The 57671-nt window shown below is 41.1% G+C and carries 52 protein-coding genes, 1 tRNA gene, 1 pseudogene and 1 riboswitch (2 of these 55 running past the window's edge); of the genes and pseudogenes, 28 read left to right on the top strand and 26 right to left on the bottom strand.

Annotation, left to right across the window (positions count from 1 at the left end; translation table 11 throughout):
• Positions 1-611: the 3' portion of a glycosyltransferase family 4 protein gene (locus tag JRG66_RS00995; RefSeq protein ID WP_265163875.1), read on the top strand. Its footprint begins 526 nt before the window's first position; 611 of the gene's 1137 nt are visible here — the last part of the coding sequence; its start codon lies beyond the left edge, outside the window; its stop codon occupies positions 609-611.
• A gap of 152 nt (positions 612-763) precedes the next feature.
• A complete protein-coding gene (locus JRG66_RS00990; protein ID WP_265163874.1) occupies positions 764-1942 on the top strand; it encodes a glycosyltransferase family 4 protein in 1179 nt (392 codons plus the stop codon).
• A 95-nt stretch (positions 1943-2037) separates the two neighbouring features.
• Here the strand turns inward: JRG66_RS00990 and JRG66_RS00985 are convergent, their stop codons facing one another.
• Together JRG66_RS00985 and JRG66_RS00980 are read right to left on the bottom strand one after the other, a co-directional pair.
• Positions 2038-2997 (bottom strand): glycosyltransferase family 2 protein, encoded by a 960-nt coding sequence (locus tag JRG66_RS00985; protein WP_265163873.1) that lies wholly within the window; start codon positions 2995-2997, stop codon positions 2038-2040.
• Entirely contained in the window at positions 2997-3662 is a 666-nt protein-coding gene (locus tag JRG66_RS00980) for an acetyltransferase (RefSeq protein WP_265163872.1), read from the bottom strand. Before JRG66_RS00980 ends, JRG66_RS00985 begins: the two co-directional genes overlap by 1 nt.
• 202 nt (positions 3663-3864) lie before the next feature.
• On the opposite strand from JRG66_RS00980, the gene JRG66_RS00975 reads away from it, so the two are divergent.
• The 8 genes from JRG66_RS00975 to JRG66_RS00940 all read left to right on the top strand — a co-directional run bounded on the left by JRG66_RS00975 (position 3865) and on the right by JRG66_RS00940 (position 12612).
• On the top strand, positions 3865-4164 hold the full coding sequence (locus JRG66_RS00975) for a transposase (RefSeq protein WP_265163870.1): 300 nt from the start codon (positions 3865-3867) through the stop codon (positions 4162-4164).
• A gap of 107 nt (positions 4165-4271) precedes the next feature.
• On the top strand, positions 4272-5006 hold the full coding sequence (locus JRG66_RS00970; protein ID WP_265163869.1) for a DDE-type integrase/transposase/recombinase: 735 nt from the start codon (positions 4272-4274) through the stop codon (positions 5004-5006).
• Between the two features lie 62 nt (positions 5007-5068).
• On the top strand, positions 5069-5674 hold the full coding sequence (locus JRG66_RS00965; protein ID WP_265163868.1) for a sugar transferase: 606 nt from the start codon (positions 5069-5071) through the stop codon (positions 5672-5674).
• Position 5675: 1 nt separating this feature from the next.
• Positions 5676-6287: an acetyltransferase gene (locus JRG66_RS00960; protein WP_265163867.1), complete on the top strand. Its 612-nt coding sequence runs from the start codon at positions 5676-5678 to the stop codon at positions 6285-6287.
• Positions 6280-7419, top strand: a complete 1140-nt coding sequence (locus tag JRG66_RS00955; protein ID WP_265163866.1) for a DegT/DnrJ/EryC1/StrS family aminotransferase — start codon at positions 6280-6282, stop codon at positions 7417-7419. The genes JRG66_RS00960 and JRG66_RS00955 overlap by 8 nt, the downstream gene beginning before the upstream one ends.
• A gap of 19 nt (positions 7420-7438) precedes the next feature.
• The gene (locus JRG66_RS00950; RefSeq protein ID WP_265163865.1) at positions 7439-9421 is read left to right on the top strand and encodes a polysaccharide biosynthesis protein; all 1983 of its coding nucleotides are present in this window, start codon (positions 7439-7441) and stop codon (positions 9419-9421) included.
• Between the two features lie 3 nt (positions 9422-9424).
• Entirely contained in the window at positions 9425-10222 is a 798-nt protein-coding gene (locus JRG66_RS00945; protein WP_265163864.1) for a polysaccharide biosynthesis/export family protein, read from the top strand.
• Entirely contained in the window at positions 10222-12612 is a 2391-nt protein-coding gene (locus JRG66_RS00940) for a GumC family protein (protein WP_265163862.1), read from the top strand. Before JRG66_RS00945 ends, JRG66_RS00940 begins: the two co-directional genes overlap by 1 nt.
• On the opposite strand, the gene JRG66_RS00935 is transcribed toward JRG66_RS00940, so the two are convergent.
• Entirely contained in the window at positions 12609-13355 is a 747-nt protein-coding gene (locus JRG66_RS00935; RefSeq protein ID WP_265163861.1) for a tyrosine-protein phosphatase, read from the bottom strand. The genes JRG66_RS00940 and JRG66_RS00935 overlap by 4 nt on opposite strands.
• A gap of 93 nt (positions 13356-13448) precedes the next feature.
• Between JRG66_RS00935 and JRG66_RS00930 the strand changes: the two genes are divergently transcribed.
• From JRG66_RS00930 to JRG66_RS00915, 4 genes are all read left to right on the top strand, one after another.
• Complete coding sequence (locus tag JRG66_RS00930) at positions 13449-14795, top strand: capsule assembly Wzi family protein (protein ID WP_265163860.1); 1347 nt, start codon at positions 13449-13451, stop codon at positions 14793-14795.
• A gap of 451 nt (positions 14796-15246) precedes the next feature.
• On the top strand, positions 15247-15981 hold the full coding sequence (locus tag JRG66_RS00925; RefSeq protein WP_265163859.1) for a helix-turn-helix transcriptional regulator: 735 nt from the start codon (positions 15247-15249) through the stop codon (positions 15979-15981).
• Between the two features lie 72 nt (positions 15982-16053).
• Entirely contained in the window at positions 16054-16587 is a 534-nt protein-coding gene (locus JRG66_RS00920; RefSeq protein ID WP_265163858.1) for a dihydrofolate reductase family protein, read from the top strand.
• Between the two features lie 248 nt (positions 16588-16835).
• Positions 16836-17981 (top strand): sensor histidine kinase, encoded by a 1146-nt coding sequence (locus JRG66_RS00915; protein ID WP_265163857.1) that lies wholly within the window; start codon positions 16836-16838, stop codon positions 17979-17981.
• 229 nt (positions 17982-18210) lie between these two features.
• Here the strand turns inward: JRG66_RS00915 and mnmE are convergent, their stop codons facing one another.
• Complete coding sequence (gene mnmE, locus JRG66_RS00910; protein WP_265163855.1) at positions 18211-19614, bottom strand: tRNA uridine-5-carboxymethylaminomethyl(34) synthesis GTPase MnmE; 1404 nt, start codon at positions 19612-19614, stop codon at positions 18211-18213.
• Between the two features lie 275 nt (positions 19615-19889).
• On the opposite strand from mnmE, the gene JRG66_RS00905 reads away from it, so the two are divergent.
• A complete protein-coding gene (locus JRG66_RS00905; protein ID WP_265163854.1) occupies positions 19890-20228 on the top strand; it encodes a DUF4870 domain-containing protein in 339 nt (112 codons plus the stop codon).
• A gap of 147 nt (positions 20229-20375) precedes the next feature.
• Here the strand turns inward: JRG66_RS00905 and dnaN are convergent, their stop codons facing one another.
• From dnaN to JRG66_RS00880, 5 genes are all read right to left on the bottom strand, one after another.
• Positions 20376-21494, bottom strand: coding sequence for a DNA polymerase III subunit beta (gene dnaN / locus JRG66_RS00900; RefSeq protein WP_265163853.1), 1119 nt, complete (start codon positions 21492-21494; stop codon positions 20376-20378).
• 185 nt (positions 21495-21679) lie between these two features.
• Positions 21680-23353, bottom strand: coding sequence for a gliding motility-associated ABC transporter substrate-binding protein GldG (gldG, locus tag JRG66_RS00895; RefSeq protein WP_265163852.1), 1674 nt, complete (start codon positions 23351-23353; stop codon positions 21680-21682).
• 2 nt (positions 23354-23355) lie between these two features.
• On the bottom strand, positions 23356-24090 hold the full coding sequence (gldF, locus tag JRG66_RS00890; protein ID WP_265163851.1) for a gliding motility-associated ABC transporter permease subunit GldF: 735 nt from the start codon (positions 24088-24090) through the stop codon (positions 23356-23358).
• Positions 24091-24344: 254 nt separating this feature from the next.
• Positions 24345-24659 (bottom strand): putative quinol monooxygenase, encoded by a 315-nt coding sequence (locus tag JRG66_RS00885; RefSeq protein ID WP_265163850.1) that lies wholly within the window; start codon positions 24657-24659, stop codon positions 24345-24347.
• 133 nt (positions 24660-24792) lie between these two features.
• Complete coding sequence (locus JRG66_RS00880) at positions 24793-25620, bottom strand: SAM hydrolase/SAM-dependent halogenase family protein (protein ID WP_265163849.1); 828 nt, start codon at positions 25618-25620, stop codon at positions 24793-24795.
• Between the two features lie 107 nt (positions 25621-25727).
• Here JRG66_RS00880 and JRG66_RS00875 point away from each other — a divergent pair, with 107 nt between their 5' ends.
• The 3 genes and pseudogenes from JRG66_RS00875 (at position 25728) to JRG66_RS00865 (ending at position 29209) form a co-directional block, all read left to right on the top strand.
• Positions 25728-26681 carry a PhoH family protein gene (locus JRG66_RS00875; protein WP_265163848.1) on the top strand — a complete coding sequence of 318 codons (954 nt, stop codon included), beginning with the start codon at positions 25728-25730 and terminating at the stop codon, positions 26679-26681.
• A 58-nt stretch (positions 26682-26739) separates the two neighbouring features.
• On the top strand, positions 26740-27687 hold the full coding sequence (locus tag JRG66_RS00870; RefSeq protein WP_265163847.1) for a phosphoribosylaminoimidazolesuccinocarboxamide synthase: 948 nt from the start codon (positions 26740-26742) through the stop codon (positions 27685-27687).
• A 325-nt stretch (positions 27688-28012) separates the two neighbouring features.
• A pseudogene (locus JRG66_RS00865) lies at positions 28013-29209 on the top strand (IS256 family transposase).
• Positions 29210-29231: 22 nt separating this feature from the next.
• On the opposite strand, the gene JRG66_RS00860 reads toward JRG66_RS00865, so the two are convergent.
• Entirely contained in the window at positions 29232-29597 is a 366-nt protein-coding gene (locus JRG66_RS00860) for a hypothetical protein (RefSeq protein WP_265163846.1), read from the bottom strand.
• A gap of 257 nt (positions 29598-29854) precedes the next feature.
• Between JRG66_RS00860 and JRG66_RS00855 the strand changes: the two genes are divergently transcribed.
• The 3 genes from JRG66_RS00855 to JRG66_RS00845 all read left to right on the top strand — a co-directional run bounded on the left by JRG66_RS00855 (position 29855) and on the right by JRG66_RS00845 (position 31973).
• Positions 29855-30700, top strand: coding sequence for an MBL fold metallo-hydrolase (locus JRG66_RS00855; RefSeq protein ID WP_265163845.1), 846 nt, complete (start codon positions 29855-29857; stop codon positions 30698-30700).
• A 77-nt stretch (positions 30701-30777) separates the two neighbouring features.
• Positions 30778-31785 (top strand): S66 peptidase family protein, encoded by a 1008-nt coding sequence (locus JRG66_RS00850; protein WP_265163844.1) that lies wholly within the window; start codon positions 30778-30780, stop codon positions 31783-31785.
• A gap of 11 nt (positions 31786-31796) precedes the next feature.
• Positions 31797-31973, top strand: a complete 177-nt coding sequence (locus tag JRG66_RS00845) for a hypothetical protein (protein WP_265163843.1) — start codon at positions 31797-31799, stop codon at positions 31971-31973.
• 470 nt (positions 31974-32443) lie between these two features.
• Here the strand turns inward: JRG66_RS00845 and JRG66_RS00840 are convergent, their stop codons facing one another.
• The 3 genes from JRG66_RS00840 to JRG66_RS00830 form a co-directional block, all read right to left on the bottom strand.
• Positions 32444-32575, bottom strand: coding sequence for a hypothetical protein (locus JRG66_RS00840; RefSeq protein ID WP_265163842.1), 132 nt, complete (start codon positions 32573-32575; stop codon positions 32444-32446).
• Between the two features lie 327 nt (positions 32576-32902).
• A complete protein-coding gene (locus JRG66_RS00835; protein WP_265163841.1) occupies positions 32903-34135 on the bottom strand; it encodes a site-specific integrase in 1233 nt (410 codons plus the stop codon).
• A 257-nt stretch (positions 34136-34392) separates the two neighbouring features.
• Positions 34393-34477 (bottom strand) — tRNA-Ser (locus JRG66_RS00830).
• A 238-nt stretch (positions 34478-34715) separates the two neighbouring features.
• Positions 34716-34817, top strand: a riboswitch (SAM riboswitch).
• Between the two features lie 49 nt (positions 34818-34866).
• On the opposite strand from JRG66_RS00830, the gene JRG66_RS00825 reads away from it, so the two are divergent.
• From JRG66_RS00825 to metF, 3 genes are read left to right on the top strand one after another with little or no spacing between them, the layout of a single operon-like run.
• Positions 34867-35886 (top strand): homocysteine S-methyltransferase family protein, encoded by a 1020-nt coding sequence (locus JRG66_RS00825; RefSeq protein ID WP_265163840.1) that lies wholly within the window; start codon positions 34867-34869, stop codon positions 35884-35886.
• 3 nt (positions 35887-35889) lie between these two features.
• Positions 35890-38655 (top strand): methionine synthase, encoded by a 2766-nt coding sequence (gene metH, locus JRG66_RS00820; RefSeq protein ID WP_265163839.1) that lies wholly within the window; start codon positions 35890-35892, stop codon positions 38653-38655.
• 42 nt (positions 38656-38697) lie between these two features.
• Complete coding sequence (gene metF / locus JRG66_RS00815) at positions 38698-39654, top strand: methylenetetrahydrofolate reductase [NAD(P)H] (RefSeq protein ID WP_265163838.1); 957 nt, start codon at positions 38698-38700, stop codon at positions 39652-39654.
• Between the two features lie 113 nt (positions 39655-39767).
• On the opposite strand, the gene xth is transcribed toward metF, so the two are convergent.
• The 5 genes from xth to xseA form a co-directional block, all read right to left on the bottom strand.
• Positions 39768-40544 (bottom strand): exodeoxyribonuclease III, encoded by a 777-nt coding sequence (xth, locus tag JRG66_RS00810; RefSeq protein ID WP_265163837.1) that lies wholly within the window; start codon positions 40542-40544, stop codon positions 39768-39770.
• Positions 40541-41701 carry a PQQ-dependent sugar dehydrogenase gene (locus JRG66_RS00805; protein WP_265163836.1) on the bottom strand — a complete coding sequence of 387 codons (1161 nt, stop codon included), beginning with the start codon at positions 41699-41701 and terminating at the stop codon, positions 40541-40543. The genes xth and JRG66_RS00805 overlap by 4 nt, the downstream gene beginning before the upstream one ends.
• 228 nt (positions 41702-41929) lie before the next feature.
• Positions 41930-43057, bottom strand: a complete 1128-nt coding sequence (locus JRG66_RS00800; RefSeq protein WP_265163835.1) for a GAF domain-containing sensor histidine kinase — start codon at positions 43055-43057, stop codon at positions 41930-41932.
• Between the two features lie 208 nt (positions 43058-43265).
• The gene (gene xseB / locus JRG66_RS00795; RefSeq protein ID WP_265163834.1) at positions 43266-43466 is read right to left on the bottom strand and encodes an exodeoxyribonuclease VII small subunit; all 201 of its coding nucleotides are present in this window, start codon (positions 43464-43466) and stop codon (positions 43266-43268) included.
• Positions 43466-44716, bottom strand: a complete 1251-nt coding sequence (gene xseA / locus JRG66_RS00790) for an exodeoxyribonuclease VII large subunit (RefSeq protein WP_265163833.1) — start codon at positions 44714-44716, stop codon at positions 43466-43468. Before xseA ends, xseB begins: the two co-directional genes overlap by 1 nt.
• 187 nt (positions 44717-44903) lie before the next feature.
• On the opposite strand from xseA, the gene JRG66_RS00785 reads away from it, so the two are divergent.
• Complete coding sequence (locus JRG66_RS00785; RefSeq protein ID WP_265163832.1) at positions 44904-45989, top strand: NADH:flavin oxidoreductase/NADH oxidase; 1086 nt, start codon at positions 44904-44906, stop codon at positions 45987-45989.
• A 133-nt stretch (positions 45990-46122) separates the two neighbouring features.
• Here JRG66_RS00785 and JRG66_RS00780 read toward each other — a convergent pair whose 3' ends face one another.
• Genes JRG66_RS00780 through JRG66_RS00770 form a run of 3 tightly spaced genes read right to left on the bottom strand, consistent with a single transcriptional unit; the run spans position 46123 to position 48034 of the window.
• Positions 46123-46479 (bottom strand): phage holin family protein, encoded by a 357-nt coding sequence (locus tag JRG66_RS00780; protein ID WP_265163831.1) that lies wholly within the window; start codon positions 46477-46479, stop codon positions 46123-46125.
• A gap of 34 nt (positions 46480-46513) precedes the next feature.
• Positions 46514-47173, bottom strand: coding sequence for a flavodoxin family protein (locus JRG66_RS00775; protein ID WP_265163829.1), 660 nt, complete (start codon positions 47171-47173; stop codon positions 46514-46516).
• Positions 47174-47176: 3 nt separating this feature from the next.
• Positions 47177-48034, bottom strand: coding sequence for an SDR family NAD(P)-dependent oxidoreductase (locus JRG66_RS00770; protein ID WP_265163828.1), 858 nt, complete (start codon positions 48032-48034; stop codon positions 47177-47179).
• Positions 48035-48267: 233 nt separating this feature from the next.
• Here JRG66_RS00770 and ku point away from each other — a divergent pair, with 233 nt between their 5' ends.
• Together ku and ligD are read left to right on the top strand one after the other, a co-directional pair.
• Positions 48268-49047, top strand: coding sequence for a non-homologous end joining protein Ku (gene ku, locus JRG66_RS00765; RefSeq protein WP_265163827.1), 780 nt, complete (start codon positions 48268-48270; stop codon positions 49045-49047).
• Positions 49048-51471: a DNA ligase D gene (gene ligD, locus JRG66_RS00760; RefSeq protein ID WP_265163826.1), complete on the top strand. Its 2424-nt coding sequence runs from the start codon at positions 49048-49050 to the stop codon at positions 51469-51471.
• On the opposite strand, the gene JRG66_RS00755 is transcribed toward ligD, so the two are convergent.
• On the bottom strand, positions 51468-52535 hold the full coding sequence (locus tag JRG66_RS00755) for a helix-turn-helix domain-containing protein (protein ID WP_265163825.1): 1068 nt from the start codon (positions 52533-52535) through the stop codon (positions 51468-51470). The genes ligD and JRG66_RS00755 overlap by 4 nt on opposite strands.
• Before the next feature lie 433 nt (positions 52536-52968).
• Between JRG66_RS00755 and JRG66_RS00750 the strand changes: the two genes are divergently transcribed.
• On the top strand, positions 52969-53598 hold the full coding sequence (locus JRG66_RS00750) for an NAD(P)H-dependent oxidoreductase (RefSeq protein ID WP_265163824.1): 630 nt from the start codon (positions 52969-52971) through the stop codon (positions 53596-53598).
• On the opposite strand, the gene ribB is transcribed toward JRG66_RS00750, so the two are convergent.
• The 4 genes in view from ribB to JRG66_RS00730 are tightly spaced (at most 30 nt apart) and all read right to left on the bottom strand, a layout consistent with a single transcriptional unit that may run on beyond the window.
• A complete protein-coding gene (gene ribB, locus JRG66_RS00745; protein WP_265163823.1) occupies positions 53595-54731 on the bottom strand; it encodes a 3,4-dihydroxy-2-butanone-4-phosphate synthase in 1137 nt (378 codons plus the stop codon). The two genes, JRG66_RS00750 and ribB, sit on opposite strands and share 4 nt — an antisense overlap.
• A gap of 30 nt (positions 54732-54761) precedes the next feature.
• Positions 54762-56213: an LptF/LptG family permease gene (locus JRG66_RS00740; RefSeq protein WP_265163822.1), complete on the bottom strand. Its 1452-nt coding sequence runs from the start codon at positions 56211-56213 to the stop codon at positions 54762-54764.
• 4 nt (positions 56214-56217) lie between these two features.
• The gene (gene lolA1 / locus JRG66_RS00735; protein ID WP_265163821.1) at positions 56218-56862 is read right to left on the bottom strand and encodes an outer membrane lipoprotein periplasmic chaperone LolA1; all 645 of its coding nucleotides are present in this window, start codon (positions 56860-56862) and stop codon (positions 56218-56220) included.
• 17 nt (positions 56863-56879) lie between these two features.
• A protein-coding gene (locus JRG66_RS00730) for an FtsK/SpoIIIE family DNA translocase (protein WP_265163820.1) crosses the window boundary here: on the bottom strand, positions 56880-57671 show its 3' end. 1590 nt of this gene lie beyond the right edge of the window; 792 of the gene's 2382 nt are visible here — the last part of the coding sequence; its start codon lies beyond the right edge, outside the window; it ends in the stop codon at positions 56880-56882.

Here is a 57671-nt window from a genome sequence, read left to right as displayed (position 1 = left end):
GATCTGAAAAAAAGAAAAAGGGGAATTTAGAGAGTTTAAAAGTTCAACTGAATTTAATAAATAAGAAAGTTTTTTTAAATGTAGGAAGATTACAAAAAGGTAAAGGACAGGCTGATTTATTGAGAAGTTTTAAAAAGGTAAGTGATAAACATGATGATGCAAGACTAATTATTGCCGGGGAGGGACCTTTTCGTGAAGAACTTGAGAATTTAATTGGTGAACTGAACCTTGGCCTAAAAGTACAGTTGTTGGGATATCGGGAAGATATAGCTGAGCTTTTGGCTATTTCCAATTATTTTGTTTTTCCTTCCTATTATGAGGGGCTTCCAGGAGCCCTGATAGAGGCAATTATTGCAAAAAAACCTCTAATTCTTTCAGATATTGGAGAAAATAGAGAATGTGTGCCGGGGGAAAACGCCCTGTTTTTCAAACCTGGAAACATTGAAGGGTTAACTGAAAAAATTAATGAAGCTATACAAACATCTACCTGGGAGGAAAAAACAGAATATTCCCTACAGTACGCGCACAAAAATTTTAATATTACAGAAATAAGTAAACATTATGAATCCTTTTATCGGAAAATAGTGGGAACTGCTAATGCACACCATTAATGTAAAATTTGCTCATAAATTAACGGAGATTAAGTAATAACCAAATTTAATTTTTTGGTACTACTGAAACGTTAGATTAAATTAATAATTCATACATTATTCCAACAATCGGCTTTCAGTTATTAGGTATTTCCCTTTTTCACCTATTTTCTATGTTTAAAATAATCCGTGTTAGCACTATACCGTTATCCTTAAATGTTTTACTGAAAGGACAGCTCTCTTATCTTAGTAACAATTATAGAATAATCGCCATTTCCGGGAAGGGTAAAGACCTCGATGAGGTGGCTCAGAGAGAGCAGGTGCCTACAGTTGCTATTGAAATGCAGCGTAATATTAATATTGTAAAAGATTTAAAATCATTGTGGCAGCTCTACAGATATTTTAAAAAGGAAAACCCGCACATAGTACATTCAATCACACCAAAAGCCGGTTTATTAAGTATGGCTGCCGGATATTTTGCCGGGGTACCGGTTCGAATTCACACCTTTACCGGGCTGGTGTTCCCTTCCAAAAAGGGTGCCTTTAAAAAGCTGTTGATCTTTATGGATAGAAGTTTATGTGCTTTTGCAACTCACGTCTATCCTGAAGGGGAAGGAGTAAAACAGGATCTAATCCGCTATAAAATAACATTTAAACCTTTAAAGGTTTTGGCTAATGGTAATGTAAATGGTATAAATACTTCCCATTTTAATCCTGATGCAATAACCCCACGGGAAAAAGAGCTTTTAAGCGAGAAACTTGGTATTACCTCAAAAGATTTCGTTTTTGTTTTTGTTGGCCGTCTTGTGGGGGATAAAGGAATAAATGAGCTGGTTACTGCCTTCAAAAATTTATTAAATTCTAATCTCCAGAAGCTAGGGGAGGAACAATTTACCCCAAAATTGCTTTTAGTGGGACCATTCGAATCTGAATTTGATCCCTTAGAACCAAAAACGTTACAAGAAATCCAAGATAATCCTAATATCTTAAGTGTGGGCTTCCAGGCAGATGTACGTCCTTATTTTGCAATAAGTAATGTCCTGGTCTTCCCTAGTTACCGGGAAGGTTTTCCAAATGTTGTGATGCAAGCAGGTGCGATGGGTCTTCCAGCTATTGTTACCAATATCAATGGTTGTAATGAGATAATTATAAACGAAATCAACGGACTAATTATTCCCCCTAAAAATATAGCTAAACTAGAGGAAGCAATGCGCCGGGTTTTATTTGACGAAGATCTCCGGAATGAGTTAAGATCAGAAGCAAGACTAAAAATTATTAATAGGTATAAACAGGAAATGGTTTGGGAGGCAATTCGACAGGAATATCAGAAATTAATAAAGACAATCGAATAAAAATGTTATAGGCCCCTCATAAAATAGGTAATTGGGAACCTGTTTAGATTCATAATCTTTGGTGTTCGCAATCTTTCCATTACTGGCTAGGGTTATTAGTAATTTTTAAGGAGCATCTTCATATAGGCCCGAATTGCAACATAAAAACTACCACTTTTTAATGCCCCTGCAATATGCATTTTTTGAACCCATTTAATCTTCTGTTCAAAATATTGCGATACCATTTTATCACCCCTATTTGAATAAAATTTTTTTAATTTAGAATAGGTAAGAATTTTTGATTTATACTTAGAGAACTTTGATTTCTTGCTCCAAATTCCTCCTTCATGTCTCCTGTACAAAGAGCTGTTTATTTCGCTCTGAAAATATCCACATCCGTAATTCCCTAAAATACTAATTATGCAACTATCCACATTCAAAACTTCTATTATTTCTTCAGGTATTTGTTCCTTAAAAAAGTTTTTAAAGCAAACGGTTGATAACAGAGGGTGATAAATCAGTTTTTTTAGCTCTATACTCTTTATATTCTTTCTGGGTTGCTCCACAAAATTTTCCTGAGGAATAAGTTGAAGGTCCTCCCTGACCTCCAGAAAACTGTGATATGTGAAGGCAAAATCCTCCCCGGTTTTCAGTAAATCTACCTGTTTTTGAATTTTATAAGGATCCATCCAAACATCATCGCCCTCACAAAATGCAATATATTTTCCTCTTGCATTTAGAAGATTATAGAATGCATTGAAATTACCCGTAGTTCTCCCAAGAATTTTTATTTTATTAGAGGGATGATGAAGAAACAACCTAATTTTTTCAGGAAATTTCTTTGCATAATCTCTACAGATTTCTATAGTATTATCTGTGGAGTTGTCTTCTCCCAATATAATTTCTATTAGGAAATCTGTTTTTTGTTCCAAGATTCCTTTTAGGCAATCTTCCAGGTAGGAACCATGATTAAATGTTTGAACCAGGACAGATACTTCAGGAGTATCCGTGGAGCTATGCTGAAAATGTTCTACCTGTACTTTCTGATACTTATCCTTAAATTCTTTCAAATTCATTACGTCAGGAATCGGGAGGATATCTGTATAGAAGAGATTTTACGTTTTAAGGTTCCTTTATGCGTATATACTTCATTTTTATTGGTATCCTTTTCCATAATGCATCCCATCCCTATTATCGTATTATCGGCAATAGTCAGGTTTTGTTTTATTGATGCATTCAAACCAATGTAACAATTCTCACCAATTCTTACATTTCCCCCTGTTTTTGCACCACTCATCAAGCTGTTTTTGCCAATATGGCTGTGATGGCCAATTTGGGAAGTGAAGAGGATTATGTTGTCCTCAAGTTTGATGAACGGCTGTAATACACAACCTTCGTCTACAAAAATGTTTTCTCCCAGTTCAAGATTAGGCCAGAATCTACTTTTGCTTGAAATATAATTAGCCAGAGAATAACCGTATTCTTTAAAAATCGAAAAAATTCGAGTTCGAACTTCATTATTTCCGACAGCTACAAATACTGTGTACTGGCTGGGAGTATATTTCTCCAGAAATTCGTCTAGCGAAATGAGAGGTAAAGGGAGTTGATTATTTTCGGCATCATATAGTGAGTTCTCTATACAAAATGCCTTAACAGTATAGGAGCTATCTTGATCAAAAACATATTGAACATACTCCGCAAACCGACCAATTCCATAAATAATTAGTTCTTTTTTATCCATTACATCCTTTTAAATTTCAAATCTACCAAATGTACAAAGATCATCAACAGGTAATTTACTGCAAAATAGCAGAAGCTGGAGATTGGAAATTTATATTTAAGTATTTTTTGTAAAGTTTTATCATAATAATCTGAAATTTAGATCAACTTTTCCTCTAAAGGATATATGGATTTAAAAAGATATTGCCACTAAATCAACTTATATGAAGTCAATCATTCGTTTACTAAAGAAGTACAGACGTTATTCTGTTGAATTCAAGATACAGATTGTAGCAGAGTTTGAAAGTGGAGACTTTAGCGTTCCTCAACTAGAGAAGCTTCATGGGGTCAGTAATAAGTCAATTTACGACTGGATTTATAAATATTCTACCTTTAACGAGAAAAGATTTAGAGTCGTAGAAATGAAAGACAGTAGCAGTAAAAAAATGCAAGAGCTGGAGGCCAGGAACAAAGAACTTGAAGCAGCTTTAGGATGTAAACAGATACAGCTAGATCATCTTTAAAAGATGATTGAGCTTGCCAAGACAGAGCTCGAAATTGACATTAAAAAAAACTACAGCACTCCACAATCAGCTGGTTCAGGGAAAACAGAGCAAAAGTGAGTTACTCCATGGACCAACTCTATGAATGCATTGGAATCAGTAAACAAGCTGTACATCAATATGCACGGAGGCAAGTGCTGTTCGATCGTCAATTAATGGAGTTCATGTCTGATGCCGTTGATATTCGTAGAGACCATTCTGTTTGTGGGGTGGAGAAAATGTATTATACCCAAAAGCCTGATTTTATTGGAAGAGGGCGAACCACTGTTGCAGGAAAGATTTACTATCCAAATAAGATTAAAGGCATAGAAATCAATGCTCCTTCGGTGGTATGGCAAAGCGAAATCATTTATTATCGGGTAAAAGTTAAATTTTATTTTGCAGTCTTTATTATAGAGGTTTACACTAAGAAAATAGTGGGATATAGAGTCATTGATCAAATGAGAGGAACAGCAAACCTAAAGGCTCTGAAGATGGCTTTAAAAGACCATAAAGCTCCTAAGATCCACCACTCAGATCGAGGCAGTCAATACACTTATAAGTCTTCTACTGATCTTTTAGAATTTAATTCCACCACAATAAGTATGGTTTTAAGTGCACAGGACAATACATACGCCGAAAGACTCAACAGGACCATTAAAGAGGAATATATAGTCCGCTGTAAGCCTCAAACTTTTAATCAACTAAAGAGCCAGGTAAAAAAGGGCGTAAATAATTATAACACCAACACCTTATTAACCAATCAACGTATTCACGAGTTAACAACAATTACGTTTTTCCGTAATTCCATCCCCTCAATTTAACATATCTTTGCGACGGATTAAAAGTATAATTCCTTTAGTTTGCTCCTGAAAAAATCAGCTTTGTGTACAGAAGATATTTTAAACCTCTTATTGATTTTTTAGTAGCTTTCCTGGCTTGTTTTTTTCTTCTCCCGTTATTTTTGCTAATAGCTTTTTTACTATTAATGGCGAATAGGGATAACCCTTTTTTTGTCCAGCAGCGGCCGGGTAAGGACGGGAAAATCTTTAAGATTATTAAGTTTAAAACTATGAATGACAGGAGGGACAATAGTGGGAAGTTACTCGCCGATGCTGAGCGCCTCACTTCAATAGGAAAGATTGTGAGAAAAACATCTCTTGATGAGGTTCCGCAGTTGATTAATGTTTTAAAGGGAGATATGAGTCTTGTAGGTCCAAGACCCTTGCTTCCTGAGTATCTCAAGCTATACACCCTTCATCAAAAAAAAAGACATTTTGTTAAGCCCGGAATTACAGGTTGGGCTCAGGTAAATGGAAGAAATGCTATTTCATGGAATAAGAAATTTGATCTGGACGTTTGGTATGTAGAGAATTTATCATTCATTTTGGATCTCAAGATTATTTGGATGACGTTCCTGAAAGTGATAAAATCTGAGGGAGTGAATACAGTGAATATGGCAACGACGGAACCTTTTAACGGCAATAATTGATATGAATATATACGGGGCAAGCGGTCATGCGAAGGTTATCATAAATTTAGTACATTCTAGAATGCTAGAAATTCATAATATTATTGATGATAATGCTTCTATAACAGGTATTTACGATTATCCCGTAGTTCATGAAGTAACCCCGGAAATTTTAAAAAGAAAAACTATAATCGCTGTTGGTGATAACAGGGTGCGAAAGAAAATTTCATCAATGCTCAAGGAGAATTTTTATAGTGGTGTTAGTCATGCAGATGCAGTGGTTGATGAAACTGTGGAGATGGGTGTTGGAACAGTTATAATGGCTAGTGCTACCATTAATGCTGATGCAATTCTAGGGAAACATTGTATTTTAAATACAGGATGTGTGGTTGAGCATGATTGTCTTTTGGAAGATTTTGTGCACGTTTCTCCGGGGGCAATTTTGGCTGGCGGTGCTAGAATAGGAGAAGGGACTCATATAGGTATTGGGGCTCTTATTATTCCTGGAATAAAAATAGGAAAGTGGTGTACTATTGGTGCTGGTGCTGTAATCATTGAGGATGTGCCAGATAATGCTACTGTGGTAGGTAACCCTGGTAGGGTTATTAAAATATTGAGTAAAGAAGATGAGTGAAAAAAAAATATGGCTTTCTTCACCTCATATGGGAGGTAAAGAGCAAAATTATATTAGTGAGGCTTTTGAACAGAATTGGATAGCTCCCCTTGGACCCAATGTTAATGGATTTGAAAAAGATTTACAGAGTTATTTAAGGGAGGAGAACATCCATGTAGCTGCTTTGAGTTCAGGGACAGCTTCACTTCATTTGGCTCTCATTTTAGCAGGTGTTGAAAGAGGGGATGAGGTGCTTTGTCAAAGTCTTACTTTTGCCGCTTCAGCAAATCCCATAGTGTATCAGGGTGCAACTCCTGTGTTTATAGACAGTGAAGAGGAAACTCTTAATATTTCTCCTGTTTTTTTGGAAGAAGCCATTCAAGATCGAATATCAAAAGGTAAAAAGCCTAAAGCTCTTATAGCTGTTCACCTCTACGGAATGCCTTATAAAGTAGACGAGGTACATGAAGTTGCTCTTCGCTATGGTATTCCTGTAATAGAAGACAGTGCAGAAGCACTTGGCAGCTCCTATAAAGGGCAAAAATGTGGCACGTTTGGAGATTTTGCTATTCTTTCCTTCAACGGGAACAAGATAATCACTACTTCGGGAGGTGGGGCACTGGTCACAAAAAGTGAAGAATTGAAACAACAGGCAGTTTTTTTGGCGACACAGGCAAGAGATGAGGCCCCTCACTACCAACATAGCCAAATAGGTTACAATTATAGACTTAGTAACATAGCTGCGGGGATTGGAAGAGGACAGATGGAGGTTTTGGAGGAACATATATCGAAGCGAAGAGAGATGAATCAATTTTATAAAGGGTTATTCAGTACAGTTGAGGGAGTAAAAGTGTTCAGTGAGCCCGAAAATACGTACTTTAGCAATCATTGGCTCACAGTTATTAAATCTGAAGAGAATGGAGTTTTTAAAACTGAGGATTTGAGATTGTTTTTAGAAAATGAAAACATTGAAAGCCGACCTTTGTGGAAACCCATGCACCTGCAGCCAGTTTTTAGAGACGCTCCGTTTTACGGTAATGGAGTAGCTGAATCAGCTTTTAAGAATGGTTTGTGTCTCCCTTCCGGTTCAAATTTAAGCAAAGAAGAAAAAAATCGGATTAGTGATGCCATCTTAAGCTTCTTTAAAAAATAAGATGCTCTAAATAAAAGTTATGGGGAAGAAGTTAAATAAAGCCCTTGAGCAAATCTTGGCCTCTGAAAATCGGCTGGATATTAGAAATATTAAATATCTGCCCCGTTGGGCTATTTTGGGAATTGATGTAGCTCTAATTGTAATTGCTGACATATTGACTGTTATAGCTTTACAGGATCTCACTTCTCATTTTTATGATTTATTGTCTCTTTCCCAACGTATGTTCCTGGCAATAGGGGTTAATATTTTCTTCTTCTTTGTTTTTAGAACTTACGCCGGATTAATAAGGCACTCCTCTTATCTGGATGCACTAAAGATCATGCTCGCTTGCTTTAGCACTTTTATCACGCTATTGTTTATAAATTATTTTACATTTTTTCTTATTGGGGAAAAGATTTATCTGGTAGCTGGTCTTATTTTTTATTTTCTTGTGTCTTTTATCCTCCTGTTTCTTTTTCGACTTTCAGTAAAACAGGTTTATGAATATTTTAAAAGGACTCAAAGAAGCCAGAGTTTGCAAAAAGCTATTGTATTTGGAGCCGATGAAAACGCCATTTCTATAGCAGGTGCTTTAGAAATTGAGCATCCAAAGCGTTTTGATATAAGGGGATTTATTACGAATGATAATACCAGGCGAAACATCAGGATTTTAGGGAAACCCGTTATATATAATGGTCTGAAGATAAGTGAAGAGGCGCAAAAATTAGAAGCTTCTGCTCTAATTCTTTCTGAAAATACTTTAACCGCTGAAGAAAAATTCGCGGTTGTAGAAGACTGTTTGGAAAACAATATTAAGGTTTTTAATGCTCCCATTGTGGCCGACTATGAAGATGAGCGGTCTGTTTCTCACAAAGTCAAATCTTTGCAGATAGAAGATCTTTTAGATCGTGAGCCTATTTTGCTAAACAAAGAAAATAAGCGCCAACAACTCACAGGAAAGGTAATATTAGTGACTGGTGGTGCGGGCTCAATTGGGAGTGAAATAGTCCGGCAGGTTGCGGAATATGGGCCAAAGTTGCTTCTCATTTTAGATCAGGCTGAGACTCCACTTCATAACTTACAATTAGAAATTCAGTCTAAGTTTCCCGATCTGAATTTTAAATGTATAATCTGCGATGTTGCAAATCGTAAAAGGCTTGATCTTCTTTTAAAAAGAAGATCAGTAGATGTGATTTATCATGCAGCAGCATACAAGCATGTTCCTTTAATGGAAGAGAATCCTCATGAGGCAGTGTTTGTAAATATTCAGGGTACAAAAAACCTTGCAGATCTTGCTGTGGAACATAATGTGGGACACTTTGTTATGGTATCAACAGATAAGGCAGTGAACCCAACTAATGTTATGGGTGCTTCTAAACGAGCAGCTGAAATGTATGTGCAGGCTCTTTATCATTCAATATGTAAAGAACCAGGACAAACTAAATTTATAACAACCAGGTTTGGAAATGTTTTGGGATCAAATGGTTCTGTGGTTCCACTATTTAGAAAACAAATAGAAAATGGCGGGCCTGTAACTATAACACATCCAGATATAATTCGCTATTTCATGACTATCCCTGAAGCCTGTCAGTTAGTTCTTGAAGCAGGAGCAATGGGAAATGGAGGAGAGATTTTTATTTTTGATATGGGCGAACCGGTAAAAATTATGGATCTTGCTGTGAAGATGATTAAATTAGCAGGTTTTGTTCCCAATAAGCAAATTGGTATAAAAATTACAGGTCTTAGGCCAGGAGAGAAGTTATTTGAAGAACTTTTGAGCAATAAAAGTAAAACTTTACCCACTCATCACAAGAAGATCATGATCGCAATTGATCAACCCGGGAATTACCAAAAAATAAATTTTTCGATAGAAACTATTATCAGGGTGGCTGCAAAACTGAAAAGCGATAAGGTTGTTGCAGAATTAAAAGCTCTAGTTCCTGAATTTAAGAGCAATAATTCTACTTTTGAAAAGTTAGATAAAGAACCAGTACAACATCCTTCGCAAGAAAAAACCAATTAAACAATGGTAATATCTAAATCCTATAATTTTCTTTCTTTATATAATTACTTAGTAGTCTTATTAGGAGTCTTATTAGTTTCTTCATGTTCTAGCAGGAAAGATGTTGTTTATTTCCAGGATTTTGAACGACTTCCTAATATGGCTGCCCCTGATGATTTTCAGGCTGAAATTGAAATTAATGATATTTTACGTGTTGATGTTTCTTCAATGAATGAAGAATTGGCGGCACCTTTTCAACTTAAAGCTAATGCTCAAAATAACGGAAGTGGAGGGGGGAATAACGCTGCTTTAACTGGGTACCTTGTTGATTCCGATGGGAATATTAATTTTCCTGTCTTGGGGGAAATTCATGTGGCCGGAAAAACCAGAGAAGAACTGCAGGAAAATTTAACCACCGAGCTTCGTGATAAATATTTAAAAGATGCTGTAGTAAGAGTTCGCATTGTGAACTTTAAAGTTACTGTGATGGGAGAAACTGGTAGTCAGGTAATCAATGTCACAGATGAGCGTATTTCAGTTCCTCAGGCTATTGCGATGTCTGGTGATATTAGTTATGACGGGAAAAGGGACAAAATTTTAGTTATTAGGCAGGATAACGAAGAGTTGAAATATGAAATTCTGGATCTCACCAGTGTCGATATTTTTCAAAATCCTTTTTATTATTTGAAACAAAATGATATAGTGTATGTGGAGCCAACATATCGCAAAGTGAAATCTGCAGGATTTATTACAAGCTGGCAGGGATTGGTCTCTATTGTTACCACAGCATTTAGTTTATTTGTATTATTCAATAACATTTAATGGAAGAATTAGAGGAATTTTCAGAGAAAGAAGAATCCAATTTCGATCTTAAGGCAGAGATATTTAAATATCTAAAACATTGGAAATGGCTTGTGTTCGGCTGTTTACTCGGCCTATTCATTGCGTATCTTTATAACCGTTATACCATTCCTGCCTATACTACAGAGGCCTCAATGATGATTCTTAGCGAAGAAAAAAACGGGATGGTAGGGGCCCTCCCCTCTGGTGGTACTTCAATATTAGCTATTAATGATAACTCGCTGGATAATCAGATAGTCACACTCAAATCCAAGCGTTTGGTTGAAAAGGTGATTGATGATTTAAATTTTAATGTTGCCTATTTTATAGAAGGAAAGGTTATTGCTGTAGAAGCTTATAAAAATAGCCCCATTTCAATTGAGTTCTTAACTGATAAAAAAGTTGTTCATGAGTCTTCGCTAAATATATTGGTTACGCCCCAGTCTGCGACAACTTTTCGATTAGAAACCGCAAATGGTTCTTCCGGAATTTATGAATTTGGTGAGCCACTTGAAATAGGAGGACTTCGTTTTCTTATTGCTCCAAATCAAATTTCTTTAGGGGCTAATAATACTGTAAATATTGTTGTTCGTCCCATACGTACGGTAGCCAATGAATATATCTCAAAGATGGTCGTAGCACCACAAGGAAAAGCTAAAGACATTCTGTCGCTTAGCATCACAGGAGAAGTGCCCGAAAAATCCAGAGATTTTCTTAATACTCTTATGGTTCATTTTAATGCCGATGGAGTAGCTGATAAAAGGCAGGTAGCCGAAAATACAGCTGAGTTTATAAGACAGCGATTGGAACTGATTTCTCACGAACTTGATTCTGTTGAAGGAGGAATAGCAGATTTTAAAAGTGAAAATCGCTTTATGGATGTGGGAAGTAGTGCAGGTGAGTATATGGCCAAATCTACTATGGCTGAACAAGAAATTTTCACTTTGGAAACCCAACTAATGATTTTGGAAGGAATTGAAAGTACACTTAGTTCCGCTAAACCTTATCAACTTTTACCTGAAGGAATCGGATTGGAACAAGGGGGGATGGGATCTGCTATTGGTCAATATAATGAACTAGTGCTTCAGAGGAATGCGTACTTAAAAACCGGTACTGCTCAAAATCCGGTTGTGCAGACTATTAGTGATCAATTAGATGACTTAAGGGAAAATATCTTAAATAATATTGAGCAGACGCGTAGTTCCATTCGTATTCAATTAAGGGAATTAAACCAGTTAGATCAGAGGGCAGAAGGACAGTTTAGTTCATTTCCTGGACTTGAAAAAGGGATAAGAAGTATTGAACGTCAACAGGCGATAAAAGAACAACTTTATCTGTTTCTCCTGCAGAGGCGTGAAGAATCTGCTATTTCTTTTGCTGCCACGTCTCCGGTAGCTAAAGTTATTGATCCGGCCTTTACCTATAGTGAGCCTGTAGATCCTAAGCCATGGTTGGTTCTTACGGGAGGAGGGGTGATTGGCCTGGTAATTCCACTCCTAATTATTTTTGTTGTCAATTTTCTTGATACTAAAGTTCACCATAAAGGTGATTTGCAGTACCTCAATAAGCATGTACCCTTTTTGGGTGAAATACCAAAGATAACAAAGGATGAGGCCGAATTGATACAGTTAAATGATCGTTCTCCTTTGGCCGAATCATTTCGGATACTCAGAACCAATCTTGCTTACCTGGTTCAGTCAAGAAATAAAGATAAAGCAGAAGTCATTTTTGTTACTTCTACGATTAAGGGGGAAGGAAAAACTTTTATTTCTTTTAATCTTGCACGTACTTTAGCTAGTACAGGTAAAAAGATTCTTCTAATTGGAGCAGATGTGCGTAATCCAAGATTACACAAATTTGCTGGTAATCCTTTAGAAACAAAAGGTCTTTCAGATTATTTATACGATATGGATATTAGGGCGGAAGATGTTATTCAGCCAATGAAACAGGATAATATACCTGTAGATGTTATTTTCTCAGGAGCAATACCTCCAAACCCTGCAGAACTACTGATGAATGATCGTATGGAAGAGTTGCTGAAAAGTCAAAAAGGTAATTATGACTTCATTATTGTAGATACTGCTCCAACCATGATAGTTACTGATACTCTATTGATAAGTCAGCTTGCCGATACTACCCTTTATGTGGTAAGAGCAGGTTACACTGAAAAGAAATTACTTGATTTCCCTAAAGATCTAAAACAACAAGGTAAACTTAAAGGTTTAGCAATGGTTCTTAATGATGTTGATTACTCCAAATTTTCTTATGGAGCTAAGTACGGTTATTCCTATGGGTACGGTTATGGATATGGTGCAGATGACGATAAGAAAGGTCTCGTCGGTTCAATAAAACGTTTCTTCGGAAGAAGTTAAAATACAAACGTTTTTTTTGTATTGTCAATTATTGGACGCAGTATCTCTGCTTTTTTTGAAGAGATACTGGCTGTTGAGAGTTTTTCTAAATGTCTTGCCTGATGAGTATCAGTTCCTATAAAATCGATCATCTTTTCTTCCAGAAGCCGGTAAGCTATATCTTTCATGTTTTTTCCGTAATGGCCAACAAGACTAAGTGCATTTAACTGAAAGAGGCATCCCCTGTCTTTGAGTTCCTTGTAATTTCTAAGAGAGTTGGAATGTAGAAAAGCATAGCGCTCCGGGTGAGCCAGTATCGGTTTATATTGTTGAGTTTGAAGCTGAAATAGAATTTCATTAAGATTTATTGGTGGCTGGAAATAAGACATTTCTACCAGAACCATATCTTCTTTTAAACAAAGTAATTCTTTTTTCTCTATAAGGGCCATAAAATCTTGATCCATCATATATTCAGCTGCAGTCTTTATCTCTATGTTCAAATCATCAAGCGTATTCAGCTTTGTCATAAGTAGATCATAAGCTCTTCTAATACTTTTAGGAGTATTGGCGTAGTAATCATTCATGACATGAGGAGTGGCAATTATTTTTCGAATTCCCAGTTTTTGATAGTCATATAAAAGACTGATCGAAGTATCTACATCTGATGCGCCGTCGTCAATTCCTGGCAAGACATGGTTGTGGATATCAATAAAACCGTCAAGATAATCTTTGAGGAAGATTTTTTTCTGAAAGAAACTAAACATTTATTTATTTTATAGATTAAAAATAATGTTTTTATTTCATAGTCTATTGGGCTTTAGCGGAAGAATACTACATTTACGACACAAAATTAAAATGTGATAAAAAAGCTCACTTTTATGTTTCTGCTGTCTGCTTCAGCAGCTTTTTCACAGGAAGTAAACTATTCAGTAAGAGGTACTGCTCAGGGGCTTGTCTATTCGGGTGAAGAGAGTCCTTTCTGGCTGCATTCCAACCAACGTGGAAGAATCAATGAAAAAACTAATTTAAGTTCATGGTTAACCGGTACAGGAAACTATATGTTTCGAAATGGTGGAGTTCTTTCTGCAGGTATTGGCCTTCTTTACAGTGATGGTTATTCGGATGAAGTGAAGCTGGACGAGTTTTTTGTAAACTATGAAAACAAATGGGTAGAAGCATATGCAGGAAGAAAACAAAGGGATGAGTTTTTTAGAGGAATTAGTGCTACAAATGAAAGTGTATTATGGTCTTTAAATTCACGGCCAGTTCCGGGTTTTAGTGTTAAGGTGAAGCCTTTAACGCTTTTAAAACGTGCCGGAATTGGAATTAAGGCTTCTTGGGAAGAGTTTTTTTCGGATGAACGTGACAGGTTTATACAAATGCCCCGAATCCATCATAAAAGTTTTCATTTTATATACACTGGGATTAATAATGTAGAATTAGTAGCAGGCGGACATCATTATGTACAATGGGCTGGTAAATCTCCAGAGTATGGTGATTTACCTGCAAGTCTCAACGACTACATTAAAGTCATAACAGGAGGTAGTCTTGTAGGAGGTGGTGGCTTTGTGGGTGAGCAGGAGGTTAATGGTCTTGGAAATCACTTGGGCGGCTACGAAGTTCAGTTGAATACCTCATTTTCTCATTTTGATATTTCATTGATCTACAATACTATTTTTGAAGATTTTTCTGGCATAAAACTTCGAAATACCCCCGACGGGCGTTACGGCATCTATATTTCTGATAGGGAACCAGAAAAATGGGTGCAGGCTTTTATGTATGAATATTATTTTACCCGCAATCAGAGTAAAAATTATCCAACTACTGACGGAAAGGATAATTATTTTAACAATCACCTTTACCGTTCAGGCTGGACTTATGAAAATAGAATTATAGGGCTGCCTTTCATAATGCTCGACGAGGATAGGTTTAGAGTGGCACATAATAACATTGTTGCACATCACTTAGGCTTAACTGGTACGGCCTTTTATGAATATCCTTATAAATTTTTGGCCAGTTATCGGGGAAATTACGGTGCTAAAAGCGGAACTTCCAAACCCATCGAACGTATTATATCCCTGTATCTTGATGCTAATGTCTGGCAGAGATATGTACACGTAAACTTACAATTTGGAGCCGATCTTCACTCCTCTGAATCATCTAACGCCGGTATAGGATTGACTATTTCAAAAAGGTTTTTTTAAAATTATCACCTCACTTATAGGAGATATTGTTTAAGAAATGTTGATAATAATTACTGTTTTAAAATCTGCAGGATCTGAACTGTAGGTCTAAAATAGCGAGATCATATCCTCTTTCAAACATTCCATTAAGTATTATATAAGTACTGGACATAACTGTTAGCTTCAAGAGATTCTGGAAAAAGTTTATTCTTATTCCTATAGGTTATAATCAATGGTAAAAGAGGATAGTCATTGGAGAGAGTGAGATGTGTAAAATTTTATACTTTCGATTTGACGACTGAAAATTAAACTATAGACCGTTACAAAATGCCTATCCAAAAATGGCTTTTTTGACAACTATTTTTCTGAGGTAATAATTAATTATTGATGGTTAAGGTGTATTCCATATTCTCTAAGGCTCGTCTTAATATTCAGAATCCTGGCTGTCATTTTTAACAACATCACGAACCAGATGAAATACATAGAAACAACACCACACAAAGAATTAGCACCTTTTATTCATTCCTATTGGGAACTAAAAGGTGAAGGCTCTGACAGCCATTGGGAGCGAAATTTTCCAGATGGCTGCGCAGGTTTAGTAATGAATTTAGGTGGAGCCTGTTTGACCGACAATGGTTCTGTATCTATGGAATTCGGAAAAACCTATGTGGTTGGTGCAATGACTTCTTTTAAAGACAGTTTTATCGACAGCAACACACACCTGCTAGGAGTATGCCTTAAACCTGCAAGTTTCACCAATTTTTATACTTATGTGGCACAGGATGAACTGACAGATAATACAGTACAATTTGAAAAAATCAATTCATTTAATATTGATAAAATACTTGCAAACCATTTCCACTATTTCAATCAGTATTTTTTTTACAGAATTAGAAGCAAAGAAAATGTGCTGCATTCCATAATCAGTGATATTCATTCTGCAAATGGTAAATTGAAAATTTCAGAACTTGCAAGGAGAAATCATACTACGGTGCGGCAATTAGAAAGAAAGTTTAAGTCCCAAATAGGGATTTCACCAAAAGAATATTCAAACATAATTCGTTTTCAAAATGCTTTGAACCTAATCAAGAACTCCAGTGAAAATCACAGTTTACTAGATATTGCATTTGAATGTGGTTATTATGACCATTCACATCTTAATAATGAAATCAAACGTAATACAGGATTTTCTCCATCGATGCTTTAAAATGTCGCTTTTTTACACAGCGTAAATGATTGTCTAAAATTAATTTTGCCATATCATTAAAACCTGAAACAGATGAGAAAAATATCACTTTTTATTGCCACAAGTTTAGATGGCTACATTGCAAAACCTAATAACGATCTGAGTTTCTTAAAGCACGTGGAAAAAGAAGGTGAAGACTATGGTTATAGTGAATTTACAAATACAATTGACACTTTTATTATTGGTAGAAAAACCTATGATTATGTTCTTCAGGAAATTGGATCAGCATTTTACGATAATGGACAAAGGGATGTATATGTAATAACAAGAACCCACAGGCCAAGTATTGGCAGAACAACTTTTTTTACAGGTAAAATCCCCGATTTAATAGAACAACTTAAATCTAAAGAAGGTAAAAATATATATTGTGATGGTGGTGCAGAAGTAATTAATGAACTGTTAAAATATGATTTGATTGATGAATTTATTATTTCTGTAATTCCCGTTTTGTTAGGGGATGGAACAAGATTATTTAATGATGGTCGACCTGAACAGTTACTGGAATTTGTAAAAGCAAAATCATTTGAAACCGGATTGGTGCAACTGAATTACAAACGGAAAAAATAAAACATGGACCGCCAGGAATTTTTGAGCATATGTGGAATAAAATGCTATATTTAAAATTATTTAATATTAATAAATATAAGGTCGATCCTAATGTGTAGTGCTTCAATTGAGCACTAAGCTTTTTTTGACTTTTAAAATAAAAGACAGATATAATTTATAAAACGCTGCTTTTTATTCAGGTTTTGAATATCAGATAGAACAAAAAAATCTAACCCCTTTAATAAATATTTTTCCGCAAAAGAAAATTTATGCAGTTATCAGCTTTTATCAAGGAACACAAGGAGGAAATTATCAATGAATGGATAAAGTATGCTCAAGACAACATTGAATGTACAAATACAATGGACCTTGATGAGGTTATAGATCACATTAAAGGTATTCTTACCAGAATTGCAGAAGATATGGAGACCCCCCAGACAAATGATCAGCAGGAAGAAAAATCCAAGGGTAATAAGGAAATGTCCTCCGGTGATAAAGAAGCAGCTACAGCTCATGGGGAGCAGCGACTGGATTTTGGATTTAATTTTATGCAATTGAGTTCTGAATTTCGCGCGTTAAGAGCTAGTGTGCTTCGTTTGTGGTCTCATAAAAGCCGTAAAGAGAACTGGGAAACAGATTATCATGACATGATTCGTTTTAATGAAGCCATAGATGAAATCTGGATGATTTCTCTTGATCGTTTTCAGACGAAACTGGATGAAAGCAAAAATTTATTTCTGGGGATTTTAGGGCATGATCTGCGTAACCCCATTGCTACTGTCAAGGGAGCAAATGCGATTTTGAATCTTTCAGAGAATAAAACTGAAAGGGAGAAGAAAGCACTCAATTTATCCCAGTCAAGCCTAAAACGAATGACGGAATTAATTGATAACCTGCTGGAATTAAACGAACTGAGATTGGGAACTGGCATGACAACCAAAAAATCCACTTATGACCTTCAGGAACATACTAAGAAAATTGTGGATGAATTACAGTTAGCTTATCCTGAAGCTAATATTCTACTTGATGCTCCTCAACCGGTAGAAGGAGAGTGGGACATTCTAAGGGTAGAGCAGATGATAAGTAATCTGATTATTAATGCTATAAGACATGGGGATTCAGGAGGGGAGGTACATGTGAATATTTTTGAAGAAAAAGAAAAAGCTCTTCTAAGTGTTCATAATAATGGTGAACCTATTCCTGCAGAAATTCGGAAGAAAATTTTTACCGGCGGATTTTCAGGGAGCAATGGAAAACCGGGTAAGGAAAAGAGTTTTGGGCTCGGTCTGCTTATTGTAAAGGAAATTGTCGAAGGCCATGAGGGGAAAATTGATGTTCAAAGTAACAGAGAAGAAGGAACAACCTTTACCGTTAGCCTTCCTCTTAAGCCTACTTATGAGAAAAAACGCGGCTAAAAAGATGCTTTGGTATGATCAGATTAATTCAGGATTGTACACATTTTTCTAACTGCATTTCGACTACTGGAAAGAGTCATATTAATAGTGTTACTCGGAAAATATAGGATCGTATGCTTTTACTATTATGCGTGCATTTTTAATAAAATTATACCTACCTGTATATAGTTAGTGAAAAATTTGTGGAGTTGGTTACCTGAAAACTCCGGGATTGCTATAAGTCTCCTATTTATTTGCCAATACAAAAATTAGCAAAAATATTTCCTAATAGATCGTCATTAGTGATCTCGCCGGTGATTTCTCCGAAGTAATGCAGCGCCTCCCGAATATCTATTGCCAATAAGTCGCCGGAAAGATTATGGTTTAATCCATCCTGCACCTTATTGATCTCTTCTAAGGCTGAAAGCAGCGCGTTGTAGTGTCTGCTGTTGGTGACGATCGTGTTGTTGTTTCGGAGCTCCCCGGTGTTGACAAATTGTAGTAGCTTTTGTTGCAGTTCTTCGACGCCTTCACCAGATTTTGCTGAAATGGGCAGGTATTGAGATCCTTCGACTCCACTAAGGGTGGCAGCGAGTTGCTCTAATTGAGGTTGAGATAACTGATCTACTTTATTGGCAACAATGATTAAAGGCTTCTGCGGAAATTGATTCTTAATTTTTTCAATCTCAACCTTGAACCTTGAACCTTGAACCTTGAACTTTTCTGCATTCAGCAGAAAAACAACCACCTGCGCCTGAGAGATTTTCTCAAATGTCCGTTTGATCCCGATACTTTCCACCACATCTTCGGTTTCCCGTATTCCCGCGGTGTCAATAAACCTGAAGCCAATGCCGCCAATCGAGATCTCATCTTCAATGGTGTCCCGGGTAGTGCCGGCAATTTCCGAGACTATGGCCCGTTCCTCGTTTAAAAGGGCATTTAGCAGCGTAGATTTCCCTACGTTAGGCTCGCCCACAATAGCTACCGGAATCCCGTTTTTCAACACATTACCTACGGCAAAGGAATCAATGAGTCTTTTCAGCACATTCTGAATACGGCTAACCAGCTTGCGGAATTCATCGCGATTCGCAAACTCAACGTCTTCTTCAGCAAAATCGAGTTCCAATTCTATAAGGGAAGCGAAATTGAGGAGCTCCTGTCTTAATTTCTGAATTTCATTAGAAAATCCGCCGCGCATTTGCTGCATCGCCATCTGGTGGCTCGCCTGATTTTCCGAAGAAATTAGATCGGCCACAGCTTCGGCCTGGCTCAAATCCATCTTTCCATTTAGAAAAGCGCGTAAAGTGAACTCCCCGGCTTCAGCAGAACGACAACCCCTTCTAATCAACAACTGAATAATCTCCTGCTGAATATATGGGCTCCCATGGCACGAAACCTCTATAGTATTTTCACCGGTATATGATTTTGGCCCGTGAAAAACAGACACTAGCACCTCGTCTAAAATGCGTTCCCCGTCTGTAATATTTCCCAGGTGCAGCGTGTGCGAAGGCTGATCTAAAAGGTTCTTTTTGCTTTTTGCTTTAAAAATGGGAGCTACAAGTGCTATGGCATCTGGACCTGAAACTCTTATAATGGCAATGGCACCGGCTCCCGAAGGTGTGGCAAGGGCTACAATATTGTCGTTCAATTTCATGCCGCAAAAATACTAAATAGACTTTAGACGGGGTAGTAGATATTACTCAATCAAAAAGCTGTAAAATTTAAAGCTCCGAACATTGATCGAGCTATTGCAAACCAACAAATAATCAGTGACAGGTTTTTTTAGTTTTTGATCTTTACTAGGTGGTTCAGCATTTCTTTAAAATGTAAATATTTGTAACAATTGAATTTTTTATTCGTCTTTTTAGTACCTTGCAATACAAAGTAACCATCAATCAAATCAAAATGGAATATTCAAAAGCAACAATCATGAGAGAAGACAAGCAATTATTAATGCTCACGCACCTTAGCCAGTTACTGGATTTAATGACAGGGATAGGCGGATTTATTGTTCCGCTCATCCTTTGGCTTACGCAGAAGGATAAAGTACTGGGAATGGATGCTCACGGAAAAATGATCCTGAACTTCCAGATCTCTATTTTTATTTATTCTATCCTTGCCATTCCGCTTATCCTGTTGTTTGGAATCGGAATTTTACTGCTTTTCGGAATCGGAATTATCGCCATCGTCTTTCCAATCCTCAATGCGATTAAGGTAAGTAATGGTGAAATTCCGTCCTACCCGTTATCTATTCAGATCCTGAAGTAGTAAAGATAAGCATGGGCGGGTAAGAAGCAATAGCTTCAATTATTGGAAGACAGTTAACCTGCCACAAAAAAATACTTCTGAAAAATGCCATTTTTCAGAAGTATTTTAAAGATTTTTTATGCAGACGAATTTTCTGCCAATGTTTTCTTAGTTGTTCAGCATCACGGGCATCACAAGCATGGTGACCTGTTCTCCATCATCCAATCCGTCTACAGGAGTAAGAATTCCCGCACGGTTTGGCAAGCTCATCTCAAGCTGCACCTCGTTTGCATTGAGGTTTGACAGCATTTCAGTAAGAAAACGGGAATTAAATCCAATTTGCATATCATCGCCCTGGTATGAACAGGTAAGGCGTTCTTCGGCTTTGTTGCTGTAATCTACATCTTCCGCAGAAATGTTCAACTCTGCACCGGCAATTTTCAGGCGAACCTGGTGTGTGGTCTTATTTGAGAAAATGGAGACCCTTTTTACAGAACTCAAAAATTGTCCGCGGTCAATTACCAGTTTATTAGGGTTTTCCTTCGGAATTACTGCTTCATAATTAGGATATTTCCCGTCAATGAGTCGGCAAACCAGGGTAGTGTCTTCAAAAGTGAAACGTGCGTTTGACTCGTTGTATTCTATAAGGACTTCAGAATCTGAACCCGAAAGGATTCCTTTCAGCAAATTCAAAGGCTTTTTAGGCATAATAAATTCTGCCGTTTGAGAAGCCGCTATGTCGTTTCGCGAATATTTTACCAGCTTGTGGGCATCTGTAGCTACAAAAGTAAGGTTGTCTTGCGTAAACTGGAAAAATACGCCGCTCATCACAGGCCTCAAATCATCGTTCCCCGAAGCAAAAATGGTTTTGCTAATGGCAGTTGCCAGAATATCTCCCACAATGGTGGTGCTGCTTGGTTCTTCCAGGCTCACCGCCTTTGGGAATTCTTCACCGCCGGCGTAGGCCAGGGCATACTTCCCGTGGTTGGAACTAAGCTCAATGGTATTGTTATCTTCCACTACAAATGTTAGCGGCTGTTCCGGAAAGGTTTTTAGGGTTTCGAGTAACAGGCGCGCGGGCACGGCGATCTTTCCTTCAGAATCGGATTCTACAGAAAGTTTGGCCGACATTGTGGTCTCCAAATCTGACGCAGAAACGGTAAGTTCATCATGATTTAATTCAAAAAGAAAATTATCCAGAATAGGAAGAGTGTTGTTATTGTTAATCACACCTCCAAGTATTTGTAGCTGTTTCAGCAAATATGTGCTCGATACAATAAATTTCATTGGCTTCGTAATAAGTTAATCTTGATACAAATATATCTTAATCCTTCAAAAGGCATCAAGGCTCTTGTTATTTTTTATTAACAGGAAATCGTTGAAAATACCTCTCAAAAATGTCATTTTCAGCAGCTTATGTTTTTAAGATCCTGAAATTGTTAATAAACCGAAGCTTTCCTGAAGTTGCGCTGCTACTTGACGTATTTTTTCCTCCTTATTGCCCGGTACAGCACTGCAAACACGGCCAACAGGCCAAGCGGAAGGGCAATATTGAACATTTGCCAGAAAGTTCTTTCCTTTTCTGCCTTTTCGGGGTTCAAAAATGCGATTTTCACCTCCCGGCTTCTAATGTTGATAAGCCCGCGATCATCGAGCAGGTAATTTACCGCATTCAGTAAAAATTCCCTGTTCCCATAAGTTGTGCCGGTATAGCGGTCAAAACCCAGCTCTAAAGGCTCGCCGCGCTGCAACTGGTTTTTAATCACATCGCCATCGCTTATCACCAGTATTTTTGTCCCTTCACTTTTACTTCGGAAGTTATTGAGCTGAAAGGGCAATATCCGGTTGTCATACACCGAACTGAAGTTCCCTTCCAATAGAACGGCAAGAGGCTGTTCGCCTGCAGTAAATTCAGCAGGATTTGGCTCTGCGGTTATCTCTTCCAGACTAATTTCCCGGGGAAGCCCAGCTACCGCCGATCTTGGTGAAGTCGCCAGAAGTACTGTTTTGTCAATGTCATTTTGGAGGGTGTCGATTGGGTTGGCATACTCAAATTTTACTGCTTCGAGGTTGGTCACCACCGGATGGGTGGAAGGGGAGGAGGAAAGTGGAAAATAGAACCACGGATACGGATTGAACTGGGCGTTATTGCCCGATCCTGTGGCCAGGATAATTGGCGCCGAATAAAGGTCTTTTACCAGCGCCGGATTTATGCGCAGGCCATACTTAAAGAAGTAATCTCCCAGGTTAAGGTCTCGGGGCAGGGCAAAAGCGCTTCCGGCAGGGGTGAAAAGGCTGTCGGTCTCCATCGCGGCATGTTCTACCAGCCAGAGCTGTTTTCCGCCGTTCATAAGATACTGGTCCAGCACCAGTTTTTCGGCTTCAGTATAAGGCTCGGTGGGCTTGGCTTCAATTAACAGGTCGTATTCACTTAGCTGGTTTAGCGTGCGTTGAGGGTTTACAGCAACAGAATCTAAGGTGAAAGGGGCTATAAAGTAGTATTCCTGGATCTTTCTTATAAAATCGGCTATGTATTTGTCTTCCAGTTCGCCGTTTCCGCGCATTACCGCTACTTTTTTGCGTTTTGGCTCCAGTAGCTTCGAGAAGGCATCGGCAAAGGCATATTCCAGTTGCTGTACCGAGGCTGCCACGCGATCTTCGGTAGTTGCGCCCAACTGGTTTTTCAGCAAAGGAATGGCAACCGATTTATTTCCGAAGTTGGCCATGGCCCACGGAAAAACAATGGCTTCACTGGTTCGGCCGTTCTCCACCACGTTGATACGTGCCGGGGTCATGCCCATTTCATAAAACTGACTGGCTATTTCATTGGCATTTCCCCCTTCTTCAAGCGGATTGGTAAACCTGTAAGTGATCTGCGGATTCACAGCTGCAAATTCTTCGAGCAGCTGCCTGGTCTCTGCCTGTAACTTCCTGAACTCGGGAGGAAATTCTCCTTCCAGAAACACGTCGATAATCACGGGGGCTTCAGCTTTTGAGATTATTTCTTCTGAAGCTTCAGATAAAGTGTAACGTTTATCGGCTGTGAGGTCAAACCTTCCGAAGAAATTATAGGATAGTACATTAACCCCAATGATGGCGAGCAGCAACAAAAATACCTTCCAAAAATGTGATTTTTGAGGGTTCATTTTCAGGATTGTTTTTTCTTGTTGAGATTAAAAGTAGTAAGGGCCAGGAAGAGAAAAATGAAACTTAAAAAATAAATAACATCCCGGGTGTCAATCACGCCACGGCTTATGCTTTCATAGTGCGCATCGAGCCCCAGGTCTTCTATGCCAAAACTCCCGCTGCCAAACACATTTAAATTTGCAAGGGCTTCAAAGGCAAAATAGGCGATAAAGCAAAGAAAAATGGCTAGGATAAATGACACGATTTGATTTGGGGAAAGTATAGAGGCGAAAATCCCGATGGCCGCATAACAGGCACCGAGAAAGATGAGTCCAAAATAAGATCCTAAAATAACGCCGCTGTCAAGGTTCCCGTTAGGGCTGCCAAGATACCAGATGGCGGCAATATACAGCAGGCTTGGGAGGATGGCCAGCAGGACAAGAACAAGGGCGCCGAGATATTTTCCCAATACCAGCTCAATGGTGGTTAGGGGTTTGGTGAGAAGCAGCTCTAAAGTACCCTGTTTTATTTCTTCGGAAAAGCTCTTCATGGTAATTGCCGGGATGAGAAATAAAAAGATCCAGGGGGCAAGAGTAAAGAAAGGTTCGAGACTGGCGAAACCGCTGTCAAGAATATTGTACTCTCCTTTAAAGACCCAGAGAAAGAGCCCGTTCAGCACGAGAAAAAGTCCTATGACAAGGTAGCCTGTGGGAGAGGCGAAAAATGCGTTTATTTCTTTCTTTAATATAGCAAACACTTTTTTATTGTATAATGTATATTGAATATTGTATAATTGAAAATTTCAAATTTCAAGCACCAAATTCCAATCCAATTTTTTTAGCTCTATCTTTAATTTTATAAGGGATATTGAATATTGTAAAATGTAAAAATTTCAAATTTCAAATTCCAAATTTTAATCTATTAAACCTTAAACCTTGAACCTTGAACCTTAAACCTTAAACCTTAAACCTTAACCCTTGAACCTTGAACCTTAAACCCACTGCCAACTCTCTACTGCGCACTGCCTACTGGTTCGCTTGTCCACAATTTCTCTACAGACCAGGCTTCCGGCTTTCCTGCAAACATTTTCTTAGTCTCGCTCCATACCTCTTTAAAAAGGGATGATGTGCGATAATTTTCCAGTGCCGCTTCATCCTGCCAGTAGCTGTACGTAAAAAAGATGTTTTTATTGTTCTTGTCGCGATAGAGTTCCAGGAACTCACAACCTTCAAAGCCTCTGATCTTTTCTTTATTCTGCTGGAACAACTTCTGAAAATTTTCAGTTTCTGAAGCTGCAAACGTCATTTTTACGATTCTTACAAACATTCAATTATCAATTAATAAGCACCAAATTTCAAATTGGTTTCAGACAAAAGTCTTGACTCTTGTCTCTTGTCTCTTGATTCTTTACTCTTTTCTCAAATATTACGTCTCATATCTCAAGTCTCAAATCTCACACCTACATAAAATTCACTGTCACCGTATCTCTATATTCCAGTCCGAAGAGGGTCGATGCACTGCCCACCGTACTTGGGTTACTTTTGTAAATAGCCAGTTCGATATATCCGCCCGAATTAAAGATGGCCAGTTTTTTACCGTCTTCCCGGTTGATCATGTCGGTGTCAAAATTGATGGCTTCGCTATAGGTGTTGTAGATTTCAGTAAAAGTAGCCGTTCTGGCGCGCATGTTGAACTTTCGGCCTTTGCCAATTTTTTCAAACAGTTTCTTCGGAATATTTGTAACCACATTACCGTAGTTGTCTATGTAGATCACATTCCCCTTGATCTGGTTCTTTTCAGGATTGATAAGGGGTTCCATTTCCTTCAGTTGTTTTATTCCGGGGATTGATTTTCCAATAACTTCCAGGGTGCCGCCCCTTGACAGGTGTCCGGCAACTTTCACGAACACATCCAGAACCGGGAAATTACTCTCTACCTTATCGTGAATGTTGATCTCAACAATCTTTTCGGGAACATATTCCGAAGCAATTAGAGAGAGGATGCCATTGTTGGCACAAATAAAATAATGCCCGTCGAGTTTTAATGCAATATGTTTGTTTTCAGGCGTAAGCTCAGAATCTACTCCAATGATGTGAATACTGCCTTCAGGAAAGCTTCTGTAGGCGTTTTTAATGATGTAAGAGGCTTCAGTAATATGAAACGGGGCGATGGAGTGGGAGATGTCTACAATCTTTGCCGAGGGTACCTCGGTGTAAATCGCTCCTTTAACTGCCCCTGCAAAATGATCTTTTTCCCCAAAATCTGTCGTTAAGGTAATTATGGCCATGGGCAATTTCTAATAATATTTTTCCTAACTTAAACCTTTATTTAGCTAAGTTTGTAATGCAAATCTAAAGATAATTAAGTCATTTTTTAAATTTAATCCGGTCGCTTTTGAACGAACTTATCATTGAACTTTCTGAAATAAGTCCCAGAGATTTTTTTGGGGAACAAAATTCACATATCGAGCTTTTAAAGAAGTATTTTCCAAAGCTTAAAATTGTGGCAAGGGGCAATAAACTTCGCATTTACGGGGACGAAGAGATGCTTGAGGAATTTGACAGGAGGTTCAATATGCTGATTGATCACTACGGAAAATTCAATCGTCTGGATGAAAACTCCATAGAGCGGGTACTTACCAGTGAGAGTAAAGAAGACTATGAAACTTCTAACGAAAGCGGGGAAGTGCTGGTTCACGGCGTGAGTGGCAGAATGATTCGTGCCCAAACAGCCAATCAGCGTCGGCTCGTGGAGCTTATGAAGAAGAATGATATGGTATTTGCCATTGGTCCCGCGGGTACGGGGAAGACGTATACTGGAGTAGCCCTGGCAGTTAAGGCTTTGAAAGAGAAACAGGTTAAAAGGATCATCCTTACCCGGCCTGCGGTAGAAGCAGGCGAAAACCTCGGTTTCTTACCCGGTGACCTAAAAGAAAAACTCGATCCATACATGCAGCCGCTCTATGATGCGCTGCGCGATATGATCCCACACGAGAAGCTGGAAAGCTACATTGAAAAAGGGGTGATTCAAATCGCTCCCCTTGCTTTTATGCGTGGCCGTACCCTAGACCATGCTTTTGTAATTCTCGATGAAGCCCAAAATACTACTCACGCACAGATGAAAATGTTCCTCACCCGGATGGGGAAGAGTGCAAAGTTTATGGTAACTGGAGACCCCGGCCAAATTGACCTTCCAAAAAGGGTGATTTCGGGACTTAAAGAAGCCATTCTCGTTTTACAGGATGTTGATGGGGTGGGAATAATCCACCTTGACGATAAAGATGTGATTCGCCATAAGCTCGTGAAGAAGATCATCGCCGCTTACAAAAGAATAGAAAACGCCGAATAAAAATGTCATTTTTGAGATCCCACGCCAGTGGGATCTTTCCATATAATCACCTATTTAGATGAACACTATTACCGCTACCAATTTTAATTTTCCGGGTCAGAAATCATTTTATAAAGGAAAAGTACGGGATGTCTACACTCTTGAAGATAACCGGCTGGTCATGATCGTGACCGACAGGCTTTCGGCTTTTGATGTTGTAATGCCAAAAGGAATACCTTATAAAGGACAAATTCTCAACCAGCTGGCAACAAAAATGATGAGGGCTACAGAAGATATCGTGCCCAACTGGTTACAGGCCACACCCGATCCCAACGTGGCAATTGGGGAGAGCTGCGAGCCCTTTAAGGTAGAGATGGTGATAAGAGGATATCTCACCGGCCATGCGGCAAGGGAATATGCCAGCGGAAAACGGAGCTTGTGTGGGGTACATATGCCTGAAGGGATGAAAGAAAATGAAGCTTTTGCGGCCCCAATTATTACGCCTACCACCAAGGCAGATTCAGGGGAACATGATATGGATATTTCGCGCGAAGAAATCCTGAAAAAAGGAATTGTTTCTGAAGCAGATTACAACACGCTCGAAATCTATACCCGACAACTTTTTCTTCGCGGAACCGAACTCGCTAAGAAAAACGGGCTCATCCTGGTAGATACAAAATATGAATTTGGTAAGACCAAAAATGGCGAGATTGTACTCATAGATGAGATACATACCCCAGATTCTTCCCGTTATTTTTATGCTGAAGGATATTCTGAAAGGTTAGCTTCGGGAGAACCACAAAAGCAGCTCTCTAAAGAATTTGTGAGACAATGGCTTATTCAGAATGGTTTCCAGGGAAAAGAAGGTCAGCAAATTCCGGAGATGAGCAATGAATACATTAATTCGGTGTCAGATAGGTACATTGAGCTTTACGAACAAATCACAGGAGAACAATTCATCAAAGCCGATATCTCCAATATTGAAGAGCGAATCGAGAGAAATGTTCTGGAGTTTCTTAGCAGCTAGGATTGAAGAAGTTAGATTTTAGAAATACGAAGTTAGAAGTTTAGTTTGCAACCTATGTCAGGGATGTACACTCCTTTTCAAGATAGGTCACAAAGTCAGCAACACTACTGGTGAAATTGCCTCGGGTCTGTAAATTAAACTCTGTCCGATCTATCAATATCTTTGGGATCAACTTCTGGATATCTGGAGTTTATAGCCAGTGGTATCCTTTTACCATTTAAGGGACTATCTCAAAAAATGTGTAAGTAGAAAATATGGGGGTTTGCGAACGCCCATATTTTTTTAACCTTGCCTGCAAATTCCAGGCACTAATATTTACACAGTAATGAAAAAAGAAGATCTATTCGATGATGAGTTTTTAAAACAGTTTAAATCAGGAGAAGAACTTAGTAGTTTTCTCAAGCAACTTCAAAAACGTGGATTGGAGAAAATGCTTGAAGGTGAACTGGATGGCCATTTGGATTATGATAAGCACCAGAAGTCTGGATCTGGAAATACCAGGAATGGCTATACTAAAAAGAAGGTTCGGAGTTCTTTTGGTGAAGACACTGTAAAGGTTCCCCGGGACCGGGATGGATCCTTTAATCCTATGATTGTTCCCAAGCGGCAGAACATGATTGATGGCATCGAAAATGTCATTGTATCGCTGTATGCCAAGGGAATGAGCAATAGTGATATTGAAGAATAAATCTCTGAGGTGTATGGCTTTGATGTCTCTACTTCTACTATCTCCCGAATTACAGACCGAATCAGCAATGATATCGTTGCCTGGCAAAATCGTCCTTTAGAGCCCGTTTATTTGATTGTCTGGATGGACGGAATCGTCTTTAAAGTACGAGAGAACTCCAAAGTAGTCAACAAGACGATTTATATAGCTGTAGGTCTCAAAAGAGATGGTAAAAAGGAAGTTCTTGGTCTTTGGCTTGGAAAGAATGAATCTGCAGCCTTCTGGATGAGCGTATTGACAGATATGAAAGCTCGGGGAGTTGAGGACATTTTAATCACTGCTACCGATAACCTCAATGGATTTACCGATACCATCAAAAATGTTTTTCCACAGTCTAAAACCCAAATTTGTGTGGTGCACCAGATCAGAAATGCCTGTAGATATGTAGTTTGGAAAGATAAAAAAGCCTTTACCAAAGACATGAAGCTCATTTATGATGCACCTACTAAACAAGCCGCAGAAGCTGCTCTAGAGGATTTTGCTAACAAATGGAACTCCAAATATTCTTATGCAATAAAAAGCTGGAGAGACAATTGGGAAGACCTTACCGTCTTTTATGAGTTCCCGCTGGAGATCAGACGAATTATTTATACCACCAATCTTATTGAGAATCTGAACGGGAAGATCAGAAAGTACACTAAAAACAAATTATCCTTCCCAACCGATGATGCTGTAATGAAATCTGTATATTTGGCTCTGAGGGAAGCAACCAAAAAATGGTCAGTGCCTATTAGAAACTGGGGAATAGTCCTCAATCAGTTCTTGACTATATACGAAGAAAGGGTTCAACTTTAGATAAAAAGTCAAACCCCTTTATTTAAAACTTACACACTTTACGGGATAGTGTCAGAAAAATTTCTTTTTCTTCTTCCTGTTGCGCGATTACCGCAGGTGTAATTTTTTCCATTGTAGTCTCGACAATGTAGATTTCACTGTCTGAATTATTAATTAAGAGCAGTTGGTAGTTATAACCGATTCCTTTCCTGGTGTCATAGCTTTTAAAGCTCTCCGGAGAATATTTTCCCTGCAATTCAGCCAGCTCCTCCAGGTAAGCCTTGGTCGCAAGAATCCTTGCTAGTTCCAGGTCATTTTCCCGTATTTCCTTAATGATAGTTATCTTATCTTCGGCTGCAGGTCTATGGGTAATTTTTTCGACCCTGTATAAATATTGCTGCTCTTCCAAAACCCCCTTAATTTTTGCTGTCTCTAATTTAACCAAAAAACATTCCCTGAAGATGGGTAGAGACTCATAAACCCATGTTAATTATCTTGAGGAAATCCTTCTTATGCGTTGAGAAAAAATTTTTCTTCCGCTGTCCAGATCCGGAGCTTTTTGACTGCCACGTTGAAGAAACGAAATGGGTTTAACATTAATGTAGTGACGAATTAGAAAAACATTAAGAGCAGATACTGTTTAGGTTATGTAACTTAAAAATAAAAATGGAAAAGAATGAGGATGAAAAGTTCATTCCTATTACTTCTGTGTCCGCCGGAGATGGAAGGGAGGAGTTAAAGGATGTTTTTTACTATACAAATCAGATCGTCAATATCGTCACGATCGGATCTCCGAAAAGTGATCAATGGGTTCTGGTAGATTCCGGAATGCCTAAATCAGCCGGGATAATTAAAAAAGTGGTAGAAGAAAGATTCGGAAGAGACAGTAAGCCCCGCGCTATTCTTTTAACCCATGGGCATTTTGACCACGTAGGAGGACTGGTTGATCTTTTGGAGGAGTGGGCGGTAAACGTTTATGCACATCCTTTTGAATTTCCATTTCTAACAGGGGAAAAAAGTTATCCCGAACCAGATCCATCCGTAGAGGGAGGAATGTTGGCCAAAATCTCCTCTATCTATCCTCATGAACCAATAAGTATAAAACCTTTTCTCAAGCCCCTGCCTGCAGATGGAAGAGTACCTGAATTTCCGGAATGGGAGTGGATTCATACTCCCGGGCATTCTCCGGGACATGTTTCCTTTTTCAGACCAACAGACAGTATACTCCTGGCAGGCGACGCCTTTATTACAGTAAAACAAGATTCTCTTTACAAGGTCCTCGTTCAAAAAGAAGAAATCCATGGGCCTCCAAGATACCTCACAACCGACTGGAAGGCGGCTCATGACTCTGTGCAGAAACTTGCCGGGCTCCATCCAAAAGTGGCAATTACAGGGCATGGAAATGCCATGAAGGGAAATGCTTTAAGAGAAGGACTGCGTGACCTTGTTGAGAATTTTAGAACAAAAGCAATACCTTCTCATGGAAAGTACGTTGAGGCGAGTCAAAAATAAAAACCTTGCCAGGTAGGAGAACCGACTCCCTCAAGATTGATATTAGAAGATCCATGAGTCCATAAAAACTATGAAAGATGAAGATGCCGAAAGAAGATGCTAGTAGTCTGCAGCCAGTAATTCCTGCCCGTTTAAAAAAGGGGGATCATCTTCGGGTAATAGCCCCGGCAGAAAGTTTCTCCCCAAAATTCACCAAAGACCTGGAAGAAAAAACGCTAAGAGGTTTTAAAGAATTGGGGCTTCAGGTTTCGTTTGGAAAATATGTTCATGAAATGAATAGCTTTAAATCTGCCAGTGTTGAACACAGACTGGAGGATCTTCATGAAGCTTTTGAGGATGCTTCTGTCAATGCAATAATTTCTGCCATTGGAGGATCAAGTGCGAACCAGCTGTTAAAGCATATGAATTATGAACTTATTAGAGATAACCCGAAGATCTTTTGCGGCCTTTCAGACATTACAGAACTCAACAGTGCTATTTACTCCAGGACGGGCCTTGTCACTTACTACGGTCCTCATTTTACGATGCTGGGTGCCAGTCAATTCTTTCCTCAAATGCTTTCAAATATGAAAGAGATATTTTTTTCTGAGGAGCCCGTAGAAATCTTGCCCTCAGAACATTATTCAAATACTGAATGGGAAGATGATAAGATCCGGAACCCCGGCTACTGGACAATCAATCCCGGGAAAGCTGAAGCCCAGTGCATGGGAGGAAACCTGCTCACCCTGAACTTTTTAATGGGCTACAATTTTATGCCAGATTTTGAAGGGAGGATTCTATTTCTGGAAGAGAACAAAATCATTGACTACAGAGGAATTCAGAAAGAGGTGCAGCAAATTATGAACCACCCAAGCGGGAGTAAATTGAGGGGGATCATTTTTGGACGCTTCCAACGAGAAAGTAAAATGAAACGAAAACATTTGGAAGAAATGTTCTTAAAAATGGAAGAATTGCACAAGATCCCAGTTGTTGCCAATGTCGATTGTAGTCATACAGCTCCCATGATGACTTTTCCTTTTGGCGGAAAAATTTCGATGGAGGCACAGCAAGGGGACAGGATTAGCTTAATTATAACCGAACACTGATCAAAAATGCAATGGACGAGAAAGAGGATTTTGACGGATTCCAAAAGCACCTGAATGTTCTGGATGAAGATATAAGGGCCAGGGCCTTAGAATATGCTGCAGAAATTTTTGCAAAAGAAAATTGTACACGGGAGGAAGCGCTGGAAAGAGGAATAGCCAAAGCCGAGATGGACAAAAGAAATTTATGACCCGGGAAGACCTTGTTGAGAATAAAACCGACAGAAGCTTAAACCACATAGGATGAAATTACTGACAATTCAGGTACCGAAGGGTAAAGGGAAAGAAATCGTCGAAATGGCATTGGACCTGGGATTGCAATCTGTGGCAGTTTCAGAAAAAGAACTTTTATGAAAAAGACAATGCTCCCGGTGTTGTGGAGTGGATCGAGATAGAGTCAAATACGCCAAAGGTGAAAAATGAGAGCAACCTTAAATTTGAGAGCAACCTTAAATTGTAGTGTCAAGTAATTAACTGTTTATCCTGTGAGACAGTGCCTGACAGATAATTTATGTAACTAAATAACAATAAGTTATCTACTGTAAATAAGAGGACGGTTTACTAATAAATTTTAAGATTTTTTCATTTGAAAAAGGAGCATACGGCAAAAGAGAAATACCAGTGAGTGATAACAACAGCCAGGTACTGTTATAAATGAAAACTAGTTTTCCTCTCTTGTCTGGACACCGGAGTCACTTTTTTCCATGTTTCCATCTGTATTTACTTCTGTGGTTTCCCGACAGGAGGAAAGTGTAAAAATCATAATAGCGACAAGAACAAATATTTTTTTCATGTTTCTAGTTTTACAGTTACCTAAAGTTAGTTGTTTTTTGCCAATTTAGCTAGTTTCGTGCAGGTAAAGCCAATTCACAACCTTAGTAGTTTGAATTTTATAGGTTTTATAAAGCGGAATTTAGTTCTGGGATAATATCTAGAGGAATATAATAAGTTGTTTTTTTCTGAATTTTGGAGTGCCGAAATCTTTGGTGCTCCGACCTTCCGGAAAATTAATGACTCTGGTAATATTACAGTAATACTTCCAAAGAAACTTCATGATCTTCAGAGGTTATCGAGATTTATCTTTCGGGTGGTTACTCATTCAACTAAAAACTTTACATAATTAATTCATGGTTGGTATATTGGAGCCTAACCTTTCTCTTAGAGCAGCCATATCATCACTAATTTTTCTATCCAAAATTTTTGCATAGTGCTGAGTGGTCTGAAGATTTTTGTGACCAAGCATCTTACTCACACTTTCTATAGGTACCCCGTTGGATAAGGTTACAGTTGTGGCAAAAGTATGCCGGGCCAGGTGAAAAGTAAGGTTTTTATTAATTCCACAAAGATCTCCGATTTCTTTGATGTAGGCATTCATCTTTTGGTTACTTAACACAGGAAGTAGCCTTTTATGATTGACATCGGGATGGGAGGTATATTTCTGCAAAATGGCTTCTGCAGTAGGAAGAATGGGTATACTACTTCGGGTTTTTGTTTTTGTGCGGTTCATTTTTATCCACTTGTTTCCATCAATTCCCACTACCACTTCTTTTTCTGAAAGTTTCTTTACATCTGCATAGGCCAATCCTGTAAAGCAACAAAATAGGAATATATCTTTTACTAAATTTAGTCTATCATTTCTAATTTCTTTTTCGATCATAAGTTGAAGTTCATCCTGTGTAAGGAACTCGCGGTCAACGATTTTTAATTTTCCTTTCCAGTTGTTGAATGGATCTCTATCAATCCATTCGTTGGCATAAGCGATCCTGATGATCTTTTTAAAATTGGTAATATATTTTATGGCTGAATTATGGGCAAAGTTTCTTTCCGTTTTTAAATAATATTCTAATCCTGAAATAAATTTGTGGTCAACATCCTTAACAGGAATATCCGAAGCCTTATATTCTTTTTTAATATAATCCTCAACATGTTTTTTCGCTGTTCTATATCTTTCAGCCGTTCCGGCTGCAAAATCTTTTCCTATGAGTTTATTTACACGTTCATTATGTTCCTGGAAAATTTGTAACAACATTTTTGGTTCCTTTGATGGAGTGTCCTTGCCTAATAAAGTATTCACTAAATCATTAGCTGAAAAAATTTCTTTTTTTTCAAGTAATTTTTGATGTGCCTTGAAGAGATCGTTTTCAACTTTGGAAAGATACCTATTCAGCAATTTAGCTTCTAAAGAATTCCCACTTGCTCTTCCAGCAGAAGAGTTCCAGGAATCCACTAAAATTTTTCTATTTAAACTCATAGCAGCCCGCTTGCCATTTATAGTAACACGAAGGTAGATTGATGCGGCTGATTCTTTTTTACTGCCTCGGAGATAAAAAATGTGGAAGAAACTTGAGTCCATAACTAGTTGTTTTGTTATTGTATGGAATCAAAAATAGAATATTTTGCGATATGTAATATGAAGCAATTCAAGTGTTTAACTTTTTCTTTGTAAGAATATTCATCATAAAGGTGTCAGTTAATTTTTAAAGTTAAGTGACACCGAATTTGTAACCGAATAGATTCATTTTAGATGATATAATTTGATATTATCGAAAACGAAAAAGCCCGAAAACTCAGTGTTTTCGGGCTTTTTACTAAAATTTGTAACTTAATCAGCGGAGAAAGAGGGATTCGAACCCCCGGAGGTGTTACCCTCAACAGTTTTCAAGACTGCCGCAATCGACCACTCTGCCATTTCTCCTTAGCGGATGCAAATATAAAAAGCTTTTTTTAATATGGAACAATAAAATCCACATTTTAAAAGAAGAATTTTCAGCCCCGTCACTAAACTTCATATTTGCAGGCCTTTAAAAATAAAAATCTTTTCAATTCTTCCTTAAGTTCCAGCTAATGCCACCATTCATTGCTTTTCTGAACATCTGTACTTGGATTTCCGGGGATATTAAATATATTTGCCTCAGTTCATATTTTTATTAAACGAGTTATCAAGAAAGGTTGAGGGATTAGACCCTGTGAAGCCTTAGCAACCCTCCTTTGGAGAAGGTGCTACGTTCTACCACGCCCGCGTGGATAGATAACGACAAGAATTCTTTCCCGTCTTCTTTTTTGATAGCCCTATTGCGCAAACAAATGTCAAAGATAGAAGACCTGCTTTCAGAAAAAATATTGATCCTCGATGGGGCTATGGGCACCATGTTGCAGGAATATAAATTTACCGAAGAAGATTTCCGCGGAAAACGCTTTGCCCAATGGCCGGTGCCGCTTCAGGGAAATAACGACCTTCTTTCCATAACCCAGCCCTCGGCTATTGCACAAATCCACCGGAAATATTTTGATGCAGGAGCAGATATCGTGGAAACCAATACTTTTTCGGGCACCAGCATCGCCATGGCCGATTACCAGATGCAGGAGCTGGTCTACGAACTCAATTTTGAATCGGCCCGCATTGCAAAAGAAGTAGCGCGCGAAGTAACGCTCGAAACCCCTCAAAAACCCCGTTTTGTGGCAGGTGCTATAGGCCCCACAAATAAAACAGCCAGCATGTCTCCCGATGTTAATGACCCTGGATTCAGAGCTATTTCTTTTACTGAATTATCTGCTGCTTATAAAGAGCAGGCAAAAGCTTTGATCGATGGGGGAGTAGATGTGCTGCTGGTAGAGACGGTTTTTGACACCCTCAATGCCAAAGCTGCCCTTTTTGCCATAGAAGACCTCAGGGAAGAGCTTAAAATAGATATTCCCGTTATGATTAGCGGTACGATCACCGATGCCTCCGGAAGAACTTTGAGCGGGCAAACGGCCGAAGCCTTCCTCATCTCCATTTCTCACATTCCGCTTCTCAGCGTGGGCTTTAACTGTGCACTTGGGGCCAAACAATTAACTCCGCACCTCGAGGTCCTGGCTCGTAAAAGCCATTTTGGGGTATCGGCTTACCCCAATGCCGGGCTGCCCAACGCGTTTGGCGAGTACGACCAGAGCCCCAAAGAAATGGCAGGCCAAATAAGGGAATACCTGTCCCGTGGTCTCGTAAATATCCTTGGCGGTTGCTGCGGAACTACGCCATCACACATTAAAGCTATTGCTGAAGTAGCTAAAGATTACCAGCCAAGAAAATTCCAAAGGGAAGTCCTCCAACCTGAAATTGAATAGATCATGATTGTAGAAAAAAGTACGCCTGAAAGCACATTTTTGAGAGGTAAGCAGGAGCGTTATTTAAAACTTTCGGGCCTGGAACCACTGGTGGTAACACCTCATTCTAACTTCATCAACGTGGGGGAACGCACCAATGTTGCCGGTTCCAAAAAGTTCCTGAGGTTGATCAAGGAAGAAAAATATGACGAGGCGCTCTCAGTTGCCCGAGACCAGGTTGAAGGCGGGGCTCAGATCCTGGATGTAAATATGGACGACGGACTCATAGAAGGGAAGGAAGCCATGGTCAAATTCCTGAACCTTGTGGTCGCCGAACCCGATATTGCCCGTGTTCCTGTCATGATCGATAGCTCGAAATGGGAGATCATAGAGGCCGGTTTGCAGGTGGTGCAGGGAAAATGTGTCGTAAACTCCATCAGCCTGAAAGAAGGGGAAGAAGAATTCCTTACCCACGCAAAAAAAATAAGGCGTTACGGAGCGGCTGTGGTGGTCATGGCCTTTGATGAAGTTGGCCAGGCCGACAATTACGAACGCCGAATAGAGATTGCCAAACGCTCTTTTGAGCTGCTAACGCAAAAGGCCTGTTTCCCTCCCGAAGATATCATCCTCGATCTTAATATTTTTCCGGTGGGCACGGGAATGGAAGAGCACCGGCGTAATGCGATAGATTTTATTGAAGCCACGCGCTGGGCTAAAGAGAATCTGCCACACGTAAATCTCAGCGGTGGCGTGAGCAATGTATCCTTTTCTTTCCGCGGAAATGATCCCGTGCGCGAAGCCATGCATTCGGTATTTCTGTACCACGCCATCAAAGCCGGTATGAATATGGGCATTGTGAACCCGGCCTTGCTTGAAGTGTACGACAATATTCCCAAAGACCTGCTTGAACATGTAGAAGATGTGATCTTAGATCGCAGGGATGATGCTACAGAACGTTTGTTAAGTTTCGCCGAAACGGTTGTGGGTACTGCAAAAGAAAGCAAAACAGATCTTTCCTGGAGAGAAAAACCGCTGCAGGAGCGCATCACTCATGCGCTGGTAAAGGGGATAGACGAATATATAGTACAAGATGTGGAGGCGGCAAGGGCCAGTTCCTCCCGCACTTTAGATGTTATAGAAGGTCCTTTAATGACCGGAATGAATGTGGTGGGAGATCTCTTTGGAAGCGGAAAAATGTTCCTTCCCCAGGTAGTAAAGTCGGCCAGGGTTATGAAAAAAGCCGTGGCACATTTGCTGCCGTACATTGAGGAGGAGAAAAAAAACCTTGCCCCCTTGCCCCCAGAGGGGGAAGCTTCAATTTCCCCTTCGGGAACAGGAGGGGCTGGTAAAATCCTTCTCGCCACAGTTAAAGGTGATGTGCACGACATCGGGAAAAATATTGTGAGCGTGGTGCTGGCCTGTAACAATTACGAGATCATCGACCTTGGGGTGATGGTGCCGCCCGAAAAGATCATCGAAACCGCTAAAACCGAGAATGTTGATGCTATAGGCCTTAGCGGACTCATCACACCTTCCCTTGATGAAATGGCCTTTCTGGCTGCCGAAATGGAACGGCAAAATTTTACCGTGCCTCTGCTTATTGGAGGCGCTACAACTTCAAAAGCGCACACTGCTGTGAAGATTGACACCCGGTACAGCAATGCCGTGGTTCACGTGAACGACGCTTCCCGTGCGGTTACGGTGGTGGGTGACCTGCTTAAAGAGAAAACCCGCGAACAATATAAAGCCGAATTAAAGGCTGAATACGACACCTTCAGAAAGAACTTCAAAAAAAGAAGTAAGGTAAAAGAATATTTAAGCATAGCTGAAGCGCGCCAGAATAAATACCAGATCGACTGGAAAACTGAAGATATTTTTAAACCCAATCATCCAGGGCTGCAGGTAATTGAAGATCTTGAGCTGGAAAAACTTCAGCCTTTTATTGACTGGACGCCTTTTTTCAGAAGCTGGGAGCTGCACGGTAAATACCCCGCCATCCTTACCGATGAAGTGGTGGGGGAGCAGGCCACTGCGCTCTTTAAAGATGCCAGAGAACTGCTGAAAAAGGTCCTCGACCAGAAATTGCTGAAGGCTAAAGCTGTTTACGGTCTTTTCCCTGCAAACACTATAAATGATGACGATATTGAAGTTATGGCTGAAGAATGGGGTGCCAAAAATGTCATTTTTAGGACCCTTAGGCAGCAATTGAGCAAGTATGAGGGCAAACCAAACTTCGCCCTGGCCGATTTTGTCGCCCCTAAAGAATCGGGCATTCAGGATTATATTGGCTGTTTTTGTGTTACCACCGGCTTTGGCACCGATGAGCTGGCAAAGAAATTTGAACAGGAGCACGACCAGTATAACGCTATCATGATCAAAGCCCTTTCCGATCGTCTTGCTGAAGCTTTTGCTGAATACCTGCACAGGCAAATTCGCACCAAAGATTGGGGTTACGCTCCCAATGAAGATTTCAGTAATGAAGAATTGATCAAAGAGAGCTATAAAGGCATTCGGCCGGCACCGGGATATCCGGCCTGCCCCGATCATCTTGAAAAAATAACGATTTGGGAGCTTCTTGGAGTAGAGCAGAAGATAGGCGTGAAACTTACCGAAAGCCTTGCCATGTGGCCTGCGGCCAGTGTTAGCGGCTACTATTTCGCGCATCCCGAAGCCCGCTACTTCGGAGTTGGAAAAATCACCAATGACCAGGTAGCCGACTTTGCTGAAAGAAAGGACATGCCACTTGAAGAAGCTCAAAAATGGCTTCACCCTTCCATGGCCGATGATTAAAAACAAAACTCAAACCTTTCCGAATTAAAGAATTACACCAAAATGAAAATTACAGAACACTTAAGTGCTTCAGAAAATAAAACCCTTTTCTCTTTCGAGATCCTGCCCCCTCTAAAAGGGCAAAATATCCAGTCAATTTTTGACGGGATTGATCCTCTAATGGAATTTAAACCTCCGTTTATTGATGTGACCTACCACCGGGAAGAATATGTGTACATTGAGCGGGCCAAAGGTTTGCTGGAAAAGAGGGTGGTGCGAAAAAGGCCCGGAACTGTTGGGATTTGCGCGGCCATACAGAGTAAGTACAAAGTAGATGCCGTGCCTCATATTTTGTGCGGCGGGTTTTCTAAAGAAGACACCGAAAATTTTCTCATAGATCTCGATTTTTTGGGCATCAAAAATGTAATGGCCCTAAGAGGGGATGCGGTAAAAAGTGAGATCTATTTTACGCCCGATCCGCAGGGGCACAATTATGCCAATGAACTGGTAGAACAAATTTCGGCTATGAACCGCGGCAGGTTTCTCGATGAAGCCCTCGAAAATGGTCATCATACCGACTTTTGCGTTGGGGTGGCGGGATACCCCGAAAAACACATGGAAGCCCCCAGCCTTGAAAAAGATATTCAGCGGTTAAAAACGAAAATAGAGGCCGGTGCCGAATATGTGGTAACTCAAATGTTCTTCGATAATCAAAAGTTCTTTGAGTTTGTGAAGCAGTGCAGGGAAAGCGGGATCAACGTGCCCATCATTCCCGGGCTTAAGCCCATAGCCACAAAAAAACAGCTCACGGTGATTCCGCATCGTTTTCACGTAGACCTGCCCAACGATCTTACCCGCGAAGTGGAAAAGTGCAGGAGCAACCAGGAGGTACACCAGGTAGGCATCGAGTGGTGTATCGCCCAGAGTAAAGAACTGGTAGCTGCCGGTATCCCTGTGCTGCATTATTATTCCATGGGGAAAAGCTCAAACATCAAAGCAATAGCTTCGGAAGTTTTTTAGGAAACAAGCTGTCGAAAATGCCATTTTTGGCAGCCTTTTCCTGAAATTTCTTTAGAATATTTGAAGACAGGTTCATCTGCCGGTATAAGGCTGAAGCATGCTTGTAAAGCGGGTTATTTAGCCAGATTTATCCATACAGGAACGTGGTCGCTGGTCTTTTCCCATCCCCGAACGTGCTTGTCCACTCCGGCGTCTTTCAGTTTCATATCCAATTGCGGACTCAGCAAAAAATGATCTATACGTAAACCTGCATTTCTTTGATAGGCATTTCTGAAGTAATCGTAAAAGGTGTAAATAGTCTCTTCGGGGTATAATTTCCTGATGGCATCTGTCCACCCCTGGGCGGCAAGCTTATGAAATGCTTCCCGAACCTCGAGCCTAAACAGGGCATCATTTATCCATCTTTCTGGTTTATAGACATCTTTTTCAGTAGGCATCACGTTATAATCGCCGGTGAGCACAACAGGTTTGTTCATATCGAGTAGTTGCTTTGCTCTTGCCGAAAGCCTGTCAAACCAGCGCAGCTTGTAATCGAACTTTGGTCCCGGTGCCGGGTTCCCGTTTGGGAGGTAGAGGCAGCCAATAGTAATATCATTTACCACGGCTTCAAGATACCGGCTTTGCTCGTCTTCGGGCTCTCCTTCCAGCCCGCGGACGGTTTCTTTAATTTCAAGTCCGGTTTTTGCAAGTATGGCAACGCCATTCCAGCGTTTTTGCCCATGCCAGATAGCGGTATACCCGGCATTCTCTATTTCCTGTTTTGGAATTTTCTCATCGGGGGCTTTTAACTCCTGGAGGCAGGCTACATCTGGATTTGTTTCCTTAAGCCATTTCAGCAGAACGGGCAGGCGGGCGTTAATTCCATTTACATTATAGGTGGCTATCCTCATTTTAGAGGTTTAAGCTGCAGAACCTTCCCGTTGTCTTCATCTGTAAGCACCCAAATACTGCCATCGGGGCCCTGTTCCACATCGCGTACCCTGGTGGTAAGCGGGATGCGTTCTACTTCCTGGGCCTTATCGCCGTTCACATTTACCCGCACAATGCCTGCAGCAGTAAGTCCGCCAATCATCATGCTGTCTTTCCATTCCGGGAAAAGGTCGCCATCATAGAAGATCATCCCCGAAGGCGAAATAGTAGGCGTCCAGTGAATAACGGCATCTGCAAACTCGGGGCGGGTAGTGGGTCTGGGAATTTCGGTTCCGTCGTAATTATCTCCCCAGCTCACCACCGGCCAGCCGTAATTCTTTCCGGCTTTGGCGGGTTGCAGTTCGTCACCACCCATGGGGCCCATTTCGGCTACCCAAAGCTCCCCGGTTTGTGGGTGAATGGCTGCACTTTCAATATTTCTATGTCCGTAAGACCATATTTCATCCTGGGCGTTTGCATCTTCAAAATCAGGGTTTTCTTCAGAAGCAGTTCCGTCGTCTTCCAGTCTTACCACGGTTCCCAGGTGGTTTGACAGGTCCTGGGCCGGATCAAATTTAAACCTTTCAGCAAGGGTGAGAAAAATGTCATTTCCTTCAGTAAAAAGAATGCGACCTCCAAAATGGTTAGGGCCTTCTACTTTTGGTTCCATGCGAAAGATGGTTTTAAAATCCTGAATGGAATTCCCTTCAAGTTTTCCTCTACCCAGCGCGGTAGAAGCAGTTCCATTGTCGCCGGGTTCAGAAAAAGACAGATAGATGTATTGATTTTCGTCAAAATCTGGATGCAGGGCTACATCGAGCATCCCGCCCTGTCCCTGTGCAAAAACTTCAGGGGTGCCCGTTAGTGGTTCTGAAAGGGTACTGTCTTTAAGGATGCGTACTGTTCCTGCTCTTTCAGTAACCAGCAGCCTGCCGTCTGGCAAAAATGCCATTCCCCAGGGATGATCAAGGTTTTCTACTATTTTGCGCACCTTCACATCGCCTGCATTGGTCCTTACAGTAGATTTTTGGGCTAAAGCTGCAAGACTGAAGAGTAAAAGGCTTAAAAATGAAACCAGAATTTTTTGTTGCCCCGATAGTGGGAGTGCAACAGCCTGTGATCGTGTATTTCTTTTCATAACAAAGGTTTTACTTACCTAAGATAGAAAGACTTGCGCCTGCTTACAAGCTGATTAATAAAGACTTAACACAGCGGGTTGAAGCTTTATAATATTTTATGATCCTGCAGGTGAGCCAGGTAAAAAAAAAGGGTGGAATAAGAGGGTTTGCCAAATACAACAATGACTGCCGGTTTCGAAATATTATCTTTCAAAAATGGTATTTTTCGGCCTTTTTTTCTTCGGAAGTTATTCGCGCGGAATTTGTAGCACAAAAGCAGTTTCCCTATCGCTGGAAGTTACTTTTAGCTCGCCCTGATGTGCTTTTGCAATTTCCGAAGCAATAAAAAGTCCCAACCCCAGGCCTTTCTTGTTAGAACTTCCACTCTCGCTGTAAAAAGGCTGAAAGAGATGGGTGAGGTCTTCATCGGGAATTTTCTCCCCCGAATTTACCACTCTCAACTCGAAGTAATCGCTGTTAGTTTTGGCCTCCACCTTGATCTGCGTTTCAGAACTTCCGTGTTCATGGGCATTTCCAAGCAGGTTTGACAGCAGTTGCCCAATCCGGTTCTTGTCACAGTTCACCTCATGTTCAAGCTTACTGTTAAAAGTTATTTTCCTCTCGGGAGAAATTACCCTTATTTCTTTTATCACCTGTTTTATCATCTCTTCCAGGCTTTTGTTGTGCCTTTCTTTTTCGAGAATAATGCCTTCTCCCATTTGGCCGCGGGCAAAATCGAGTATATTCTCAATAAGTGCCTGCATCCTGTAAGAGGTAGATTTTATAAGGGCGGCATTGCGAAGGGTAAAATCTTCTTTAGACATTTTGAGCAGAATGTCTGCACTCATGCGCATCGTAGCAATGGGGTTTTTGAGGTCATGCCCTAAAATGGCGATGAATTGATCGCGAAGCCGGGCAATTTTCTTTTCTTCCTTTAAGCTGTCTTCGCTGATCTTAATTTTTTCTACGGCATCGAGGTGAAAGGAGATCAGTTCGGCATAAAGCCGGAACATCGTGGCGATCTCGGGGGTGTCAATCTCTTTGGGTTTCGGGTCTATGGCGCAAAGTGTACCAAAGAATTCCCCATTTTTCCTGTAGAGCGGCACCGAAATATAGCTCTGGAAACCGTACATTTTTGGCGTGTGATGGTCGCAATACCCGGCATCTTTAGCAACGTTGTTGATAACCACAGCCTCCCGGCCTTGATGCACTTCATGGCAAATTGTGGTCTCCACATCCAGTTCGTCGCCGGGTTTTAACCCAAACGAGATAAGGTCGTGCGTGGCGCAGGTTACCCAGCGGTGATCTGTGACCCGGGCAATGGCGGCAAACCCCATTTTTGTGGTACGGCAAACAACTTCCAGCAGTTGCGGCACAACCGAAATTTGATTTATGGCAGCAACGTCACCAGATAAATCCAGAGGAGAATTGAGTTTGATAGGTATATGTTTTTAAATTCCTAAAGCAATTGACAAATTACAAATAATAAATTAAACCCAGATTGTTTGGGGGGAACAATAAGGAAATTCACGGCCCTGGCTTCTCTTCAATGTGTTTAACCGCTTAATTCTGAACTTAATTTACTTACTCCGGGTCGAGGGATTTCAGGGTCTCCAGCACGTTCTGTTCGGTTTTATAGAGTTTTTCCCTGCAAATTTTGAGCAGGGCAGAGGCGCGTTTCACCTTCGCATCGAGCTCGTCTATGCCAATTTCGGCATTTTCCATCTCCCTTACAATCTCCTGTAATTCAGAAAAAGCTTCGGTGTATGTGATTTTTGTTCCCATTATGTACTTTCGGTATTTTTGATTTCTGCGGAAGCTTTTCCGTGGAAAAATTCGGTTTCTACCAGGTCTCCGGGGGCCACGGTAGCCGAGCTGGTAACGATTTTGCCGTTTTTTCGGGTAATGCTGAAACCCCGCTTCAGGATGTTCTTTGGTGACAGCAGTTCTACTGAAGTAGCGATGTTCTTTAAATTGGCAGCTTCATACTTTAAGACCACTTTGCCTTCTAAAGCCATTGTTTGCCTGAAAGATGAAAGCTTGTTTTTCTCACGGTCTAGGCTCCTGCCGGCCAGGAATCCGAAAGAACTCGACAGGTTTGAGAGCCGTGTTTCCTGCCTCTCAAAAAGCAGGTTTGCTTCGGCCGTTATTTTCTGGATATTTTCTTTTAGAGGCTGTGAAAAATTATGGAATTCCTGAAGTAGGAATTCGGCTATTTTAGTGGGGGTAATAAAGCTTTTGTAGCTCACAAGCTCACTAACGGTCTCGTTCGTGGAATGCCCTATGCCGGTCAAAACGGGAAGGGGAAACCGGGCAATCTCTTTTGCCAGCTGGTAATTGTCATAACAGCTTAGGCCTATATCGCCACCGCCACCGCGAATTATGGCAACGGCATCAAAGAGTTTTTTGTGCTGTTTTATCTTTTTGAGCTGGGCAGTGATCGTTCCCACAGCTCTTTCCCCCTGTAAAATGGCAGGAAAAAGTTTATACTGAAACCGGTAACCCCACGGGTTGTTCTCAATCACATTGATAAAATCCTGATAGCCTTTGCTGCTGCTCACCGAAATAATGCCAATAGTTTTGGGGAGTTGAGGTAAAAGTTGCTGTTTGTTGGCATCAAAAAGATCTTCGGCGATGAGTTTTTTTATAGCCTCGGCGCGTTGTTTTGCCAGTTCGCCCAGGGTGTATTCGGGGTCAATATCCTGAATGTTAAGTGCCAGGCCGTAAACCGAATGGTAGGTGACGCTGGCCTGCACTACCACGCTCATGTCATCGCGCAGGTCTTCATTTAAGACATTTCTGAATTTTTGGTTGATCTGCTCAAAATTCGATTTCCAGATGTTTCCGCGTAGTTCGGCGATGATCTTTCCGTTCTTTTTTTCCACAAGATCGGGATAGCAGTGGCCCGTGTGGGGGTAATGGTTGAGCTTTACGATTTCCGCTTTTACCCAAACCACCCTGCTGCAATAGCTGTTGATCACATTTTCAATAGCTTGGGTAAGCTTGGAGAGTGGAAAAACTTGTTTGGCAGGCATAGCTTGATCTTCCCAGCTAAGATATTGTAATAATTCTTTCTTGAAAACTATTGTCTCAAAAATGGCATTTTTGAAAGCTTTTCTTTGAGCAGCATCAATTTGAATGATTTACAAATCTTATTTTCTTATAAGCCCGGTGAAGCCAGCGCTGCTGCTTTTGTTACTTTTGAAGGAAAATCTACTTTTTATGAGCAACAAAATATCTCCCCGGCTCTTTGAGCCACTCAAAATAAAATCTATAGAATTTAAGAACCGCATTGGGGTCTCTCCCATGTGTATGTACAGCAGTGAAGAGGGTTTTGCCAATAACTGGCACCTGGTTCACCTGGGAACCCGCGCTACAGGTGGAGCCGGACTAGTTATTTCTGAAGCTACCGCGGTATCTCCCGAAGCCCGCATCACCCCCGATGACCTGGGGATATGGAAAGATGAACACGTAGAAAAACTGAAAGAAATAACGGCATTTTTGGAATCCCAGGGAAGTATTCCCGGCATTCAGCTGGCACATGCCGGAAGAAAAGCCTCTACCAGCAGCCCCTGGCAGGGTGGCAGGTACCTCTCTCCAGAGGAAAGAGGATGGCAGCCGGTAGCTCCTTCGGCAATTCCTTTTTATGATGATAATCCGGAGCCTGAAGCATTGGATCCCGAGGGAATCGGGAAAGTGATCTCCGATTTTAGAGAGGCTTCAAAAAGGGCATTTTTGGCAGGTTTTAAGGTGCTGGAGATCCATGCCGCCCATGGATATTTGTTGCACCAGTTCCTGTCTCCGTTAAGCAACCAGAGAACAGACGATTACGGCGGATCTTTTGAAAACAGGATAAGACTCTTGCTGGAAGTTACGCGTTCCGTGAAAGAAAACTGGCCCGATGATCTCCCGCTGTTCGTGAGGATTTCGGCGACCGATTGGGCTGAGGGCGGCTGGAATGAGCAAGAATCGGTTGCACTGGCAAAGCTCCTTAAGAAAGAAGGTGTAGATTTGATCGACTGTTCTTCGGGCGGACTTGTGCCGGGGGTGAACATTCCGGTGGCGAAGAAGTACCAGGTGCCATTTTCAGAAAAAATAAAGAAAGAATCGGGCATCATGTCGGCTGCTGTAGGATTGATCACCACGACACAGGAAGCCGAAGAAGTGCTGCAGCAGGAACAGGCCGACCTTATCCTGCTGGGCAGGGAACTGCTGAGGAACCCCTATTTCCCGCTGGAAGCCGCTGCCGCATTGAATGCTGAAACAGACTGGCCCAATCAATATTTGCGGGCGAAAAGGCAAAAATAGAAAATGAGGTTGTTTTAAAAGTGCTACTTCAGTCGCTTTGAAATGATTTCAGGCTTTTGAGTTCTGAAAAAATTTCCGAAAGATGTAGTGCTTTAAGACAACCTCATTTCAGTTTAAAAATTCCGCAGAAATTTTAAAGAATTATCCAGTCTACAATTGAGCCCACCACGGCGATGATGATTGCCAGCCACAGGGACGGCATAAAACCGTGGGTTTTGAAGCCGGTACTCAGTTTATCGGCCAGTTCTATGATGATTGCATAGGCGATGATCCTGGTGATGAAGCCCAAACCGAGGAAGTAAAAGATCCCTAAAGTGGCAATATTGAGCACGGCGGTGAGGATCCAGCTTAAAAAGAAGCTGAGAACCCCAATGAGCAGGGCAACCACTATGGCTGTTTTCCAGCCTTTGAGTTCTACTTTGGGAAACATTTTTGCTGCGAACAGGAGCACAGCGGCGTCAATAATGATATGTATTAGCCAGCTTAACATATTTGGTTGGTTTTAAAGGTTGGTTTTTTGCTATTTATTCTTCGGTGTCGCTTATTTTTTCGGCCTGTTTCTTTAATTCGTTCACGTTGGTTTGGTAAGGCTTTTCCTTTAGCACTTTTGCCACGTGCACCAGGTTGTGAACCATGTGATACAGATTGCGGTTGGTAAAAAAATGCCTGTCGCCATTGGCCTCGATATAAGCAGGGCCCGGCCCCGCCTTACCCACGTAGTAGCTAAAGGCATTTACCGGAATGGTGAAGCCGTGTTCGGAAAGGTCAAAACAGATGCTGGAAATGGCCTTTTTGGCCCCATCTTCATTTCCGTCTACCATTACGCCGCCCACTTTGTTAAAGCTAGGGTACTGGCCAGTTTCTTCATCGGCTTCGCTCCAGATGCCGTCAAACCTTTCGGCTACAAGTTTTGCCACGGCACTGCGATCGCCCCGCCATATGGGGGTGGCAATGATCATTATGTCACTTTCCTTTACTTTCTTAAGAATTTGCGGCCACTCATCGCCCTCCCCTTCGTCGGAAGTATTTCCGAATTTTACATGGTGATCTACTACCCGGATTTCTTCGGTCTCCACCTCAAGATCGGCAAAGATTTTTTCAGCCTGTTTGATAAAGGCAGAAGTATTGGAAGTTTCAGGAGATTTTTTAAGGGTACAGTTTAAAAATAGTGCTTTTAAAGCCATAATTTATCGCATGTTTGTGGCACCGTCCATTTGGTGCTTTAGTTTAAGATTTCCTTTTGGTTCTTTTTTTAGTTTGGAGGGGACTTCATCGCCCACCGGGCCTTTCCCAATGGTGATTCCGCCATCGGCAGAGAACACGGCACCGGTAACATAAGAAGCTTCATCTGATGCCAGGAAGAGGTATACATTGGCAATTTCTTCGGGTGTGCCACGGCGGCCAAGAGGCGTGGCGCTCATCATTTGTTTTTCTATCTTTTTGGTGATCTCACTGGTTTCTTTGTGCGTCCATGCGGTATCGATTGGGCCGGGAGCAACACAGTTTGCCCTGATCCCGTTCTTTGCCTGCTCGGCAGCGACTCCTTTCATAAAGGCGTGCATAAAGCCTTTGGTGCCGCCGTAAGGCGTGATGTTTGGGATGCCGATCTTACCTGCTTCCGAACCTGCTGAAACTATACAGCCCTTCGTTTTTTTAAGATGTGGAATGGCATATTTGGTCATCAAAAATGCCGTTCTCAGGTTGTTTTTCAGGAGATTGTCAAAAGCTGCAGGAGAAAACTCGTCTATGGTGTTTACTTCGGGATAAACCCCTGCGTTATTGATGAGGATGTCGAGACGGCCAAAGTGTTTTACGGCGGTTTCTATGGCATCTTTGGCATTCTCTTCCGCAGAAATATCGGCAGAGTAGCCAATGGCCTTCCCTTTAGATTTTTTGATGTCGCTAATGACGTCCTTTACCGGGTCTTGCGGCATTCCTACTAAAAATACCTGGGCTCCTTCGGCTGCAAATTTCTTAGAAATGGCTTCGCCAATTCCCGTGGCCCCGCCTGTTACAATCGCTACTTTTTTTTCCAGTCTGTTCATCTCAATTTTTTTTGGTTTTATGGCCTTTTACAATGATTTGAAATCGTGAATTTCTAAGTTAGTTTCTTTTTGATCCTGCAACAAAATGATTAAGAAAGCTTTAGCTGTTTTTTTCTCAAATCTTAACGCCTTGCAGGAAATTGAGGCTGGTGCCCGTTAAGACAATGCTAATCCTTCGGGAATGAAAAGAAAATCGGGTATCTTGTAGTAAATAATATAAAAACTCTTCAAATATGAGGTCAATTTGGAACGGCTCAATAAGTTTTGGCCTGGTCACTATTCCTATTAAAATGTATTCGGGCAGCGAAGAAAGAAAGCTGGACCTTGATATGCTCGACAAAAATGACCATGCCCGAATCCGGTACAAGAGAGTGAACGAAGTGACAGGGGAAGAAGTGGCCTGGAAAGATATTGTGAAAGGGTACCGGCAGGACGATTCTTACATAGTGCTTGAAAAAGAAGATTTTGACAAGGCCAATATGAAGAAATCGCGCACCATAGATATTGAAGAGTTTATTGAAGAACAGGATGTGGCCGATGTGCTGTTCAAAAAGCCGTACTTCCTGGAGCCACAAAAAGACGGTGAGAAATCTTATAACCTGCTGAAGGCTGCACTAAAGGAAACCGGGAAACTTGGGGTGGCCACTTTTGTGATGCGCGCCAAAGAAAACCTTAGCCTGGTGGGCGTGTACAAAGATGCCCTTGTGCTGCACGTGATTAGGTTTGCTGATGAAATACGTGACCCCACCGAGCTCAAACTTCCAGATACCAAAGTTTCAAAAAAGGAGATCGATATGGCCAAATCTCTAATTGAACAATACACTGAAGAATTCGATTTCGAGAAATATAAAGATGTTTACAACGATCAGCTTCTTAAAATTATCAAGGCCAAAACCGGAGGCAAGAAAGCGAAAGTTGAAAAATTTGAATCAAAAGCCACCCCGGCGACCGATCTTATGGCGCAGTTAAAGGCCAGTCTTGATAAGAAGAAGAAAAAAAGTAAAGCTTCCTAAATGGCACTCGACGAGTACATCAAGAAAAGGGATTTTCAGAAAACCCCCGAACCCGATGCTGCCTATGAAAAGCACAAGGGAAAACTGCGATTTGTAATTCAGCGGCACCGGGCAACCCGCCTGCATTACGACTTGCGCCTTGAAATGGAAGGTGTTTTAAAGAGCTGGGCCGTACCCAAAGGGCCGTCTATGAACCCTGATGATAAGCGGCTGGCGATCATGACCGAAGACCACCCCATAAAATACCTCAGTTTTAAGGGCACCATTCCCAAAGGAAATTATGGGGCAGGGGAGATGAGCATTTGGGATGAAGGCACTTACGAGGCTGCAGGTGGCGAAGGAGAAAGAGACCTTCTTAAAATGCTGAAAAAAGGCGATCTTAAAATTACCTTTTTTGGCACCAAAGTAAAGGGGACTTTTGCCCTTGTGCATACCCGCAGAGGCGGGGAAAAAGACAATCAGTGGCTGCTTATCAAGAAGGCTGATGATTTTTCTACAGACCTGAGTTATGATGCCGAAAACCTGAGCGAACACGCCGGCCGGGAAAAAGTAAAACATCTTGAGGTCAATAAACTGATCAAACCCATGCTTGCCACCAGGGCAAAGGAGATCTTCAATAAAGCCAACTGGATTTTTGAATTAAAGTGGGATGGTTACCGGGCTTTGGCCAGTATCCAAAAAGGCAAAGTAGACCTGTACTCCAGGAACGGGATCTCGTTCAAAGCCAAATTCAAGGAAATTTACGAACAGCTTAAGAATATTCCGCATGATGTGGTGCTCGACGGGGAGATCGTGGCCCTTGACAAGAGCGGAAAACCGGTTTTTCAAAAGCTTCAGAATTACCAGAAGGCACCTTCGGGAGAATTGAGGTATTATGTGTTTGACCTGTTGCACCTAAACGGCCACAACATTATGCACCTGCCACTTTTAGAAAGGAAAAGCCTAATTCCGGAGGTGGTAGAAGACATTCCGCAGGTATATTACTGCGACCATGTAGAGAGCATGGGAAAAGCCTTTTTTGAGCAGGCTGTGGAAATGGGCATGGAAGGTGTGATCGCCAAAAAAGCCGATTCGCAGTACATTCCCGCTTCGAGAAGTGATAAGTGGCTGAAGATAAAAGCCTTTGAAAGCCAGGAGGCATTGATTTGCGGGTATACACAATCGGATAAAGGAGGGGCGTTTGGTTCTTTGATTTTGGGGATGCACCGCGATGAGGAGCTTGTTTATATTGGGAACTGCGGAACGGGCTTTAGTGAAGATGATAAAAAGGAACTTTTCGACAAATTTCAGGATGTGGTGACTGAAGCCATGCCTTTTAAAAAGAAGCCTTCCTTAAAAGGACGCACGCCCACCTGGCTTATCCCGGAATTGATCTGCGAAATCAATTTTTCTGAATGGACACGGAGCGGACACATGAGGCACCCTTCGTTTAAAGGCCTGCGGATGGATAAACTTCCGCAGGAAGTTACCAAAGAGAAAACGGCAAAGGTGCCCAGGCACAAACCTGTGGCAAAAAAAGAAGAAAACACGCTGGAAATTGGAGGAATTGCAGTGCCTATAAGCAACCTCGACAAGGTGTACTGGCCAAAATCGGGCCTCAGAAAATACGACCTCATTGAATATTACCTGAAAATAAGTGAGGCAATTTTGCCCTTTTTGAGGGACAGGCCACAGAATTTGCACCGGCACCCCAACGGCATACTCGAAGAAGGGTTCTACCAAAAAGATACGGCGGGTATCTTTCCGCATTGGCTGGAATCGACCAAGGTATTTTCTAAGCACAACAATCGCGAACTGGAATATATTATGTGCCAGAATGAAGCCAGTCTTATCTACATGGCGAACCTGGGATGTATAGAAATCAATCCGTGGAATTCGAGGGTTCAGAACCTGCTTCATCCCGATTTTACCGTGATTGACATAGACCCTTCAGAAAAGAACACTTTTGAAGAGGTGATAGAAGTTGCCCAGGCTGCAAAAGAAGTGCTGGACAAAGCTAAAATAGCGAGTTACCCCAAGACTTCAGGTTCTAGTGGGATCCATATTTACATTCCGCTGGGCGCGAAATACACTTATGATGAAGCCCGCGATTTTACTAAGATCCTGTGTTATTTTATTCAGGAAAAACTCCCCGATCTCACTTCGATGGAGCGGAATGTGAAAAAAAGGAAAGGCAAAATTTACCTGGATTTTCTTCAAAACCGAAAGGGGCAGACCCTTGCCGCCCCTTATTGTGCCCGGCCAAAACCCGGCGCAACGGTTTCGGCCCCGCTTGAATGGCATGAAGTGCAAGCCGGACTTGACATGAGAGACTTTACGATTAAGACCATGCCGGCCAGGATTGAAGAGAAGCCAGATCTCTTTAAACCCGTGTTGGGAAAGGGAATTGACATTGAGAAAGCTATTGAAGCGCTTTCAGGTTAGTTCTTCCCCATATTTTCATATTCCTCCTCGTTTTCATCACTGTCTTCACTTTCGTTGAACTTGTTGTTCAGGAAATATTTGGGGCTTACCCCGTACTTTTCTTTAAAGATCTTGGAAAAGTAGCTACGGTTGTTAAGGCCAATCTGGCCCACGATCTGTGAAATATTATGATCTGATTCGCTAAGCATTTCTTTGGCAGCTTCAAGTTTTACCTGCTGTACATACTTGTTCACCGTAAGGTTGAACATGTATTTAAAGCCTTCCTGAAGTTTGTTGACATTGGTGCCAACTTCCTTGGCCAGTTCATCTACAGAGTAGTTCTTGTTGAGATCCTGGTTTATGATATCTATGGCCCTTTTTACCTTTTCTACATCACTTCTTCGCAGCAGCGTAGATTTGCTGCCGTTCTGTTGATCGTCTATGTACTGGCTTATTTGTTTGGTGAGCATTTCATAAGCTTTACCTTCAAGAAAGATGAATCGCAAAAAGCCAGTGTGTTCTTTTTTTGCAATGGCTTCAACGATATCGGCGGCTTGTATGCTGTAATTTCCCTGGTAATAGAACAGTTCACGGGCCACGTCGTCTTTGAACAACTGCTCCAGTCTTGGATCAATATCCTTATATCCAAAATTCTTTCTTTTGTTGAATTCTGCCCTTATGATCTCCAGGCTAAAAACGTGCGAGGTCTCATTTGCTTTAAAATAGAGCACATGGCCGTTGTACCCGCTGCTGGAAACAATCACGTTTTGATAGGTGTTGATGGTATGAACATCTTCATTTTCTTCAAAAGCGTGATTTACACGGCCTTCAGAACAGAAAATAAACTTTAAGGGATGAGTTTGATTAATGGTAAAGTGGATCTCCATATCCTTAAAAAAGGTGACATTGTACTCTATGATCCCCAGACCCGAATCAAAGCTGGTGCCTCGAATGAATCCCTGCCCTAGTTTTTCGGGCAGATCTATGGTTAGTTCTCCGGCATCCTTTTTTACCGGGGTCTTGAATTGTTTTGATAAGCTTTCAATGATCTCTTCAACAGGAAGAGCTTTTACAAAAATTTCCATGTTTTGAAAATATTTTAATTTTCTTTCCTCCTATTTTTATAGCTGTATTTAAGGCTCTTACTTTTAGAAAGGAGTGAAACATTTATCTTAAATTTATTTTATTTTTCAAAATAGTCTCCCCAAAGTTGTGTTATAAATTGCATATGTTGTGCTAATAACGGTAATCTTTAACAGTGCTTTAGGTTACTTTTGGGATTTGGATTCAAAAAGACTCCGCAAAACCTTGCTCTATGGCATTATTTTATTTGATTTTAGGATTGGAAATCCTGGTAGTTTTAGGAGTGAGTGTTTTTTTGATCCGTAAAGTCTATCATTTGTACCGCGATAAGCGGGAGCGCAAGCGCGACTAACACTAATCCTTTCTTTTTTCTTAGCGGAAATTCTTCATTTGCAGCCTCTGTTTGTGGGGCGTATCTTTGTGAAAACTTTTGATATGGAAAGTATAGATGCGCTGAAATGGCGGTATGCAGCAAAAAAATTTGATCCTGAAAAATTACTTCCTTCAGAAAAGGTAGAGGTCTTAAAAAGGGCTTTTAACCTTACTGCTACTTCTTACGGTTTACAGCCCCTTAAATTAATGGTGGTTCAGAATAAGGAGATTCAGGAAAAGCTGATGAAAGCCTCTTATCATCAAAAGCAGGTGAACACAGCTTCTCATGTGCTGGTGATATGTATTGAGCGCAGCGTGAACAAGGCTTTTATAGAAAATTATTTTAAGACCGTACAAGATATTAGAGAAACGCCAGACGAAATCCTTCATCCCTTCAAAGAATCTCTGATAGGAGATTTTGAACAAAAACCTGTAGATGAAGTGAAGATATGGGCGACACACCAGGCATACCTTGTTCTTGGAACTCTGCTTACTGTTTGTGCAGCTGAAAAAATCGATTCCTGCCCCATGGAAGGATTCCAGCCAAATGAATACGACAGGATCCTGGAACTTGAAAAATATGGGCTTGAGGCTGTACTTGTACTGCCGGTAGGTTACCGGGCAGACGATGATTTTTTTGCTTCCCTGAAAAAGGTGAGAAGGCCGCTTGAAGAAACTATCATTGAGCTTTAGTAGTTCACGTATTCAATAATCTCGAGGCCGTAACCTATCATTCCCACGCGTTTGGTTTGTCGTGTATTTGATAAGAGTCTGAGTTTGTGAATTTCCAGATCGTGAAGGATCTGGGCTCCAATTCCAAAGTCTTTTGAATCCATTACCAGTGGCGGTGCTTTCATTTCCTCTTTTTTCTGAAGATCTTTTAACTCCCCAAGTCTTTTTAGCAAATTGAGGGACTGGCTTTCTTGATTAATAAACACAATAGCGCCTTTACCTTCTTCATTGATAGCCTTGAACATGTAGTCAAGCTTTTTATCGGCGTTGTTGGTTAGGGTGCCTAAAATGTCATTATTGACCAGCGTTGAATTCATGCGCACCAGTACCGGATCTGATGATTTCCATGCCCCTTTGGTAAGGGCGATGTGAACCTGCTTATTGGTGGTTTGCTGATAAGCTCTCAGCCTGAAAATTCCGAAGCGGGTATTAATGTCAAAATCCTCTTTTTTGATAATTAGGGAATCGTGCTGCATTCTGTAGGCCACCAAATCTTCAATGGAAACCACCTTCAGATCAAATTTTTTGGCAACTTCAAGGAGCTGCGGAAGGCGGGCCATAGAGCCGTCTTCATTCATGATCTCCACAATTACCCCTGCGGGAGGAAAACCTGCGAGCCTTGCAAAATCTATGGCGGCTTCGGTGTGGCCTGTACGCCTTAACACGCCTCCTTCTTTTGCTTTAAGCGGAAAAATATGTCCGGGACGGCTAAGGTCAAAAGGTCTGGTCTCGGGGTCAATAAGGGCTTTTATTGTCTCTGCCCTGTCTGAAGCTGATATGCCAGTGGTCACTCCCTTTCCTTTAAGATCTACAGAAATGGTAAAAGCGGTTTCCATAGGGTCTGTACTGTTGCCAACCATCATTTCAAGCTGTAGCTCTTTACAGCGTTTTTCGGTAATGGGAGCGCAAATGAGACCGCGGCCGTGAGTGGCCATGAAGTTGATCATTTGGGGAGTCACTCTGGAAGCTGCAGCCAGAAAATCCCCTTCATTTTCCCGATCTTCATCATCAACAACAATGATCACCTTACCGGCTCTAATATCATCAATAGCTTCTTTTATACTGTGTAACTGGAAGGAGTTTTCCTTGGTCATAACTGTGGAGTATTATCGCCCGCAAAGATATTAATCCTTTTCGGAACGACCCATGATGTGCGCTTTTTTAAGCAGCTTCTTAATAGGCTCAAAGAGAATGCTAAAGCTGAATAATCCCTGATCTGTAGTTGCTCTATAGGTGAGAAATATACCTAGGGGGAGCATGATAAGGGTAGAAAGCCAAGTTCCCAAAAATGGGCTTATTTGTCCTTCCTCGGCACTGTTCTTGGCAAAGATCCCAATAAAGTGATAAGAGAGGAACAGGAGTATGGCTATAACCATGGGTAAACCCATTCCTCCTTTTCTGATAATAGCCCCCAGGGGAGCACCAACAAAGAAAAGAATGATACAGGCAATACCAAGTACGTATTTTTCATGCAGGGCAATCTCAAATTTATTGAGGCGTTTTGAAGCCTGAACAAGTTCTGTGCGCTTGCCGGTAACAGTGACCAGGGCACCGTTCACGTTGCCCAGCGCCAGATTCACGATTTGTGAAGCTTCATGGGTTTCATACAGCGGCAAAATACCTGTTTCGGGTGCAATGACCGTATCTTCTGTGGCAGTGGTCTCTCTTTTTAAGTTCTCAACTCCCGTGCGGCTGTACATGTTTCGTGAAAAAGCCGCCAGCTCTTCATTGTAAGAAGTAGAAAAGGAATCTATGGTGCGGTTTAATTCTGATATCTTGAGCATATCGTGGGAGTTGCTGTAGCTCTCCTCGTCAAGATCTATGTCGTTAAAACCTGAAAGATCCATGTTGATCACGTACTCTTCAAAATAGCTTTTTGCGAAAGGTTTTTTGGTACGGTCTCGGGGAGAATCGGGAATGATCTCATCGTAATAGTTCCCATCCTTCAGGATCAAACTTAAAACATTTGAGCCGGTGCTTCCTACCAGTTCCCCTTCCGTAGCTTTAATTACGGTGTAGTTTCCGGGGCGTCGCTCGTTCTTTTTATGAATAATTACATCGTTAAGGTATTGCCCGCGTTCCCCTGTTTTTTCTTCCACTTTGATATTGATCTGGCCCAGGTCGTTAAAAACACCTTCAGAAATAGCCATTGCGGGTTTTAGCTGTGCGATGTTCCTTCTCAGGTTAATCGACTTGTACTCGGCTGCGGGAATAACGTTGTTGGAAAAGAAAAATGCGGTGACACTCACCAGCAAGATGAAAAATGTAAGCGGCCGCATGGCGCGTTGTAACGAAATTCCTGCCGACTTCATGGCGGCGAATTCATAATTTTCGGCAAAACTCCCAAAGGTCATGATGGAAGTGAGCAAAATGGTAAGCGGCAGTACCAGCGGTACAAGCTTGGGACTAAAATAAAGTAGGAATTTGAAGATGATCTCTGCATCGAGATCTTTCCCTGCCAGCTCCCCAATGTACAGCCAGATGGTTTGTAATACAAAAATGAACATGAGTATTACAAAAACCGAAAAGAAAGTTTTTAAGTAACTGGTAAGTATGTACCTGTCTAGTATTTTCAATTACTTAGTCTAACCTGTTAATATAGTAATCTTTATACCTGCTTTCCTTAAACTGGAACAGTGACTGGGGCAGGGGTTGATTGGTCTTAAAGCTGTTCACCGTGATTGTGATCTTTGTACCGTTATCCTGGGTTTGGATCATATTGTAGATATGCTTTGTCTGCTTGTCAATTCCAAGGTGAATTTCCCTGATCTCTGCGTTGGAGTCTATGGGGGTAAGCTTTACATACTGAATTTTACGCCCTTTAAGATCCTGTACCGGCCCCATTTCGGTTTTATAGCCGTCGTTGTAGAAAGTCAGCATTTTAGACGGACTAATATCCTGATCGTCTTCCGGATTATGAGAAGAAATGTTGATCTCTTCATCTTCGGGGATTATGGTGTACAGTTTTGAACCGTCAAAGAGGCGGGTGGTACCCATAATGTTTAGCAGGTATTTCTCACCTTCAAGGCTAACATCGCCGCGGGTTTCGTGTTTTACATTTTCGGCAGTGTTCTCAAGGCCATATTTGAACTCGATAACAATGTTGTCATAAGCTTCCACTTTCGAGGAAACCTCATTGAGCAATTGTTTGGCTTCTTTAGACGACTGGGCATTACCAGCCAAAAAAGTCATCATTGCCGCTACTACTAAAACTAATTTTTTCATTTTTTTATATGCTTATACTATTCTCCATTCAACAGTTGGTTCAGGCCTTCAATATCCTGCACCAGTACTTGTCGTGCCTTGCTGCCCTCAAAGGGTCCCACGACTCCGGCTGCCTCCAGTTGATCAATGATCCTACCTGCGCGGTTGTACCCCAGTTTAAGTTTTCTCTGGAGTAAAGATGCCGATCCCTGTTGTGCAATTACAATGACTTCGGCAGCTTCGCGGAAGAGGTTGTCCCGGTCGCCAACATCAATATCAAGAGATGTGCCACTTTCCTCTCCGCTGTATTCGGGTAGGTGGTAAGCATCGGCATAGGCTTTTTGGGAACCAATGAATTCGGTTATTTTATCTACTTCGGGAGTATCTACAAAGGCGCATTGTAGCCTGAGCAGGGTGTTGCCCTGGGTGAACAGCATGTCCCCTTTTCCAATAAGCTGGTCGGCACCCTGGCTGTCGAGAATAGTACGCGAATCTATCTTTGAAGTTACCCTGAAGGCAATACGCGCCGGGAAGTTCGCCTTGATGATCCCGGTTATTACGTTTACCGAAGGCCGCTGGGTGGCAATGATCAAATGAATGCCAATTGCCCGTGCCAGCTGGGCCAGCCTGGCTATGGGAGCTTCAACTTCCTTCCCGGCGGTCATGATGAGGTCGGCAAATTCATCTACCACCAGTACAATGTAGGGTAAAAACTTGTGCCCGTTCTCGGGGTTGAGCTTCCGGGCTTTGAACTTGGCGTTGTATTCCTTGATGTTCCTTACCATGGCATCCTTTAGCAGCTCATAGCGGTTGTCCATTTCAATACAAAG

Origin of the sequence: Salinimicrobium tongyeongense, assembly GCF_026109735.1 — a bacterium.
Classification (GTDB): domain Bacteria; phylum Bacteroidota; class Bacteroidia; order Flavobacteriales; family Flavobacteriaceae; genus Salinimicrobium; species Salinimicrobium tongyeongense.
The sequence above is the reverse complement of the archived record's forward strand: the minus strand, read 5'-3'. Positions and strand labels throughout refer to the sequence as shown.

Excerpts from the sequence above, each read along its gene's own strand:
- JRG66_RS00925 (WP_265163859.1), top strand. The coding sequence starts at position 15,247 with ATGAAATACATAGAAACAACACCACACAAAGAATTAGCACCTTTTATT.
- xseB (WP_265163834.1), bottom strand. The coding sequence starts at position 43,466 with ATGGGAACAAAAATCACATACACCGAAGCTTTTTCTGAATTACAGGAG.
- JRG66_RS00940 (WP_265163862.1), top strand. The coding sequence starts at position 10,222 with ATGGAAGAATTAGAGGAATTTTCAGAGAAAGAAGAATCCAATTTCGAT.
- JRG66_RS00780 (WP_265163831.1), bottom strand. The coding sequence starts at position 46,479 with ATGTTAAGCTGGCTAATACATATCATTATTGACGCCGCTGTGCTCCTG.
- xseA (WP_265163833.1), bottom strand. The coding sequence starts at position 44,716 with ATGCCTGCCAAACAAGTTTTTCCACTCTCCAAGCTTACCCAAGCTATT.
- JRG66_RS00770 (WP_265163828.1), bottom strand. The coding sequence starts at position 48,034 with ATGAACAGACTGGAAAAAAAAGTAGCGATTGTAACAGGCGGGGCCACG.
- JRG66_RS00750 (WP_265163824.1), top strand. The coding sequence starts at position 52,969 with ATGGAAAGTATAGATGCGCTGAAATGGCGGTATGCAGCAAAAAAATTT.
- JRG66_RS00850 (WP_265163844.1), top strand. The coding sequence starts at position 30,778 with ATGAAGATGCCGAAAGAAGATGCTAGTAGTCTGCAGCCAGTAATTCCT.
- JRG66_RS00775 (WP_265163829.1), bottom strand. The coding sequence starts at position 47,173 with ATGGCTTTAAAAGCACTATTTTTAAACTGTACCCTTAAAAAATCTCCT.
- JRG66_RS00755 (WP_265163825.1), bottom strand. The coding sequence starts at position 52,535 with ATGGAAATTTTTGTAAAAGCTCTTCCTGTTGAAGAGATCATTGAAAGC.
- ku (WP_265163827.1), top strand. The coding sequence starts at position 48,268 with ATGAGGTCAATTTGGAACGGCTCAATAAGTTTTGGCCTGGTCACTATT.
- metF (WP_265163838.1), top strand. The coding sequence starts at position 38,698 with ATGAAAATTACAGAACACTTAAGTGCTTCAGAAAATAAAACCCTTTTC.
- lolA1 (WP_265163821.1), bottom strand. The coding sequence starts at position 56,862 with ATGAAAAAATTAGTTTTAGTAGTAGCGGCAATGATGACTTTTTTGGCT.
- dnaN (WP_265163853.1), bottom strand. The coding sequence starts at position 21,494 with ATGAAATTTATTGTATCGAGCACATATTTGCTGAAACAGCTACAAATA.
- ligD (WP_265163826.1), top strand. The coding sequence starts at position 49,048 with ATGGCACTCGACGAGTACATCAAGAAAAGGGATTTTCAGAAAACCCCC.
- JRG66_RS00855 (WP_265163845.1), top strand. The coding sequence starts at position 29,855 with ATGGAAAAGAATGAGGATGAAAAGTTCATTCCTATTACTTCTGTGTCC.
- JRG66_RS00845 (WP_265163843.1), top strand. The coding sequence starts at position 31,797 with ATGGACGAGAAAGAGGATTTTGACGGATTCCAAAAGCACCTGAATGTT.
- metH (WP_265163839.1), top strand. The coding sequence starts at position 35,890 with ATGATTGTAGAAAAAAGTACGCCTGAAAGCACATTTTTGAGAGGTAAG.
- JRG66_RS00955 (WP_265163866.1), top strand. The coding sequence starts at position 6,280 with ATGAGTGAAAAAAAAATATGGCTTTCTTCACCTCATATGGGAGGTAAA.
- xth (WP_265163837.1), bottom strand. The coding sequence starts at position 40,544 with ATGAGGATAGCCACCTATAATGTAAATGGAATTAACGCCCGCCTGCCC.
- JRG66_RS00985 (WP_265163873.1), bottom strand. The coding sequence starts at position 2,997 with ATGAATTTGAAAGAATTTAAGGATAAGTATCAGAAAGTACAGGTAGAA.
- JRG66_RS00960 (WP_265163867.1), top strand. The coding sequence starts at position 5,676 with ATGAATATATACGGGGCAAGCGGTCATGCGAAGGTTATCATAAATTTA.
- JRG66_RS00785 (WP_265163832.1), top strand. The coding sequence starts at position 44,904 with ATGAGCAACAAAATATCTCCCCGGCTCTTTGAGCCACTCAAAATAAAA.
- JRG66_RS00990 (WP_265163874.1), top strand. The coding sequence starts at position 764 with ATGTTTAAAATAATCCGTGTTAGCACTATACCGTTATCCTTAAATGTT.
- JRG66_RS00980 (WP_265163872.1), bottom strand. The coding sequence starts at position 3,662 with ATGGATAAAAAAGAACTAATTATTTATGGAATTGGTCGGTTTGCGGAG.
- JRG66_RS00825 (WP_265163840.1), top strand. The coding sequence starts at position 34,867 with ATGTCAAAGATAGAAGACCTGCTTTCAGAAAAAATATTGATCCTCGAT.
- JRG66_RS00950 (WP_265163865.1), top strand. The coding sequence starts at position 7,439 with ATGGGGAAGAAGTTAAATAAAGCCCTTGAGCAAATCTTGGCCTCTGAA.
- JRG66_RS00915 (WP_265163857.1), top strand. The coding sequence starts at position 16,836 with ATGCAGTTATCAGCTTTTATCAAGGAACACAAGGAGGAAATTATCAAT.
- JRG66_RS00840 (WP_265163842.1), bottom strand. The coding sequence starts at position 32,575 with ATGAAAAAAATATTTGTTCTTGTCGCTATTATGATTTTTACACTTTCC.
- JRG66_RS00835 (WP_265163841.1), bottom strand. The coding sequence starts at position 34,135 with ATGGACTCAAGTTTCTTCCACATTTTTTATCTCCGAGGCAGTAAAAAA.
- JRG66_RS00935 (WP_265163861.1), bottom strand. The coding sequence starts at position 13,355 with ATGTTTAGTTTCTTTCAGAAAAAAATCTTCCTCAAAGATTATCTTGAC.
- mnmE (WP_265163855.1), bottom strand. The coding sequence starts at position 19,614 with ATGAAATTGAACGACAATATTGTAGCCCTTGCCACACCTTCGGGAGCC.
- gldG (WP_265163852.1), bottom strand. The coding sequence starts at position 23,353 with ATGAACCCTCAAAAATCACATTTTTGGAAGGTATTTTTGTTGCTGCTC.
- JRG66_RS00880 (WP_265163849.1), bottom strand. The coding sequence starts at position 25,620 with ATGGCCATAATTACCTTAACGACAGATTTTGGGGAAAAAGATCATTTT.
- JRG66_RS00975 (WP_265163870.1), top strand. The coding sequence starts at position 3,865 with ATGAAGTCAATCATTCGTTTACTAAAGAAGTACAGACGTTATTCTGTT.
- JRG66_RS00970 (WP_265163869.1), top strand. The coding sequence starts at position 4,272 with ATGGACCAACTCTATGAATGCATTGGAATCAGTAAACAAGCTGTACAT.
- ribB (WP_265163823.1), bottom strand. The coding sequence starts at position 54,731 with ATGACCAAGGAAAACTCCTTCCAGTTACACAGTATAAAAGAAGCTATT.
- JRG66_RS00870 (WP_265163847.1), top strand. The coding sequence starts at position 26,740 with ATGAACACTATTACCGCTACCAATTTTAATTTTCCGGGTCAGAAATCA.
- JRG66_RS00885 (WP_265163850.1), bottom strand. The coding sequence starts at position 24,659 with ATGTTTGTAAGAATCGTAAAAATGACGTTTGCAGCTTCAGAAACTGAA.
- JRG66_RS00920 (WP_265163858.1), top strand. The coding sequence starts at position 16,054 with ATGAGAAAAATATCACTTTTTATTGCCACAAGTTTAGATGGCTACATT.
- JRG66_RS00945 (WP_265163864.1), top strand. The coding sequence starts at position 9,425 with ATGGTAATATCTAAATCCTATAATTTTCTTTCTTTATATAATTACTTA.
- JRG66_RS00805 (WP_265163836.1), bottom strand. The coding sequence starts at position 41,701 with ATGAAAAGAAATACACGATCACAGGCTGTTGCACTCCCACTATCGGGG.
- JRG66_RS00905 (WP_265163854.1), top strand. The coding sequence starts at position 19,890 with ATGAGAGAAGACAAGCAATTATTAATGCTCACGCACCTTAGCCAGTTA.